41 protein-coding genes, 5 rRNA genes and 1 pseudogene (2 of these 47 cut by a window edge) are annotated in these 57,671 nt (G+C 63.2%); 23 read left to right on the forward strand and 24 right to left on the reverse strand.

From position 1 onward, the window contains the following. Both AYX22_RS19770 and AYX22_RS19775 read right to left on the reverse strand, forming a co-directional pair. Window positions 1-222, reverse strand: the 5' portion of a protein-coding gene (locus AYX22_RS19770) for a YihY/virulence factor BrkB family protein (protein WP_207595197.1). The gene continues 855 nt to the left of window position 1, outside the view; 222 of the gene's 1,077 nt are visible here — the first part of the coding sequence; the start codon lies at window positions 220-222; the stop codon falls past the left edge of the window. A 117-nt stretch (window positions 223-339) separates the two neighbouring features. After that, the gene (locus AYX22_RS19775) at window positions 340-1,545 is read right to left on the reverse strand and encodes an ROK family transcriptional regulator (RefSeq protein WP_242703420.1); all 1,206 of its coding nucleotides are present in this window, start codon (window positions 1,543-1,545) and stop codon (window positions 340-342) included. A gap of 142 nt (window positions 1,546-1,687) precedes the next feature. Between AYX22_RS19775 and xylA the strand changes: the two genes are divergently transcribed. From xylA to AYX22_RS19810, 7 genes are all read left to right on the forward strand, one after another. Continuing rightward, window positions 1,688-2,875: a xylose isomerase gene (xylA, locus tag AYX22_RS19780; protein ID WP_207595198.1), complete on the forward strand. Its 1,188-nt coding sequence runs from the start codon at window positions 1,688-1,690 to the stop codon at window positions 2,873-2,875. Window positions 2,876-2,960: 85 nt separating this feature from the next. Beyond that, window positions 2,961-4,391: a xylulokinase gene (gene xylB, locus AYX22_RS19785; RefSeq protein WP_207595199.1), complete on the forward strand. Its 1,431-nt coding sequence runs from the start codon at window positions 2,961-2,963 to the stop codon at window positions 4,389-4,391. A gap of 69 nt (window positions 4,392-4,460) precedes the next feature. After that, on the forward strand, window positions 4,461-5,444 hold the full coding sequence (locus AYX22_RS19790) for a LacI family DNA-binding transcriptional regulator (protein ID WP_207597662.1): 984 nt from the start codon (window positions 4,461-4,463) through the stop codon (window positions 5,442-5,444). A 141-nt stretch (window positions 5,445-5,585) separates the two neighbouring features. Continuing rightward, window positions 5,586-7,322 (forward strand): ribulokinase, encoded by a 1,737-nt coding sequence (araB, locus tag AYX22_RS19795; RefSeq protein ID WP_207595200.1) that lies wholly within the window; start codon window positions 5,586-5,588, stop codon window positions 7,320-7,322. Beyond that, window positions 7,319-8,026: an L-ribulose-5-phosphate 4-epimerase gene (locus tag AYX22_RS19800; RefSeq protein ID WP_207595201.1), complete on the forward strand. Its 708-nt coding sequence runs from the start codon at window positions 7,319-7,321 to the stop codon at window positions 8,024-8,026. Before araB ends, AYX22_RS19800 begins: the two co-directional genes overlap by 4 nt. Before the next feature lie 54 nt (window positions 8,027-8,080). Further along, a complete protein-coding gene (araA, locus tag AYX22_RS19805; protein ID WP_207595202.1) occupies window positions 8,081-9,616 on the forward strand; it encodes an L-arabinose isomerase in 1,536 nt (511 codons plus the stop codon). After that, window positions 9,613-10,509, forward strand: coding sequence for an aldose 1-epimerase family protein (locus AYX22_RS19810; protein WP_207595203.1), 897 nt, complete (start codon window positions 9,613-9,615; stop codon window positions 10,507-10,509). The genes araA and AYX22_RS19810 overlap by 4 nt, the downstream gene beginning before the upstream one ends. 61 nt (window positions 10,510-10,570) lie before the next feature. Here AYX22_RS19810 and AYX22_RS19815 read toward each other — a convergent pair whose 3' ends face one another. Next, the gene (locus AYX22_RS19815) at window positions 10,571-11,587 is read right to left on the reverse strand and encodes a LacI family DNA-binding transcriptional regulator (protein ID WP_207595204.1); all 1,017 of its coding nucleotides are present in this window, start codon (window positions 11,585-11,587) and stop codon (window positions 10,571-10,573) included. 126 nt (window positions 11,588-11,713) lie between these two features. Between AYX22_RS19815 and AYX22_RS19820 the strand changes: the two genes are divergently transcribed. The 6 genes from AYX22_RS19820 (at window position 11,714) to AYX22_RS19845 (ending at window position 18,377) form a co-directional block, all read left to right on the forward strand. Continuing rightward, entirely contained in the window at window positions 11,714-12,115 is a 402-nt protein-coding gene (locus tag AYX22_RS19820) for an L-rhamnose mutarotase (protein ID WP_207595205.1), read from the forward strand. Further along, window positions 12,112-13,278, forward strand: a complete 1,167-nt coding sequence (gene rhaI, locus AYX22_RS19825) for an L-rhamnose isomerase (RefSeq protein WP_207595206.1) — start codon at window positions 12,112-12,114, stop codon at window positions 13,276-13,278. Before AYX22_RS19820 ends, rhaI begins: the two co-directional genes overlap by 4 nt. Window positions 13,279-13,286: 8 nt before the next feature. Next, window positions 13,287-15,329 (forward strand): bifunctional aldolase/short-chain dehydrogenase, encoded by a 2,043-nt coding sequence (locus AYX22_RS19830; RefSeq protein WP_242703649.1) that lies wholly within the window; start codon window positions 13,287-13,289, stop codon window positions 15,327-15,329. Between the two features lie 8 nt (window positions 15,330-15,337). Continuing rightward, a complete protein-coding gene (locus tag AYX22_RS19835) occupies window positions 15,338-16,843 on the forward strand; it encodes a rhamnulokinase family protein (RefSeq protein WP_207595208.1) in 1,506 nt (501 codons plus the stop codon). A gap of 26 nt (window positions 16,844-16,869) precedes the next feature. Next, a complete protein-coding gene (gene panD / locus AYX22_RS19840) occupies window positions 16,870-17,301 on the forward strand; it encodes an aspartate 1-decarboxylase (RefSeq protein WP_207595209.1) in 432 nt (143 codons plus the stop codon). A 149-nt stretch (window positions 17,302-17,450) separates the two neighbouring features. Further along, on the forward strand, window positions 17,451-18,377 hold the full coding sequence (locus AYX22_RS19845; protein ID WP_207595210.1) for an AEC family transporter: 927 nt from the start codon (window positions 17,451-17,453) through the stop codon (window positions 18,375-18,377). An 83-nt stretch (window positions 18,378-18,460) separates the two neighbouring features. On the opposite strand, the gene AYX22_RS19850 is transcribed toward AYX22_RS19845, so the two are convergent. Continuing rightward, a complete protein-coding gene (locus tag AYX22_RS19850) occupies window positions 18,461-21,097 on the reverse strand; it encodes a trehalase-like domain-containing protein (RefSeq protein ID WP_207595211.1) in 2,637 nt (878 codons plus the stop codon). 96 nt (window positions 21,098-21,193) lie between these two features. Then, the gene (locus AYX22_RS19855; protein WP_207595212.1) at window positions 21,194-22,183 is read right to left on the reverse strand and encodes an LLM class flavin-dependent oxidoreductase; all 990 of its coding nucleotides are present in this window, start codon (window positions 22,181-22,183) and stop codon (window positions 21,194-21,196) included. Window positions 22,184-22,462: 279 nt separating this feature from the next. On the opposite strand from AYX22_RS19855, the gene AYX22_RS19860 reads away from it, so the two are divergent. After that, window positions 22,463-23,449: an ABC transporter substrate-binding protein gene (locus tag AYX22_RS19860; RefSeq protein WP_207595213.1), complete on the forward strand. Its 987-nt coding sequence runs from the start codon at window positions 22,463-22,465 to the stop codon at window positions 23,447-23,449. Between the two features lie 149 nt (window positions 23,450-23,598). Here AYX22_RS19860 and AYX22_RS19865 read toward each other — a convergent pair whose 3' ends face one another. Then, entirely contained in the window at window positions 23,599-24,528 is a 930-nt protein-coding gene (locus tag AYX22_RS19865) for a threonine/serine dehydratase (protein WP_207595214.1), read from the reverse strand. Between the two features lie 76 nt (window positions 24,529-24,604). Here AYX22_RS19865 and AYX22_RS19870 point away from each other — a divergent pair, with 76 nt between their 5' ends. After that, window positions 24,605-25,054, forward strand: a complete 450-nt coding sequence (locus AYX22_RS19870; RefSeq protein WP_207595215.1) for a GNAT family N-acetyltransferase — start codon at window positions 24,605-24,607, stop codon at window positions 25,052-25,054. Window positions 25,055-25,117: 63 nt separating this feature from the next. Further along, a complete protein-coding gene (locus AYX22_RS19875; protein WP_207595216.1) occupies window positions 25,118-26,320 on the forward strand; it encodes a VCBS repeat-containing protein in 1,203 nt (400 codons plus the stop codon). On the opposite strand, the gene AYX22_RS19880 is transcribed toward AYX22_RS19875, so the two are convergent. From AYX22_RS19880 to AYX22_RS19915, 8 genes are read right to left on the reverse strand one after another with little or no spacing between them, the layout of a single operon-like run. Then, window positions 26,317-26,478, reverse strand: coding sequence for a hypothetical protein (locus AYX22_RS19880; protein WP_207595217.1), 162 nt, complete (start codon window positions 26,476-26,478; stop codon window positions 26,317-26,319). The genes AYX22_RS19875 and AYX22_RS19880 overlap by 4 nt on opposite strands. Further along, window positions 26,475-27,821, reverse strand: coding sequence for an NtaA/DmoA family FMN-dependent monooxygenase (locus AYX22_RS19885; protein ID WP_207595218.1), 1,347 nt, complete (start codon window positions 27,819-27,821; stop codon window positions 26,475-26,477). Before AYX22_RS19885 ends, AYX22_RS19880 begins: the two co-directional genes overlap by 4 nt. A gap of 9 nt (window positions 27,822-27,830) precedes the next feature. Then, on the reverse strand, window positions 27,831-28,889 hold the full coding sequence (locus AYX22_RS19890; RefSeq protein ID WP_207595219.1) for an LLM class flavin-dependent oxidoreductase: 1,059 nt from the start codon (window positions 28,887-28,889) through the stop codon (window positions 27,831-27,833). Beyond that, window positions 28,886-29,719, reverse strand: coding sequence for a DUF1684 domain-containing protein (locus tag AYX22_RS19895; RefSeq protein WP_207595220.1), 834 nt, complete (start codon window positions 29,717-29,719; stop codon window positions 28,886-28,888). The genes AYX22_RS19890 and AYX22_RS19895 overlap by 4 nt, the downstream gene beginning before the upstream one ends. Next, complete coding sequence (locus tag AYX22_RS19900; protein ID WP_207595221.1) at window positions 29,703-30,869, reverse strand: LLM class flavin-dependent oxidoreductase; 1,167 nt, start codon at window positions 30,867-30,869, stop codon at window positions 29,703-29,705. Before AYX22_RS19900 ends, AYX22_RS19895 begins: the two co-directional genes overlap by 17 nt. Then, complete coding sequence (locus AYX22_RS19905) at window positions 30,866-31,876, reverse strand: ABC transporter substrate-binding protein (protein WP_207595222.1); 1,011 nt, start codon at window positions 31,874-31,876, stop codon at window positions 30,866-30,868. The genes AYX22_RS19900 and AYX22_RS19905 overlap by 4 nt, the downstream gene beginning before the upstream one ends. Before the next feature lie 8 nt (window positions 31,877-31,884). Further along, entirely contained in the window at window positions 31,885-32,793 is a 909-nt protein-coding gene (locus tag AYX22_RS19910; RefSeq protein WP_242703421.1) for an amino acid ABC transporter ATP-binding protein, read from the reverse strand. Beyond that, window positions 32,790-33,755, reverse strand: coding sequence for an amino acid ABC transporter permease (locus AYX22_RS19915; RefSeq protein WP_207595223.1), 966 nt, complete (start codon window positions 33,753-33,755; stop codon window positions 32,790-32,792). Before AYX22_RS19915 ends, AYX22_RS19910 begins: the two co-directional genes overlap by 4 nt. A 289-nt stretch (window positions 33,756-34,044) precedes the next feature. On the opposite strand from AYX22_RS19915, the gene AYX22_RS19920 reads away from it, so the two are divergent. The 4 genes from AYX22_RS19920 to AYX22_RS19935 all read left to right on the forward strand — a co-directional run bounded on the left by AYX22_RS19920 (window position 34,045) and on the right by AYX22_RS19935 (window position 39,451). Beyond that, on the forward strand, window positions 34,045-36,006 hold the full coding sequence (locus AYX22_RS19920) for an FAD/NAD(P)-binding protein (RefSeq protein ID WP_207595224.1): 1,962 nt from the start codon (window positions 34,045-34,047) through the stop codon (window positions 36,004-36,006). A 57-nt stretch (window positions 36,007-36,063) separates the two neighbouring features. Continuing rightward, window positions 36,064-36,582, forward strand: a complete 519-nt coding sequence (locus AYX22_RS19925; protein ID WP_207595225.1) for a GNAT family N-acetyltransferase — start codon at window positions 36,064-36,066, stop codon at window positions 36,580-36,582. A gap of 3 nt (window positions 36,583-36,585) precedes the next feature. Further along, on the forward strand, window positions 36,586-38,307 hold the full coding sequence (locus AYX22_RS19930; RefSeq protein ID WP_207595226.1) for a helicase HerA-like domain-containing protein: 1,722 nt from the start codon (window positions 36,586-36,588) through the stop codon (window positions 38,305-38,307). A gap of 115 nt (window positions 38,308-38,422) precedes the next feature. Then, window positions 38,423-39,451, forward strand: coding sequence for a hypothetical protein (locus tag AYX22_RS19935; protein WP_207597663.1), 1,029 nt, complete (start codon window positions 38,423-38,425; stop codon window positions 39,449-39,451). Window positions 39,452-39,611: 160 nt separating this feature from the next. Here the strand turns inward: AYX22_RS19935 and AYX22_RS19940 are convergent, their stop codons facing one another. From AYX22_RS19940 to AYX22_RS19955, 4 genes are all read right to left on the reverse strand, one after another. After that, window positions 39,612-41,585: an NHL domain-containing thioredoxin family protein gene (locus AYX22_RS19940; RefSeq protein ID WP_207595227.1), complete on the reverse strand. Its 1,974-nt coding sequence runs from the start codon at window positions 41,583-41,585 to the stop codon at window positions 39,612-39,614. After that, window positions 41,585-43,810 carry a cytochrome c oxidase assembly protein gene (locus AYX22_RS19945; protein WP_242703650.1) on the reverse strand — a complete coding sequence of 742 codons (2,226 nt, stop codon included), beginning with the start codon at window positions 43,808-43,810 and terminating at the stop codon, window positions 41,585-41,587. The genes AYX22_RS19940 and AYX22_RS19945 overlap by 1 nt, the downstream gene beginning before the upstream one ends. A gap of 241 nt (window positions 43,811-44,051) precedes the next feature. Then, a complete protein-coding gene (locus AYX22_RS19950) occupies window positions 44,052-44,339 on the reverse strand; it encodes an HU family DNA-binding protein (RefSeq protein WP_011776355.1) in 288 nt (95 codons plus the stop codon). 237 nt (window positions 44,340-44,576) lie between these two features. Beyond that, window positions 44,577-45,140 carry a GNAT family protein gene (locus AYX22_RS19955; RefSeq protein ID WP_207595229.1) on the reverse strand — a complete coding sequence of 188 codons (564 nt, stop codon included), beginning with the start codon at window positions 45,138-45,140 and terminating at the stop codon, window positions 44,577-44,579. A 202-nt stretch (window positions 45,141-45,342) separates the two neighbouring features. On the opposite strand from AYX22_RS19955, the pseudogene AYX22_RS19960 reads away from it, so the two are divergent. Beyond that, window positions 45,343-46,390 (forward strand): annotated as a pseudogene (locus tag AYX22_RS19960) (patatin-like phospholipase family protein). Window positions 46,391-46,472: 82 nt separating this feature from the next. After that, window positions 46,473-47,807: an ISL3 family transposase gene (locus AYX22_RS19965; protein ID WP_231941989.1), complete on the forward strand. Its 1,335-nt coding sequence runs from the start codon at window positions 46,473-46,475 to the stop codon at window positions 47,805-47,807. A gap of 120 nt (window positions 47,808-47,927) precedes the next feature. Here the strand turns inward: AYX22_RS19965 and rrf (AYX22_RS19970) are convergent. The 4 genes from rrf (AYX22_RS19970) to AYX22_RS19985 all read right to left on the reverse strand — a co-directional run bounded on the left by rrf (AYX22_RS19970) (window position 47,928) and on the right by AYX22_RS19985 (window position 54,738). After that, window positions 47,928-48,044 (reverse strand): 5S ribosomal RNA (gene rrf, locus AYX22_RS19970). 155 nt (window positions 48,045-48,199) lie between these two features. After that, window positions 48,200-51,357, reverse strand: a 23S ribosomal RNA gene (locus AYX22_RS19975). Between the two features lie 540 nt (window positions 51,358-51,897). Further along, window positions 51,898-53,417: ribosomal RNA gene (locus AYX22_RS19980) — 16S ribosomal RNA — on the reverse strand. The 16S, 23S and 5S rRNA genes sit together here, the layout of an rRNA operon. A gap of 439 nt (window positions 53,418-53,856) precedes the next feature. Beyond that, window positions 53,857-54,738: an alpha/beta fold hydrolase gene (locus tag AYX22_RS19985; protein WP_207595230.1), complete on the reverse strand. Its 882-nt coding sequence runs from the start codon at window positions 54,736-54,738 to the stop codon at window positions 53,857-53,859. Window positions 54,739-54,847: 109 nt separating this feature from the next. Between AYX22_RS19985 and AYX22_RS19990 the strand changes: the two genes are divergently transcribed. Continuing rightward, entirely contained in the window at window positions 54,848-56,728 is a 1,881-nt protein-coding gene (locus AYX22_RS19990) for a BTAD domain-containing putative transcriptional regulator (RefSeq protein ID WP_207595231.1), read from the forward strand. A gap of 88 nt (window positions 56,729-56,816) precedes the next feature. On the opposite strand, the gene rrf (AYX22_RS19995) is transcribed toward AYX22_RS19990, so the two are convergent. Together rrf (AYX22_RS19995) and AYX22_RS20000 are read right to left on the reverse strand one after the other, a co-directional pair. Beyond that, a 5S ribosomal RNA gene (rrf, locus tag AYX22_RS19995) occupies window positions 56,817-56,933 on the reverse strand. A 153-nt stretch (window positions 56,934-57,086) separates the two neighbouring features. Next, window positions 57,087-57,671, reverse strand: a 23S ribosomal RNA gene (locus AYX22_RS20000) (it continues 2,573 nt past the right edge of the window).

Genomic DNA, 57,671 nt, shown 5'->3' on the forward strand with positions numbered 1-57,671 from the left:
CGCCAAAAGGGCTGGAAACAGGGAGAGGACTGCGTAATACGTCAGGCCCGCAGCAGCGTCCGGACACTGGTCTTTGCTGAACTCCCGGAGCGTCCGCTTGGCGATGTACATCCACGTGGGTTTGGCCAGGTCATTGGGACTGTCAGGCTTGCGCGAGTCTTCGGGGGAAGGCGCGGTGTGAGCCTTGGCTGTGCTGGTGTGAGCTGAGTCTTGTGTAGTCATGGGGCACTCGTCCGTGGGGTTGGGTTTTCGCGAACAACTGACCCATCAATAGTAAGCATGCTGATGAATCATGCGGAAGAACCCACGCCGAATTACCGCCGGCAAACCCGGACATGACTACGCCAGCTTGCTCGCCAAAAGGAACTCGAACGGCGACTCAATCACAGACCGGATCACTTGGCCGGCAGCGCCCAGGAGCGTGCCGGAATGTTCAAGGCCGGACACGGTCAGGTTTTTCGGGTCCAGCAGCCCAGGCGCGTAGCGATCCAAACTGGCCAGCAACGCCGGCCTCAGCCACTCCCCCAGCAACGCAAAGTGCCCACCGAGGACTATGGCGTCAATATCCATCAAACGGGCTGAGGAGGCGAGCGCGACCCCCAAGTACCGCCCGGCGTCGTGAACTGCCTTCAGTGCGTTCGGATCCTGGGCGGCCAAAGCGGCGAGAAGCTGTTCCGTGCGTTCGGCCAGGGAGCCTTCGGGAATGGTGGCCGCCTCGAAGATGGCCTCCTGGCCGGCGAACGTTTCAAGGCATCCCGCCCCACCGCAGGAACACGCAGGCCCCTCCGGGTGGACCACAATGTGGCCGAGTTCGCCCGCCGATCCTCCGGGCCCCAGGTACAGGTCCGAGCCGATGATGACACCGCCACCAACACCCACTTCACCGGAGACATAGAGGAAGTCGGCAGGGCCGTTGCCGTACCACAGCTCGCCAAGAGCGGCGCTGTTGGCCTCATTGGACAGCCGGACGCCAAGCGGCGCGCCCTTGAGCAACGAGCCCGGGTCCAAGTGCTCGTTCTCCCAATGCAGATTCGGGGCGGAAAGAACGATGTTTCGCCGCTCATCCACCAGGCCAGGGACGGCCAGTCCGCCACCCAGGATGGCGACCTTTTCGGCCGCCGCTGTGTCAACTGCTTCGGACACCAGATCCCGCAGGCGTTCCATGACTTCCCGGGATGCCATCCCGCGGTTCCGTGACTCAACGGTGGAGTGGAAGCGGAGATTGCCACGCAGGTCCACCAGCCCCACGGCCAGGTAGTCAACGTTGATTTCCATCCCCACCACGCCACGGCGTGAGCTGAGTTCCAGCCCTTGGCCGGGCCTTCCCCGCTCGCCATCGCGGTAGAGGCCCACTTCAGATACAAGTCCCGATTCCACCAGATCCGCCACCAGGCTGGAGACCGCCGCCTTGGTGAGCCCCGTGCCGGCCGCGAGCTGCGCGCGGCTAGGCTTCGCATCGCCGGTCCGCGCAATGGAGTCCAGGACCAGCGAAAGATTTCGACGGCGTACATCGCCGACGCGGCCGGGCGCTGCTGACTCGTTCACTGGCGTGGGACTCCCTGCGGATCTGAAAAATTGTTGCTGGCTTCCATTGACCATGATCCATCATCCGCCATATAGTTCAGATTGAAAACTAATTGGAGCGCCTTTCTTCGTCTCCTCCCCCAGTGCTTTGCAAAGGAGCAAAATGACCCCGCAGCCCACCCCGCAGGACCGCTTCACCTTTGGCCTCTGGACTGTCGGTTGGACCGGTGCCGACCCCTTCGGTGTTGCCACGCGCCCAGCCCTGGACCCGGTGGAAGCAGTGCACAAGCTCAGCGAACTTGGTGCATATGGCATCACTTTCCACGACAATGACCTGATTCCTTTTGATGCCAGCGCTTCCGAGCGCGACCTCATCCTCAAGAACTTCAAGGCCGCTTTGGCTGAGACCGGCTTGAAGACGCCGATGGTCACCACCAACCTGTTCAGCCACCCCGTCTTCAAGGATGGCGGCTTCACCTCGAACGATCGTTCGATCCGCCGCTTCGCCCTGAGCAAGATCCTGCGCAACATCGACCTCGCCGCCGAGCTTGGCGCCGAAACGTTCGTGATGTGGGGCGGCCGCGAAGGCAGCGAATATGACGGTTCCAAGGACCTGTCGGCAGCGCTGGACCGCATGAAGGAAGGCGTGGACACCGCCGCCGGCTACATCAAGGAAAAGGGCTACGACCTCCGGATTGCGCTGGAACCGAAGCCGAACGAACCTCGCGGCGACATCTTCCTCCCCACCGTTGGACACGGCCTGGCATTCATTGCCCAGCTGGAACACGGCGACATTGTGGGCCTCAACCCCGAGACCGGCCATGAGCAGATGGCGGGGCTGAACTTCACCCACGGCATCGCCCAGGCCCTGTGGGCAGGCAAACTCTTCCACATCGACCTGAACGGCCAGCGCGGCATTAAGTACGACCAAGATCTGGTTTTCGGCCACGGCGACCTCACCAGCGCTTTCTTCACGGTGGACCTGCTGGAGAACGGCTTCCCCAACGGCGGACCCACGTACGACGGCCCCCGCCACTTCGACTACAAGCCTTCCCGCACTGACGGTTACGACGGCGTGTGGGAATCAGCCAAGTCCAACATGTCCATGTACCTCCTGCTGAAGGAACGCGCCCTCGCTTTCCGTGCAGATCCGGAAGTCCAGGAAGCCCTCGCCACCTCTGGTGTCTTCGAGTTGGGCCAGCCCACCTTGAACGCCGGAGAAACCACCGCTGACCTGCTGGCTGACGCCAGTGCTTTCGAAACGTTCGACGCCGATCACGCCGCCGAGCGCTCGTTCGCCTTCGTCCGCCTCAACCAGCTGGCCATCGAGCACTTGCTCGGCGCGCGCTAAATCACCCCCACCCACCACAGTCCCGTCGCCGGGCCGCCAAACTTCGGTTTGGGGCCCGGCGCCGGGTCGCCGAAGGAACAAACGCATGCCTCTCGTAGCCGGGATCGACAGCTCCACCCAGTCGTGCAAAGTGGTGATCAGGGACTCTGCCACCGGCGCCTTGGTTCGCCAAGGCCGGGCGCCCCATCCTGAGGGCACGGAAGTCCACCCCGATCATTGGTGGACAGCCCTCCAGGAAGCCATCAGGGAGGCAGGCGGACTGGACGACGTGGACGCCGTTTCCGTGGGCGGCCAGCAGCACGGGATGGTGTGCTTGGACGATTCCGGAAACGTTGTACGTCCAGCTCTCCTATGGAACGACACCCGGTCCGCACCTGAGGCAAAAGAGATGATTCTTGAAGCCGGTCATGGCGATGCCACTGCCGGTGCAGAATACTGGGCATCCAGCACCGGAACCGTGCCGGTGGCATCGTTGACTGCCACCAAGCTCCGCTGGCTGGCCCGGAACGAACCAGAGAACGCCCGGCGCACTGCCGCGGTGTGCCTGCCGCACGATTGGCTGTCCTGGCGGCTGGCCGGCCACGGTCCCGGAGACGGACCCGCATCGCTGGAACTCCTGCGCACCGACCGGTCCGACGCTTCAGGTACGGGCTACTTCTCGGCCAGCAACGGGGAGTATCTTCCCGACGTACTCGAAAGCACGCTCGGCCATGTCCCCATCCTGCCTGTAGTGGTCGGACCTTTGGACGTTGCGGGCAAGACGCCTGGCGGCGCTTTGATCGGACCCGGAGCAGGTGACAACGCAGCAGCAGGCCTGGGCGTCAGCGCCGCCGTCGGGGACGTTGTCATCTCCATTGGAACTTCCGGGACCGTGTTCGCGGTGTCGGACGTTCCGGCGCAGGACGTCAGTGGACTGGTTGCCGGTTTCGCCGACGCCACGGGCAACTTCCTTCTCCTCGCCTGCACGCTCAACGCAACACGGGTCTTTGATGCCACAGCTGCTCTCCTTGGGGTGTCTCTCGCGGAACTGGGAACCCTGGCCCTCTCCGCTCCCGAGGGCGCCGATGGGCTTACTTTGGTGCCGTACTTCGAAGGTGAACGGACACCCAACCTGCCTGATGCAACGGGCTCACTCCACGGCATCACGGTCTCCAACTACACGCCGGCCAATCTGGCCCGTGCCGCCGTGGAGGGTGTGCTGTGTTCACTGGCGGACGGGTTGGCTGCGCTGCAGGCACAGGGCGTCTCCGCTCAGCGCATCATCCTGGTGGGTGGAGGCGCCCAGTCAGAGGCCGTCCAACAGGTGGCTGCTTCGGCCTTTGGACTGCCGGTATTCGTACCCCGGCCCGGCGAGTATGTCGCCGACGGCGCTGCCCGCCAAGCGGCAGGCGTCCTCACGGGCCAGCTCCCTGAATGGCCATTGGATGGCGTGGACGTGAAACCCCGGGAAATCGGCGGGACGGCCCCCTTCCTGACCAGGTATCGCCAGTACGCTGCCACTGCGGCCATGAGGTAATCGTGGCTGTCGGTGCTCTATCGTGACAGGGTGAGCTCAGATCAATCTGCACCAGCCCGTCCGCCTGTCATGGAGGACGTTGCCCGCGTGGCGGGGGTTTCCCACCAGACCGTTTCCCGGGTGCTGAACAACCACCCCAACGTGAGTGCCAAGACCCGCGAGCGCGTTGAGCAAGCCATCACGGAGCTGGGTTATCGCCGAAACACGGCGGCACGCAGCCTGGTGACTCGACGCTCCCAAACCATTGGAGTCCTCGGCAGCGAGATGGCCCAATACGGTCCATCCCACACGCTCCTCGGCGTCCAGCAGGCGGCACGGGATGCGGGCTATTTCGTCAGTGTCGCAGCCCTGCGCGAAGTGACGCCCGAGACCATCAAGGACGCCGTCGCCCACTTCATGGATCAGGGCGTTGACGGCATTGTGGTGACCGTGCCCCACCCCGGCACCTTCGATGTCCTGAGGGACATCACCGTTCCAGTGCCCTTGGTGGCCGTAGGCTCAGTCGGCGACGAACACTTGAGCGGCGCCACCGTCGACCAGCGGCAGGGCGCCAAGCTCGCCGTCGAGCACCTCCTTGAGCTAGGCCACCAGAGGATCGGCCATCTTTCCGGGCCGGCCGACTGGATTGACGCCGCTGCCCGTATCGACGGCTGGCACGAGGCACTGAATGAGGCCGGACGTGAACCGGGATCCTTGATCGAAGGCGACTGGAGCGCTGAGTGCGGTTACCGCGAAGGCCTGAAAATCGCCGCCGACCGTTCCCTGACGGCCCTGTTCGTGGCCAACGACCAGATGGCCCTCGGTGTCCTGCGGGCATTCAACGAGACCGGCGTGCAGGTACCCGGCGACATCAGCGTTGTGGGCTTCGATGACCAACCCGAGTCCGCCTACTTCATCCCGCCGCTGACAACAGTGGCTCAGGACTTTGAGGAACTGGGCCAGAGGTGCATCGGCCTGCTGCTGGACCGCTTGGAGAACGGCGACACCGTTTCAGCCGCCACCGTGACACCGCGTCTGGTCATCCGCGCCACCACGGCGCCGCTCGCCGGCTAACGAACGAGTCCCGCTACTGAACCCAACCACGGGACAGCTCTTGACATCAAAGTTGTGAGCGCTAACAATTGCATCAGACCTTCTTCACTTTTCCACCCCGACCCCCGGCAATGAGGCCCTGGCCAGCCGGATGGAGACCCCATGAATACCTCTGAATTCCTCCCGCTGGACGAGCAGTTCGTCATTGGCGTGGACTATGGCACTTTGTCCGGGCGCGCCGTCGTCGTCCGTGTATCGGACGGGGCAGAACTTGGCGGCGGCGTGTTCGAATATCCGCACGCCGTCGTGACGGAAACCCTCCCCGGCAGCAGCCAACGACTCCCCGCCGACTGGGCGCTTCAGGTCCCCAACGACTACCGCGACGTCCTGCGCAACGCTGTTCCGGCCGCCGTCGCCGACGCCGGAATCAACCCGGCCAAGGTGGTGGGCATCGCCACCGACTTCACCGCCTGCACCATGGTTCCGACGACGGCGGACGGCACGCCGCTGAACGAACTGGACCGCTTCGCTGACCGGCCGCACGCTTTCGTGAAACTGTGGCGCCACCACGCAGCCCAGCCGCAGGCTGACCGCATCAACAAGCTCGCCGAAGAACGCGGCGAGTCCTGGCTTCCCCGCTACGGCGGCCTGATCTCCTCGGAGTGGGAGTTTGCCAAGGGGCTGCAGCTCCTTGAAGAGGATCCCGAAGTCTACGGCGCCATGGACCACTGGGTTGAGGCAGCGGACTGGATCGTCTGGCAGCTCTGCGGCAGCTACGTCCGCAACGCCTGCACCGCCGGCTACAAGGGCATCTACCAGGATGGAAAGTACCCGTCCGAGGACTTCCTGGCAGCATTGAACCCCGGGTTCAAGGGGTTCGTGTCCGAAAAGCTGGAACACACCATCGGCCGTTTGGGCGATGCTGCAGGTTATCTGACCGAGGAAGCGGCTGCCTGGACCGGGCTTCCGGCCGGAATCGCAGTGGCCGTGGGAAATGTTGACGCCCACGTCAGCGCCCCGGCCGCGAACGCCGTGGAACCAGGACAGCTCGTAGCCATCATGGGAACGTCCACGTGCCACGTCATGAACGGCGACGTGTTGCGCGAAGTCCCCGGCATGTGCGGAGTCGTGGATGGCGGCATCGTGGACGGCCTCTGGGGTTACGAAGCAGGCCAGTCCGGAGTTGGCGACATCTTCGGTTGGTTCACCAAGAACGGCGTACCGCCGGAGTACCACCAGGCAGCCACAGACCAAGGCCTGGGCATCCACGAATACCTGACCGAACTCGCGGAGAAGCAGGCGATCGGCGAGCACGGCCTGATCGCGTTGGACTGGCATTCGGGCAACCGCTCAGTGCTGGTGGACCACGAGCTCTCCGGCGTGGTGGTGGGCCAAACCTTGGCTACCAAGCCTGAGGACACCTACAGGGCGTTGCTGGAAGCCACCGCTTTTGGCACCCGCACCATCGTGGACGCGTTCCGCGATTCGGGTGTTCCGGTCAAGGAATTCATCGTGGCCGGAGGGCTTTTGAAGAACACATTCCTGATGCAGGTCTACGCCGACATCACTGGCCTGCAGCTCTCCACCATCGGTTCCGAGCAAGGTCCCGCGCTGGGCTCGGCCATCCACGCAGCTGTCGCAGCCGGGAAATACAAAGACATCCGCGAAGCTGCAGCCTCCATGGCAGCAGCTCCCGGCGCGGTCTACACACCCATCCCTGAAAACGTGGCGGCCTACGAGGTCCTCTTCCAGGAATACAAAACCCTGCACGACTACTTCGGCCGCGGCACCAACAACGTCATGCACCGCCTCAAAGCCATCCAACGCGCCGCGATCCAGGGCTCCTCACACAATGGCCCAGCGGCCCAGGCCAGCACTTTGGAAGGAGCCTCCGCATGAGCACCCTCCTGGAATCCATTGCGCGAGTTCGCAGGGAGGTCTGCGAGCTGCATGCAGAACTGACCCGCTACGAACTGGTGGTCTGGACGGCCGGCAATGTCTCGGGCCGGATCCCCGGGCACGACCTCATGGTCATCAAGCCATCGGGCGTTTCCTACGATGACCTCACGCCAGAGCTTATGGTGGTCACGGACCTCCATGGCACCCCGGTCCGGGGCATGAACACCGGAAGTGCCGGAACCGTGGACTGGGGCAACCCGGACCTCTCGCCGTCCTCCGACACCGCTGCCCACGCCTACGTCTACAGGCACATGCCAGAGGTAGGCGGCGTTGTCCACACACACTCCACCTACGCCACGGCCTGGGCTGCGCGCGGCGAAGAAATCCCCTGCGTACTGACCATGATGGGCGACGAATTCGGCGGATCCATTCCCGTGGGGCCGTTCGCGTTGATCGGAGACGACTCCATCGGCCAAGGCATCGTGGAAACCCTCAAGAACTCCAACTCCCCCGCGGTCCTGATGCAGAACCATGGGCCGTTCACCATCGGCAAGACCGCCCGCGAGGCCGTTAAGGCAGCGGTGATGTGTGAGGAAGTGGCCCGGACAGTCCATATCTCCCGCCAACTCGGTGAGCCACTGCCCATCGACCAGGCCAAGATCGAGTCCCTCTACGACCGATACCAGAACGTTTACGGCCGCTGACGCGGTCAACCAGAAGCCACCTCGAAAACCCAAGAGCATCCAGGAGCCACTACAATGCCCAGCGCCAACACCACATCCGCCAACACCACGTCCCTGGGTCAGTACGAGGTCTGGTTCCTCACCGGCAGCCAGCACCTCTACGGCGAGGATGTCCTCAAGCAGGTGGCAGCGCAGTCGCAGGAGATTGCCAACGCCCTTAACGCCAGCAGCGACGTCCCGGTCAAGCTCGTCTGGAAGCCGGTCCTCACCGATTCCGATTCCATACGACGCACCGCCCTGGAAGCCAACTCAAACGACTCCGTGATCGGTGTGACCGCCTGGATGCATACGTTCAGCCCGGCCAAGATGTGGATCCAAGGCTTGGACGCGCTCCGCAAGCCGTTGCTGCACCTGCACACGCAGGCCAACAGGGACCTTCCCTGGGCTGATATCGATTTCGACTTCATGAACCTGAACCAGGCAGCCCATGGCGACCGGGAATTCGGATACATCCAGTCACGCCTCGGCGTGCCGCGGAAGACCGTCGTCGGGCATGTTTCCAATCCTGAGGTTGCCCGCCAAGTGGGGGCCTGGCAGCGCGCTTCGGCCGGCTGGGCCGCCGTCCGCACGCTGAAGCTGACCCGATTCGGCGACAACATGCGCAACGTCGCGGTCACCGAGGGCGACAAGACCGAAGCCGAGCTGCGCTTCGGCGTCTCGGTGAACACCTGGTCCGTGAACGAGCTCGCCGAGGCTGTCCACGGCGCCGCAGAGTCCGACGTCGACGCCTTGGTTGCCGAGTACGAGCGCCTTTATGAGGTGGCTGACGAGCTGAAGACCGGCGGCGACCGCCACGAGTCGCTGCGGTACAGCGCCAAGATCGAACTGGGCCTCCGCAGCTTCCTGGAAGCCAACGGTTCTGCAGCGTTCACCACGTCCTTCGAAGACCTGGGCGAACTGCGCCAACTCCCCGGCATGGCTGTCCAGCGCCTCATGGCCGACGGTTACGGCTTCGGCGCCGAGGGCGACTGGAAGACCGCCATCCTGGTACGCGCCGCCAAGGTCATGGGTGGCGACCTGCCCGGAGGCGCGTCGCTCATGGAGGACTACACATACCACCTGGAACCGGGCAGCGAGAAGATCCTGGGCGCCCACATGCTGGAGGTCTGCCCTTCGCTGACCGCCTCAAAGCCGCGCGTTGAGATCCACCCGCTGGGAATCGGCGGCAAGGAAGACCCCGTCCGCATGGTGTTCGACACCGACGCCGGTCCCGGCATCGTGGTTGCGCTCTCCGACATGCGTGATCGGTTCCGCCTGGTGGCCAACGTGGTGGACGTCGTCGACCTCGACCAGCCGCTGCCCAACCTGCCGGTGGCCCGTGCGCTGTGGGAGCCGAAACCCAACTTCTCCACGTCTGCCGCCGCGTGGCTCACCGCCGGAGCGGCGCACCACACGGTATTGTCCACGCAGGTGGGCCTGGACGTGTTCGAGGACTTCGCCGAAATCGCCAAGACCGAACTCCTCACCATCGACGAAAGCACCACCATCAAACAGTTCAAGAAAGAGCTCAATTGGAACGCCGCATACTACAAGCTGGCCGGCGGCCTGTGAGCACTGAATTCACGCTGAGCGCGGGCGGTTACACGGCAGTTGTCACCGCCCGCGCGGCCGCGCTGCGCATCCTGCAGTTTGAAGGCCGGGACCTCGTGGTCCCGTTTCCTGAGGGCGGCCCCATCCCGGATTACCGCGGCATCATTGCCGCGCCGTGGCCCAACAGGATTGCTGACGGCAAGTACAGCTTCGACGGCGTCGAGCATCACTTGCCGGTCAACGAACCTGAGCGGGAAACAGCGCTGCACGGCCTCGCCTTCCCGCTCGACTGGACGTTGAAAGAGTCCGACGCCGGTTCGCTCACCTTGACGTGCACGGTGGGGCCAACGGCGGGCTACCCCTTCGTGCTGGAACTTGAGGCGCGGTACACGCTGGACGACGCCGGGCTTCACACCTCGGTCACAGCCCGGAACGCCGCCGACGTCGCCGCTCCCTACGGCGTGTGCCCGCACCCTTACCTGGTGGCAGGTTCCTCACCGCTGGATGAGTGGCTTCTCGAGTTTTCAGCCGACTCTTTCCTGGAAGTCACCCCGGACAGGCTCCTGCCCATTGGCGTCCTGCCAGTTGACGGCCACGCTTTCGACTTCCGTTCAGCGCGCGCCATCGGCAGCACCGAAATCGACCACGCCTTCACCGGAATAACGTTCGACGGCGGGCTGGCGCGGCTTTCCGTGCGGGACCCGGCGGGCACCGGCGTCGGAATGTCGTGGGACGAAAGCTGCCCGTGGCTGCAGATCCACACGGCTGACAAGCCGGAACCGATCCCGGGCCGGATCGGCCTTGCCGTGGAACCCATGACCTGTCCTCCGGATGCCTTCAACAGCGGCACGGACCTGATCCGCCTGGAACCTGGCGCGTCCCACAAGGCGTCCTGGAGCATGTACGCCCTGTAGCTACCCCAACTAAGTCGCAGTCAGGCGCTTTTTGAGCGGTCAGAATGCGCTTAAATGCGACTCAGTTGGGTGAACCGGCCGTGCTTTGGCGAACCACCAATTCCGGAGTGAACACCACTGCCCGGTGCTTGGTCCCGCCGTTGTCCTGCTCCTCGGCGAGCAACTCGATCGCCGTCCGGCCCAGCGCCTCGGTGGGCTGCCGGATGGAAGACAGCGGCACCACTGCGGAGATGGCGAAGTCGATGTCGTCGTAACCAATGAGCGCGATGTCCTCGGGAATTTTCACCGTGCGCAACATGGTCAGCGACTGCATGACGCCGAGCGCCAGAAGGTCGTTGGAGCAGAAAACCGCCTCAGGCCGAAGCTCCGGGGCGCGTTCCACCAGGCCGTTACCCACCTGTCGGCCTGCAAGGACGGTCTGCCCGGCGGAATCCAGCACCTCAACGCTGGCCCCCGGCACCTCGGCCACGGCGCGCTGTGCGCCCTTGAGCCGGCTCGCCACCTGGCGGATGGAGGGCGTGCCAACAAAAGCCAGACGACGGCGGCCCAGCTCCAATAGGTGCTTGGCGGCCAGATACCCGCCTTCCTGGTCATCCACGGACACTGAGCTGCAACGATCGGTGTCTGCAAGTTCGTCCACCAACACAGTGGGGACGCCGCGTTCGCGCAGGGTGTCGATGCGCTCCCGCACATCACCCACGGGGGAGATGAGCAGGCCCTGGACGCGCTGCTCCTGGAAAAGGTCCATGTAATGCGCTTCGCGGGAGGAGTCCTGCCCGCTGTCACCCACCAGCACCACACTCCCAAGCGCCGTAGCTGCATCTTCCGCGGCACGGGCCACCGAGGAGAAGAAGGGGTTTCCCACGTCCAGCACAATCAGGCCGATGGTCCTGCTCTGCCCGGCGCGGAGCTGGCGGGCGGCGTCATTGCGCACAAAGCCCAGTTCCGCGATGGACTTGAGGACACGTTCCTTGGTTCGTTGCGACACACGATCCGGATAGTTGAGCACATTGGAAACAGTTCCCACTGCTACCTGGGCGTGGGTTGCAACGTCTTTGATGCTGGCTGTCTGGGACATGCTTTCCGATCTCCGTTGGCTGACGTCAATGTGCTGGAAACGCCTTGACACCCTCCCGTTTCCGAGGGTAATTTGAATCGTAACAAATGAAACGATTCAAAGACGAGTGACCCTGGAGAACCGCACATGAGGGTTTGTTTCCGCTCTTCAGTCCAGCCGGAACTGATGACCGAGTACAAGCAGCGCCACGCCGCCGTATGGCCGGAGATGCTGTCCGCACTGAAAGAAGCAGGGTGGAACAACTACTCACTGTTCCTCGCTCCGGACGGCCAACTCATCGGCTATTTGGAATGCGAAGACTACGAGGCAGCCCAGGCCCGCATGGCGCTCACCAAGGTCAACGCCCGCTGGCAGGCGGAAATGGCAACCCTCTTCGCGAACAGCGACGTCCCGCCGGACCAGGGTTTTGAAATCGTCGAAGAAGTTTTCAACCTCGAAGACCAGCTTGCGGCCGTGGGCATCGTCACAGATACGCCCGGTGCCACACACATAGACAAAGACCCAGCCAAGCAAAAGGAACAAGCATGAACACCACAGAATCGGCCCTGGGCCGTCTGGGAGAACTGGCCATTGAAGTGCCGTCCTGGGCCTACGGAAATTCCGGGACCCGGTTCAAGGTCTTCGGCACCCCGGGTACTCCACGCACCGTCCAGGAAAAGATCGCCGACGCCGCCAAGGTCCACGAGCTCACCGGACTGGCCCCCACTGTGGCCCTGCACATTCCGTGGGACAAAGTGGATGACTACGCAGCACTGCGTGAGTACGCTGCGGGGCTGGGCGTTGGACTGGGCACCATCAACTCCAACACTTTCCAGGATGACGAGTACAAGTTCGGCTCCCTGACCTCCTCCAACGAGTCCGTCCGTCGCCGCGCCATCGATCACCACCTGGAATGCATTGAGATTATGCACGCCACCGGTTCCCAGGATCTGAAGATCTGGCTGGCCGACGGGACCAACTACCCGGGCCAGGACGATATCCGTGGCCGTCAGGACCGACTGGCGGAGTCCCTCCAGGAGATCTACGCAGGCCTCGGCGACGAGCAGCGCCTGGTTCTGGAGTACAAGTTCTTCGAGCCCGCTTTTTACCACACCGATGTTCCGGACTGGGGTACCTCGTACGCGCAGACCCTCGCCCTGGGTGAGAAAGCGTTCGTTTGCCTGGATACCGGCCACCACGCCCCGGGCACCAACATCGAGTTCATCGTGATGCAGCTCCTGCGGCTGGGCAAGCTGGGTTCGTTCGACTTCAACTCCCGCTTCTACGCCGACGATGACCTGATCGTGGGCGCGGCTGATCCGTTCCAGCTGTTCCGCATCATGCACGAGGTCATCCGTGGCGGCGGTTTCGGCAAGGATTCCGGTGTCGCCCTGATGCTGGACCAGTGCCACAACCTTGAAGAGAAGATCCCGGGCCAGATCCGCTCGGTGCTCAACGTCCAGGAAATGACGGCCCGCGCGTTGCTCGTAGATACCGCAGCGCTCTCCGAAGCCCAGCGTGCCGGCGATGTCCTGGCCGCCAACGGCATCTTCAACGATGCCTTCTACACGGATGTCCGCCCGGCCTTGGCCGAGTGGCGCGAGTCCCGCGGCCTGCCCGCCGACCCGATGGCCGCCTACAAGGCCAGCGGATACCAGAAGAAGATCAACGAGGACCGCGCAGGCGGCCAACAAGCCGGATGGGGCGCATAAGCATGACCATGCCAGAGACCAACGCAACTGTTGAAGAACTGATCTCCCGCTCCAACCGCCTCGGTGCGGATAAGCGGAACACCAACTTCGCCGGCGGCAACACCTCCGCCAAGGGCACTGAGAAGGATCCGGTGACGGGTCAGGACGTAGAGCTTCTTTGGGTCAAGGGCTCCGGCGGCGACCTCGGCACCCTGAAGGCGGAGAACCTCGCAGTACTCCGGCTGGACCGGCTGCAGGCGCTCAAGTCCGTTTACCCCGGCGTCGAGCGTGAAGACGAGATGGTGGCCGCGTTCGACTACTGCCTGCACGGCAAGGGCGGCGCTGCGCCATCCATCGATACCGCCATGCACGGCCTCGTCGATGCTGCGCACGTTGACCACCTGCACCCGGACTCGGGCATCGCCATAGCTACCGCGGTGGACGGCGAAGCGCTGACCTCCAAGGTGTTCGGCGACAAAGTGGTCTGGGTTCCCTGGCGCCGTCCCGGTTTCCAGCTCGGCTTGGACATCGCGGCGATCAAGGAAGCCAACCCGCAGGCCATCGGCACCATCCTGGGTGGCCACGGCATCACGGCGTGGGGCGCCACCAGCGAAGAAGCCGAAAGGAACTCGCTCTGGATCATTGACCAGGCCGAGGCGTACATCAGGGACAACGGCAAGGCCGAGCCCTTCGGCGCCGCGCTCCCCGGCTACAGCTCCCTCCCGGAGGCTGAGCGTAAAGCCAAGGCAGCCGCTCTGGCTCCCGTGATCCGCGGCCTGGCCTCCACGGACAAACCGCAGCTGGGGCACTTCAGCGATGACGCCGTCGTCCTTGAATTCCTTGCTTCGGAAGAGCACCCGCGCCTCGGCGCTTTGGGTACGTCCTGCCCGGACCACTTCCTGCGCACCAAGGTCAAGCCGCTGGTCCTGGACCTGCCGGCCGACGCCCCGCTGGAACAGGCAGTCAACCGCTTGAAGGAACTGCACGCGGCCTACCGCGAGGATTACCAGGCCTACTACGACCGCCACGCCGACGAGAACAGCCCGGCATTGCGCGGCGCTGACCCGGCCATCGTGCTGGTCCCGGGCGTGGGCATGTTCTCCTTCGGCAAGGACAAGCAGACCGCCCGCGTGGCCGGCGAGTTCTACCTCAATGCCATCAACGTCATGCGCGGCGCCGAAGCCATCTCCACCTACGCCCCGATCGAGGAATCCGAGAAATTCCGGATCGAGTACTGGGCACTTGAAGAAGCCAAGCTCGCCCGCATGCCGAAGCCCAAGTCGCACGCCACCCGCATCGCACTGGTGACCGGTGCGGCGTCGGGCATTGGCAAGGCGATCGCCACGCGTTTGGCGTCCGACGGCGCGTGCGTAGTGATTGCCGACCTGAACCTTGAGAACGCACAAAAGGTCGCCGAGGAACTGGGCGGTACCGACGTCGCCATCGGCGTCCAGGCTGACGTCACCGACGAAGCCCAGATCGCCGCTGCCATCCAGGAAGCCGTGCTCGCGTTCGGCGGCCTGGACCTGGTGGTCAACAATGCCGGCTTGTCCATCTCCAAGCCGTTGTTGGAGACCACGGAAAAGGACTGGGACCTGCAGCACAACGTCATGGCCAAGGGCTCGTTCCTGGTCTCCAAGGCCGCGGCCAAGGTCATGATCGATCAGGGTTTGGGCGGAGACATCATCTACATCTCCTCCAAGAACTCGGTCTTCGCCGGCCCGAACAACATCGCGTACTCCGCCACCAAGGCGGACCAGGCGCATCAGGTCCGCCTCCTCGCCGCTGAACTGGGCGAGTACGGTGTCCGCGTCAACGGCATCAACCCCGACGGCGTGGTCCGCGGCTCCGGCATCTTCGCCGGCGGATGGGGCGCCAAGCGCGCAGCCGTGTACGGCGTGGACGAGCAGGAACTGGGCAAGTACTACGCCCAGCGCACGCTCCTCAAGCGCGAAGTCCTCCCGGAGCATGTGGCCAACGCGGCGTCCGTGCTGACCAGCAACGAACTCTCGCACACCACCGGCCTCCACATCCCCGTGGACGCCGGCGTCGCGGCAGCATTCCTCCGCTAGGACTGACAGTGAACAACGGAACCACCGCAGGCACCGTCCCGGCACGCGCCGGGGCGGTGCCCGGCCCCAACGCAGCGTTCGCCGCCATCGACATCGGAGCGTCCTCCGGCCGTGTCATGCTGGGCCGCGTCTCACCTGAAGCCGGGGTGTCCCTCGAGACGATCCACCGCTTCCCCAACGGCGTCATAGAGCTCGACGGCGGCCTCCACTGGGATTTCGACGCCCTGTTCGCGGAGGTACTCAAGGGCTTGGCGGCTGCCGCTGCGGTGGCGCGTGGGAACGGCGAGCGCATCGTGAGCATCGGCATCGACACGTGGGCGGTGGACTACGGCTTGGTGAACGACGCCGGCGACCTCACTTCGGTGCCGTTCAGCTACCGGGACGAGCGCAGCCGGGCCACCGTGCAGCGGGTGCACGCAACAATTTCTCCTGAAACGCTGTACGCCACCACGGGCCTGCAGTTCCTGCAGTTCAACACCCTGTACCAGCTCGCAGCGGAGACGAACCTTGACGGTGTGCAGGCCCTGCTGATTCCGGACCTGATCGCTTTCCTGCTGACAGGTGAGCGCCGGACGGAAGCCACCAACGCTTCCACCACCGGCCTGTTCGATGCCGTGGGCGGCGAGTGGGCCACCGAGTTCCTGGACGCTTTGGGGCTGCCCCGGAACATCTTCCCTGAGCTCATCCAGCCGGGGGAAACCGTGGGCACGCTGTTGCCCGGGATCCTTGAGCAGACGGGGCTCCCAGCCGACACCACAGTTGTTGCCGTGGGTTCGCACGACACCGCCTCGGCCGTGGCAGCGGTACCAGCTGAGCATGAAGACTTTGCCTACATCTCCTCGGGGACTTGGTCCCTCGTAGGCGTGGAACTGGACAAACCCGTCCTCACAGAATCCAGCCGCCAAGCAAACTTCACCAACGAACGCGGCGTGGACGGCTCCATCCGGTACCTCCGCAACGTGGGTGGTCTGTGGCTCCTCAGTGAATGCCAGCGTTCGTGGGCAGCGGAAGGCTACACCCAGGCACTCCCGGCGCTGCTGGACTCGGCGGCCGCACTTCCCGCCGGTGGTCCGCAGATCAATGCCGATGATCCTGCGTTCACTGCCCCGGACAACATGCCGGACCGTATCCGCGCAGCCGTGCGCAACACCGGCGCGGTGCTCCCGGACCGACCTGCCGCCGTCGTGCGGTGCATCATGGACAGCCTCGCCGCCGGGTACGCCCGAACGCTGGCCGACGCCGAGCGCCTTACGGGCCGTAGCACCAGCGTGGTGCACATTGTGGGCGGGGGTTCGCAAAACCGGCTCCTGTGCCAACTGACCGCGGACGCCACGGGAAAGCCCGTGATTGCAGGACCCGTTGAGGCGACCGCTCAGGGCAATGTCCTGGTCCAAGCGCGCGCGGCCCGAGTGGTGGCCGGCGGGCTGGCCGGGCTGCGGCAGCTGGTGGTGGCAGGCACGAGCCTGGAACGCTACGAGCCGGCTGAACGTCTGGTACGTCACAGCGCCGGATGAGGGTGCCGCGCTAAACTGATCGCATTATGATCCGCACAATGTTCAAGTCCAAGATCCACCGCGCAACGGTGACCCACGCCGACCTCCACTACGTCGGTTCGGTCACCGTCGACCTGGACCTCCTGGACGCGGCCGACATCCTCCCCGGCGAACTCGTCTCCATTGTGGACGTCACCAACGGCGCCAGGCTGGAGACGTACACGATTGCCGGCGAGCGCGGTTCCGGCGTAATCGGCATCAATGGCGCGGCGGCCCACATGGTCCATGTGGGCGACACCGTCATCCTGATCACCTACGCCGAAATGACCACGGAGGAAGCCAGGACTTACGAGCCCCGGGTGGTCCACGTGGGCAAGGACAACACGATCCTGCAGCTCGGCAACGACCCCGCAGAGGGGCACACTCCCGGGCTGATGCGCCCGCCGCACGCCCTGAGCAACGCGGCGCACCTCAGCTAAGGTTCCACAACAACGCGCCAGAAGGTCGCCTGTTCTTCAACAGCTCCAGTGTCCGCATGACGGAACTCTCGCGAGAAAACGCTTACTCGCGGCGAGGCATTGGCTAGGCTGTTGTTCGTGATCCAACGATTCCCCTTCGGCGCAGCCTCGTGATCGGCGTACTGCAGGGGTTCTTCGTAGTGTGGGCCATCATCCTGGTGGGCATGTTTGTTGGACGGCGCAACATCCTGGGCGAAAACGCCCGGTCTGTCCTGAGTTCACTGACGTTCTTCGTGGCAAGTCCTGCCCTGCTGTTCGAAACCTTGAGCAAGGCCAAGCTCCATGACGTCTTTGCCGCCCCGCTCCTGGTCACCGCCGTGGGTGCCGTCCTCACCGGTTTGTTGTTCTTCCTGATCGTAAAGTTCTGGCTTAGGCGGGCCATGCCCGAAGCACTGATGTCCTCCATGAGCGCATCGCTGGCCAACTCCGCCAACCTGGGCATCCCCATCGCCGTGTTTGTCCTGGGCGATGCGAGCTACGTGGCGCCGTTGTTGATCTTCCAACTGGCGTTCTTTACTCCGATGTACTTGATGGCCCTGGACGCCAGTACCAGTTCGCATCGCACCACTCCCCTGCGCTTCCTGCTGATGATCGTGAGGAACCCCATGATCGTGGGCTCGGCGCTCGGCCTGCTGGTGGCCGGGACCGGATTCCAAGTGCCGACGCTGATCCTGGAGCCCATCCACCTGATCGGCGGAGCAGCGATTCCGGCCATGCTGATGGCGTTCGGCATGAGCCTCAATGGCTCCAAACCCCTGCAGAAGGACGCCGGGCGGAGACTGGACACCTTGTTGGCCAGTGGCTTCAAACTGATTGTGCACCCGTTGATCGCGTACCTGTTCGCCCGCTTCGCCCTGGGGATGGACGGGCACGCGCTGTTCGCTGTGGTGGTGACATCCGCATTGCCCACGGCCCAGAATGTATTTGTCGCGGCCAACCGCTACCAGGCCGGTATCACCGTAGCCAAGGACACCGTCCTCATCACCACCATCGTGGCCGTGCCGGCCATGATCGCGGTGGCGCTGCTGCTCACCTAACCGCACCAGCACCAGCACCCAGCTGAGTCGCAATTGTGCGCGTATTCAGCGCTCAAAACGCGCTCTGCTGCGACTTACTTGGGTTACTCCACGTCCGCGCTGGCCAGATAGTGGTCCAGGAGCTGCGCACAGCGAATAAAGCCCAGGTGCGAGTACGCCTGGGGATGGTTGCCCAAGTGTGTTTCGGTGCCGGGATCGTACTCTTCGGGCAGCAGGCCCGTGGGGCCAAACAGCGCCACCAATTGGTTGAACAACTCCAGCGCATCGTCCAGGCGTCCCACTGCCAGATACGCCTCGATCAGCCAGGTAGTGCAGATGTGGAAGCCGCCCTCCAAACCCGGCAAGCCGTCGTCGTACCTGTAACGGAAAACGGTGGGCCCCACGCGAAGTTCGCGTTCAACGGCAGTCACGGTATCCAGGAAACGCTGGTCTTGGGCGTCCAGCAGGCCGGACAATCCGATGTGCAGGACGGCGGCATCGAGGTCCGGACTGTCGTAGGCCACGGTGTAGGAAGCGGCGGACTCATCCCACCCTTCGTGCAGGACTTCCGTGCGGATGGTGTCCGCGGTAGGTGACCAGTCCGCATGAGGAACCCGGCCATGCAAAGCGGCAGCCCGGAGCGCCCGATCCAGCGTCATCCAGCACATGACCTTGGTGTACACGTGGTGCCGCGGAGGCCGGCGGGCTTCCCAAATCCCGTGGTCCGGCTCGTGCCAGCGGGCCAGCACGGCATGCGCCATCTGCTCCATGAGGTACCAGTGCTGGTCCGGGAGGAATCCGCGCCGCTCGGCAAGATCGTGGATCAGCTCGGCGATGGGCCCGAACACGTCCAATTGCACCTGGTGGTCCGCGGCGTTGCCGATCCGCACCGGCCGCGATCCCGCATACCCGGGAAGGCTCTCCACAATGGCCTCCGTGGACAGCGGCGCGCCCGTCACCGAATAGAGGGGGTGCAGCCATTCCGGTCCCGGCGCGTTCTCCAGAATCCGGCCCAGCCACCCCAGGAAACCGTCGGCTTCTTCCGTGGATCCCAACGACACCAACGAGTTCACCGTCATGGACCCGTCCCGCAGCCAGCAATACCGGTAATCCCAGTTACGCGTGCCGCCGATGCCTTCAGGCAGGGACGTGGTGGGTGCGGCGAGGACGGCACCGGTGGGCTCGTGGACCAGCGACTTCAGCACCAGCGCGGAGCGCCGCACCAGCGAGGTCTTGATGGTGGGCACCTGGAGTGCCTTGACCCACTCGCGCGCTGCCAGCCCGACGGCGGCACGCCGGTGAGGTTCGCCGGCCGGGTCTGCGGGTGGCGGCTCAGTGTCACCGCAGCGCATATTCAGCACTACGGGACCATCACCCAATGCGACCTCTGCCGTTGCCGTGGCGTACTTGGCGTCGCTGGTGATGGTGAAAACAACGCCCGGCGCCGAGAGGATGATGGGATCCGATGTCCCGATGATGTGGACCTCATCGCCGCGGATCTCCATGTTGAACGGCGCATTGGCGTAGTCAGGCCTTGGCGCGAACACCACACGCGCGTTACCCGTCCCGGACAGGACACGGACCAGGCTGGTGATGCCCTCGGGTGCGGGCTCCAGATAGTCAGTCACCGTGACATCGGCCCAGCGGGTTTCCACGATCATGGTGTTTTCCACGTAACGCTGGGCCAGTACCGGGGATGGCTTTACGGGCTCAATGCTGAAGTGGCCGGCGGGATCACCGCCCAGGATGTGGGCAAAAAGCGAGCCGGAATCCGGCAGGGGGTGGCTCATCCAACAGACCTTTGCATCCGGGGTGAGCAGCGCTGTGGAACTTCCGTTGCCGATCATCGAATGCCGTTCCAGGCCTACCGCGTCTTCGCCAAAGAGCCACGCCCGGCGCAGTTCGAACAACAAAGCCAGCACGTGTGCAAAGGCTTCCGGGTCCGGAATGGTGTGTCCCGCCGTCGTATCCCCCGGTCCGACGTGCAGGCCAAGGTCCGGTCCACGCAGGGTGGCAAGCGCCTTTTCATCGCTCTCGGCGTCACCTGCGTACAGAGCGGCGCTGACGCCAAGCCTCGCACGGAGCTGTTCCAGGGCTTGGCCCTTGGCCGGTTCTTCGACGGTCAGGTCCAGCACCGTTCCGTCAATGATGAAGTAGAGCCCGAACTCGATGGCGATCTTCTGCGAAGCGAAGACCACCCTGTCCACCACTTCGGGTGTCGCCGGCCGGGTGTGCACCGCGACACCCACCGGCTTGCGGACAACGCTGATGCCCTTTTCGAAACCGACGGCTTCCGTCAGCGCGGTGGCCACCTGCTGAAGCAACTGTTCCGTGGCGAGGGAGAGCGTGTAGGCATAGCCCATGTCGAACTCCACCCCGTGCGACCCCACCAGGTGGACCTCCGCCGGCAGCCGGGACACTGCGGCCAGATCCCTGAGGGACCGGCCGGAAATGATGGCCGTGTGGGTGTTGGGCAGCGCAGCCAGCGCGCGGAGCGCCACGGCTGCGCTGTCCAGGGGCAAGGTCTCCGTGGATACGCCCTCCGCCGAGCAGAGGGTGCCGCCGTAGTTGCAGGCCACTAGCAAACCAGGAACCCGGGCAAGGACCCTCAGCTCCGCGAATAACTGCGGGCTGATGCCGTTCTCCGCGTCGGATTGGAGCACAGTCCGGAGCAGGCCAAGCGGGAGCGATTTCATCAGCAGCGCGGAATCGGCAACTGATTGATTCAAGTGCGTGGGCATGGCGTATCCTTCCGGGGCGGATACCTACAGTGTCCGCCTGGACGGTTTCGCTTGACTACCTAGTAGATTGCAAACGCGTAAAGCTTTTCCTTGGATTTATGCGGGAACCAGGCCCGCGACCTCGGCTACCAGTTCCACGGACCGCAAGCGCTCTTCGGTGCCGACGCTCTGGTGCGCCACGATCAGCTCGTCGGCATCAGCGAACGCCGCAAACTCGTCCAGGTAATCGCGCACCACGTCCTTGGTTCCCACAGCTGAGAACTTCATCATCTGGGCGATGTGCTGGCCCTGCGGGGAGTCGAGCACCATGTCCGCTTCGTCGTCCGTGAACTCGCGGCCACCACCAAAGAACAACGAAACGCGGGCACGCTTCACAGCAAGGTGGATGGCCTGGGCCTCGGCGTTGGAATCCGCTGCAGTAGCGTTGACACCCGCGATGACATGGGGCTCCGACAACTGCTCTGAGGGCGTGAACTCGCGCCGGTAGAGGGCAACTGCATCCTGCAGGGCAGCCGGCGCAAAGTGTGAAGCAAACGCATAGGGAAGGCCCAACTGAGCGGCCAACTGGGCGCCGAACAGCGATGATCCCAGGATGTAGAGCGGCACGTTGGTGCCCTTGCCCGGCGTCGCTTCGACACCTTGGATACGGGTGGGTCCGGTGAGGTAGCCCTGAAGTTCCAGGACATCCTGCGGGAACCTGTCAGAGGATGTGTGGTCGCGGCGCAGTGCCCGCATGGTGTTCTGGTCGCTGCCCGGTGCGCGGCCCAGTCCGAGGTCGATCCGCCCCGGGTGCAGCGTCTCCAGCGTGCCGAACTGCTCTGCGATGGTCAGGGGTGAATGGTTGGGCAGCATGACGCCGCCCGCTCCCAGGCGAATGGTGTTGGTGTGGGCGGCGACGTGGGCGATCAAAACGCTCGTGGCCGAGGAAGCGATCGCGGACATGTTGTGGTGCTCGGCATACCAGACCCGCCGGTAGCCCAGCTCTTCGGCCTTCTGCGCCATGGCCACGCTGCCCGCGAGGCTTTCCGCCACCGTCTGGCCCTTGCCGATGGTTGCCAGGTCGAGGATGGAAAGAGGAACAGTCACGGGAAGGCCTTTCGGTACGTTGGCGGTGCCTGCTTTGGTTGCCTGGCACTTAAGCGACAACGACGGCGGCACCCGGCTTATTTCTGTGAGTTGCATCGCGCACTGGTTTCCACCCGCTGTCGGGAGGCTTTTGTGACCCCGTTCGACGCCCGATTAACCGCCATGAACCCCTGTATCCCAGCGTTTCAGAGCACTTTGACCCGTATCAGCGGGCTGCCGGATAGTTGCAGCCACAAGTACGCATCAGACTTCCCAAAGAGGGCATACCAAGGAGAACCAATGGCACGTTTTGCAGCCAAGACCGGCGTCACCGCGGCGCTGGCCGCCACCGCTTTGCTCGGGCTCGCGGCCTGCTCGGACCCGGGTGCGACGGCGGCGACAGGGGCGTCCGCTCCGGCGTCGAACGCCTCCTCAAGCACCAAGGAGTTCAACCTGACCCCGCAGCAGGACCGCATCAAGGTGACGGTGGACTCCGCCGCGGCTGCCTTGGTTCCGGACGCCATTAAGGCCGACGGCAAGCTGACCGTGGTGACCACCGGCGGCACTCCCCCGTTGAGCACCTTCGCCACAGACAACAAGACCCTGATCGGCAGCGAAGTGGACATCGCTTATGCCGTGGGTGAGAGTTTGGGGCTGCAGGTTGAGGTTCTACCGGTAGCGTGGGCTGACTGGCCGCTGGGCGTCGAGTCAGGCAAGTACGAGGCTGTGCTTTCCAACGTGACCGTCACCGAGGCCCGCAAGGAGAAGTTCGACTTTGCCACCTACCGCAACGACCTCCTGGGCTTCTATGCCAAGTCCGACGCCGACATCTCTCCCATCAAGGAACCCAAGGACGTAGCCGGCAAGCGCATCATCGTCGGCTCGGGCACCAACCAGGAAGCCATCCTGGTCCGCTGGGATGAGGAGAACAAGAAGAACGGCTTGAAGCCCGTTGAGTTCCAGTATTACGACGACGACTCCGCCTCCCAGCTCGCCCTCCAGTCAGGCCGTGCGGACCTCACGTTCGGGCCCAACGCTTCGGCAGCTTACAAGGCAGCCAAGGATGGCAAGACCAAGGAAGTGGGCACCCTCGAAGGTGGTTGGCCGCTGAAGGCCGAAATCGCCTTCACTACCCAGAAGGGCAACGGCTTGGCCGTGGCTGCCCAGGCCGCGCTTAACACCCTCATCAAGGACGGCAACTACGGCAAGATCCTGGACCGCTGGGGACTTTCTTCGGAGGCCATTCCCGCGTCCGAACTGAACCCGGCAGGCCTGCCCAAAAAGTAGGAACCGCTATGGCAGGGCAGACCTGCCGACGCCGAATCCCCGCCGGACATCACCGGCGGGGATTCTTTGCGCCTCTGACCCAAGTAGGTGACAGCACATGTCGCAATGACCGCTCAGTGGAGCGTTTGCTGTGACCCAGTTGGGTGCCGTTAGAAGTGGGCGGGGTCCGTGTTGGCCCCACACAGGATCACTGCCACGGTTTCGCCCGCCCGAGGGGTGTAGGCGCCGGACAGCAAGGCCGCGTAGGCTGCGGCAGCGCCGTGTTCCACCACTATTCTGTGCTTCTCCCAAAGCGCACGACGCGCCTGGATGATGTCCTCGTCCGTGACCAGGACGCTCTCGACACCCGTGCGGCGGGCAACTCCAAAGCCGATCCCACCAATCCGCCGGGCTCCCAAGGAGTCCGCGGCGATCCCGGAGACAGCCACATCCACGGGCTCGCCCTTGGCCAACGCCGTGTGCAAAGTTGGAACAGTTTCAGGTTCGACCCCCACAACGTGCGCCCTGCCCTCTGCCGCGGCCGCAATGCCGCCCATCAATCCCCCGCCGCCAACAGCAACGAGGATGGTGTCGACGTCGGGCAGTTCATCCAGCAGTTCAAGCCCCACTCCACCGGCGCCGGCCACGATCTCCGGCTGGTCGTAGGCGTGGCAGTAGACCGCACCCTTCTCCTCGGCAAAGCGCACGGCAGCCGCATAGGCTTCGGCGTACTCAGCCCCGCCCTGGACCACGGTGGCGCCAATGGCATAGAGCTTGTGGACTTTGTTCGCCGGCGCGGACTCCGGGACGAACACCGTTGCCGGGACTCCGAGTTTGGCTGCCGCGTACGCGTTGGCCAGGCCTGCGTTGCCGCCGGACGCCACCACGACGCCGGCTGTCGGGTCCAGCTCGCCGTTCTCCTTCGCTGTGAGGAGCCGGTTGAAGGCACCCCGTGCTTTGAACGAGCCCGTGTGCTGCATGTATTCGCATTTGAACCACAGGTGGTACGGCTCTTGGTCGCCGCTCTCGGCGAGGGGCGTGTGGCGGACCCAGCCCGCTGTCCGTGAGTACGCTGCTTCTACTTCTTCGCGTGTGACCATCGTGGCTGCACCTTTCCGTCCGTTTCATCCTATGGTTTGAGCGGGTGGGCTGGGTCCGGCGGAATAGGCTTGTTCCATGCCTGCCGATTTTGCCCTCCGTCCTGCCGTTGCCTCGGATGCTGCCTGGATAGCGGAACTGCGCGCTGTGGTGATGCGCCCGGACCTTGAACGCTTGGACCGTTTCGATCCCGTCCGTGTGCGCGAGCGGTTCCTGAACGGTTTCCAGCCGGAGTACACCTACATCATCCATACCGACGGCGTGGATGCCGGTGTCATTGCCGTTCGTCCGGAGCCCGACGAGCGGTGGATCGAGCACTTCTATGTTGCTCCCACCCACCAAGGCAGGGGCCTGGGCGGTGCCGTGCTGCGTCACGTCATGGCTGCCTCCGTTGACGAACGCCCGTTCCGTTTGAACGTGCTTCAGGGCAGCGCCGCCCGCCGCTTGTATGAGCGGCATGGTTTCATGCTGGAATCCGAGGACCCGATCGACGTCTTCATGGTGGCCCCGAACCCCCACGCCTCCTGACCGCCGGCCGCCCATGCGGTAGCCTCAGCACAAACGTCAATGCAGGCTTCCGGGGGGAACATCATGGGGAACGTTCGAGCACGCACCACACGGCTTTCAACGCTTTCAGCGATAGCTTTGGCAGCTGGACTTTTGGTCGCGGGGGCACCGCCTGCCACTGCGGACAACCAACCGACGCCAATCATCGACGGCGCCCCGTACGTGGGTGCCGAGCTGCGCCGACAGTACGACTACAGCTACTGGGGCTGCAGGAATCCGGACGGTGGGGGCGACGCCATTACTTTGGAGTGGTTGCGCGACGGCGAGACGCTCCCGGAGGAACGGCAAGGGGAAACCTTGCGGATCCTCCCAGAGGACCAAGGAAGCCGCATTTCGATGCGGGTACATCCCTTGACACCCGGGAACCAAGGCTGCCCCACCGGCACGCAAGTGAGCGCGGAATCCCTGCCCGTGAAAGCCTCCAGCCGGGCCATGGGGTGGACCGGCAGGGGCAACTTTGAGCCCCTCGCCCGGACCAACGACGGCAGGCTCATCCTTTACCCACGGACCTACACGTACTACAAAGGCATGTGCGAGGGCCCTTGCCCTGCGTATTGGGGTTCATGGGACGAACCCCGGCAGGTAGGGCAAGGATGGAACGTCTTTGACATCGTCTTCTCCCCCGGCGATTTCGACGGCGACGGCTTCAACGACCTCCTCGGCCGGGACGCCGCAGGCAAACTCTTCCTCTACCCCGGCGATGGTGAGGGCGGTTGGCTCGATCGCGAGCAGGTAGGCCAGGGCTGGAACGTCTTCAATGCCATCGTTGGCCCGGGCGACTTCAATGGCGACGGCACCAACGATGTGCTGGCACGCGATGCAGCAGGTGGCCTTTTCCTTTACCCCGGCGATGGAGACGGCGGCTGGCTCAACCCCGAGCAGGTGGGGTGGGGCTGGCAGGTCATGAACAAGATCATCACCGGTGGCGATATGAACGCCGATGGTGCCGTGGATATTTTCGGTCGCGACCAGTATGGCCAGCTGCACCAGTACCCCTCCGACGGCCATGGCGGCTGGGAGGAACCTGCGCAGGTTGGCGTCGGGTGGGAGTCGTTCTCCCAAGTGGCCGGACTCGGCAGTTCCGGCCACTCGAAATACAACGAGCTCTCTGCCGTAGACGCCAACGGCAACCTTCTCAGTTACCTTACCGGCGCATCAAGCACAGGGCTGTATGGCCCGTATGGTCCCATCGGCCAGGGTTGGAACGTCTTCAAGGAACTGCTCTAAAGCGGCTGCCCCAACACCGTCAACTGCAGGCTGACGGTCCCGCGCGAACCGTCGACGACGGCGGCATCCGGCCCGCCGCCGTCGGGCGCTCTGCCGTGCTGGTCCGGCGTGAAACCAAACCAGCGCCGGCAGAGCTGCAACAGTCGGCCCATGCTCATCGGACCCGCGCCGGTTCTTCCGAGCGCACCGGCGTCTCCAGCCCAAGGTTTTCGCGAAGTGTGGTGCCTCGGTATTCCGTGGGGTAGACGCCGCGTTCCTGGAGTTCGGGCACCAGATGGTTCACGATGTCATCCAGGCCGGTGGGGACCAGCCACGGCGAGATGTTGAAGCCGTCCACGGCACCAACCCGGGCGTATTCCGCCAGGTGGTCCGCCACTGCGGTGTAGGAGCCGGTGAAAGTGGCGTCGACGCGTGCCGTCTTCGACGTGACGAACTGGCGGATGGAAAGGCCCTTGTCCTTGGCCTCGGCCCTCCACTGATCAGCGAGCTGCCGGGCCTTGGCGCCGTGGAATCCGCTGCCGCGGGTCTCCGAGGTTTCTTCCACCACGGGATCGATCTCCGGAAGGGGCCCATCGGGGTCGTACGAGGAGAGCTCGCGGCCCCAGAACTGCTCCAGGTAGGCAATGGCTTGCTGCGGGCCGATCTGGAGGCTGCGGACCCAGTCCTTCTTGTCCTGGGCCTCCTGGTCAGTGGCAGCGAGGATAAATTCGCTGGCCGGCATGATCTGGACGGCGTTGGCCCCACGCCCGGCGGCAACCGAGCGGGCAACAATGTCGCGGCGGAATTCCACGGCGTTGTCGAACTTCGGATGTGCGGAGAAGATCACGTCGGCCTGGCGGGCCGCGAAGTCGCGCCCTTCAGGTGAGTCCCCGGCCTGGAAGAGGACAGGGCGGTACTGGGCGCTTCGGGGCAACAACGGGGTGACGTCCACGGTGTAGTGCTGGCCTTCGTGAAGGACCCTCCGCGCTGGACCGCTCGGCGTTTCCCACGAATCCCAAATCCTCTTGGCGGTCTCAACAAAGGCTTCTGCGTGCCGGTAGCGGTCGGCGTGGTCCAGGTATCCACCGCGGCGGAAGTTCGCACCGGTCCAGGCGTTGTCCGTGGTGACGATGTTCCACGCAGCGCGGCCACCGGAGATGAGGTCCAGGGAGGACAAACGGTGCGCGAGGTCCGCGGGATCGTTGTACGTGGCGTTCTGGGTGGCCACCAAACCGATGTTCGTGGTTACTGCAGCAAGCGCGGCCAGCATGGTCTGCGCGTCCGGACGGCCCACCACATCCAGTGCGTGCGGGCGGCCCAAGTGCTCGCGAAGTCGCAGCCCTTCGCCCAGGAAGAAAGCAGCGAACTTGCCGCGCTCTGCGGTCTGGACGAGCCGGCGGAACGACTCGAAGTCCGTCTGCGAACCGGATTCCGGGGCCTTCCAAATGGTGCCGGAATTGACGCCCTGGAAGAAGATACCGAACTGGATCTGGCCGCTCGGCTGGAAAATGTCGCGTGTCATGGTGTTCCTTTACTTTCCTGCGCCGGTAGCGGTGGTTGCGAAACGGTTCTCCGCCGGCCCCAGGCCCAGCAGGTCCCGGAACGTGCCGTCCTGGATGGGCGCCCGCAGGGAACCGCGGCGACGAAGTTCCGGAAGGACTGCCCGTGAAAGTTCATCCAGCTCCACGTCCAGGACGGCAGGGTGGAGACGGACACCGTCGGATTCCTGGAGGAGCGAGTCGAGAAGATCGGTGAGAGCCGCGGCAGAGCCGATAAACCGCGCCCGTCCGGTTTCCTCAGCGGACCCGGAGCGCGAAGCCGCAGCTTCGCCGCGCGCGTCCAGGACGACGTCGAGCTCGACGACAATCGCCACGGACGCACCCAGGCGGGCCCGCACGTCGCGAACCTCCCCAGCGAGCAGCTCCGGAGTAGGGGCAGAGACGAGCACAGCATCAACGGCATCAGCAGGCACCAAACCCTCGCCCACCAGCGATGCCGCGGCCAGTACCGGCAGCTGGCCCTGCAGCGGCCTCGGAATGATGGAGGGACCCTTCACGGAATAGCCCGGACCCGGGAAATCGGAGGGTGTTTCAAAGTCCACATAGTGCAGCTTGTCCACATCGATGTAGCGGCCGGTGGCGACGTCCCGGATCACGGCGTCGTCCTCCCAGGAGTCCCACAGCCGGCGGCCTACCTCGATGGACGCTGCGGCCTCGTGTGCCAGCGCGGCGCCTTCCACCGACGAACGTCCGACGGCGGCAGCGGCCTCGGGCGACTCAGCGGCTGTGACAATCCACCCGGCACGGCCGCCGGAGACGTAGTCCAGGCTCGCGAGCTGCGTGGAGATATGGAAGGGCTCCGTGTAGACGGTGTCCACCTCAGGGACCACGGCAATGTTCCGGGTGACGGGACCGGCGAACGCGGCACGCTGCAGGGCGTTGGCGCGGCCGGGAACCCGTCCGTCCGTGAAGGTTGCCGCGTGGAAGCCGGCGGACTCGGCGGCGAGGACGGCGGTTGCAAGGTTCTCATAGCCGGCGCCATCGAGTTCAATGGCCAGGAATCCGGCCTTCTTTTCTTCGGAGGAGCTCACTTCTGGTCCTGACGTTCGTAGGGGATCTTTTCGCCGGCTTCAATGGCCACCGGAAGCCGGTTCTCGGCAGGCGGCAGCGGGCAGGTTGCGAGGTCGGTGTAGGCGCACGGCAGGTTCACGGCTCGATTGAAGTCGAGCTGCACAGAGCCATCAGCTGCGGGAACCACGGATAGCGAGCGGTTGGCCGCGTACGTGGTCTTGCCGGAGGTCTGGTCTGTGAACAGCACGGACAGTGAGCCGGGTGCGTGGCCGTTGAACGCGGTCAGTGCAAGTTCTTCACCGGCCAGCTTGAAGCGGATCTCACCCGGTGCTTCATAAACATGCTGGATACCCTCGACGGCGGCACCCACCGTGGTGGGGCGCGGAGCATCGAAGGGAACAAAGGTACCTGCCACGGCAAATGCGGCATTGGGGGTGTATGCAGGTGTTCCCTGGTACTCCTGCAACAGCTGATTCTGCGGATTTCGAGGCCGAACGATGTACTCGCCGCCACGTTTGGCCACCTCGATCACGGTGTCGCAGGAGACCAGGTTGATCCCGCCGCGTTCCTCGATGGGGCCCAGCTCCAGCGTTTTGCCCGAGCCGGTGTTCAATTCCACCCCATCCTGCTGCAGGCTTTCGCCCGGCTCCAGGACCACACGTACGACGTCGGCGTCCACACTCCACGTGCCCGGCGCACCTTCCAGCCGGGTCGCTTCGCTGCCGAGCCAGTGCAGGTGGGTCACTGCGAGGAAGCCGTGCGGGTGGGCACGGTGACGCTCATGGGCCTCGTGCCACTCCTGCCATTCCTCGTCGAAGGCTTCGAGTGCTGTTTCAGTGTGCGTAGACATGTGCGGTATCACTCCTGTTGAAGGCATGGTCTGCTGTCACGGTTGCTGCGGCGTCCGGCTCGGTGGCCCCGGCAAATTCGGGTCGGCCCGCAAAGGGATCCCCGGTTTCCCACAGCGTGCTGGGCGCGGAAGCGCGAACGGCCGGGATAACTTCGAGGGCGAAGCGTTCCAGAATCTCCAGCTGCTGGTCGAACGGCAGCGTAGTAGGCAAGGAGATTGACTGAAGATCGTGGTTGTACAGCGAGTGGTAGCTGAGGATCTTGTCGATGACCTGCTCCGGACTGCCAACCAGTGCCGGTCCCTCGGCCACGGCGTGCTCGATGTCGCGGAAGGGCGAGTTGTTGCCGGGGACGTTACGGCTGGCAGTAAGTCCTTCATAGACCGGTCCGTACTGGCGGATGGCTTCCTGCGTGGTGTCCGCGATGAACACTCCGCCGGCGCCGCTGCCGGAGCCGAGGTACTGGTGCCGCGGATCGTGCCCGTGGCGCTCGTACTCTTCGCGGTAGTGGTCGATCAGGACCTTGTAGTTCTCCCGTGGCTGGATGGCGTTGGCCGTGAACAGCGGGTCGCCCCACTTGGCGGCGAGCGCAGCGGACGTCAGGGTTGTAGCCGAGCCGTGCCAAATCCGGGGCGACCCCGCAAAGGGGCGGGGCGTCGTCGTGGTTGGTTCGGTGAGCGCGGGCCTGAAGCGACCCGACCACGTGACACTTTCCTTGCGCCAAAGCGTGCGCAGCAGCGCGTATTTCTCGGCGAGCAGGTCCCATTGGTCATCCAATGACAGGCCAAAGAGCGGATACTGCAGGACTTCGTTGCCTTTGCCGATCACGAGCTCCAGGCGGCCTCGGCTCAGTTGGTCGATGGTGGCGTAGTCCTCCGCCACCCGTACAGGGTCCAGGACGGAGAGCACGGTGAGACCGGTCTGCAGGCGGATGCGGCTGGTGACGGCGGCAATCGCGGCGAGAACCGTCGTCGGGGACGACGAGACGAACTCGCCGGCGTGACGCTCCCCCACGGAGAAGCTGTCAAAACCGAGCTCCTCGGCCCGGCGGGCCGTTTCCACCACTTGGTTCAGCCGGTCGGCGGTGGAGACGATCTCTCCGGTCACCGGGTTCTTCAGGTGCGGAATGATGTCAAGGACCTGGAACTTCATTTGGTGGTCCCGGCCGGGGTCCCAAACGTCGCTTCGGTGACGGTCTTGGACTCCGGCAGGGCTTCCTCGGAGAGGCCCCAGCGTTCCAGGACCTTGCCGTAGGAGCCGTCCTTGATGGTGGAGTTCAGTGCGTCGGTGATGGCCGGAGCCAATCCGTTGCCCTTGAGCGTTGTGGCGGCTACCAGCGTTTCGGCCGGCCATCCGGCGTTGACCTTGCCCACTACCTTGAGGTCGTCGCGGGTGTTTTCGCGGTACGTGACGGACGGGAACGGTGCCAGGTTCAAGTCCGTGCGGCCCGAAGAGAGGGCCAGAATGGTGTCGGCATCCGAAGAGTAGTACTGCAGGGTGGCCGGCGCCTTGCCCTTGTCCTCGAGTTCCTTGTTCCAGGCCAGCAGGATCTTCTCCTGGTTGGTGCCGGAGCCCACGGAGATCTTCAGCCCGGAGATGTCGTCTGAACCCTTGATGTCGTATGTGGAGCTCTTCTTCGCTTCGAAGCCCATGTACGCGGCGCGGTAGGTGGAGAAGTCGAACAGCTTCACGCGGGCTGCGTTGATGCCCACGTTGGAGAAGACGGCTTCGAAGTCACCGGACTGTGTCTTGAGCGGCCAGTTCTCCCACGACGTCACTTGAAGGTCCAGCTCCAAGCCGAGCTTGTCGGCCACCAGCTGGGCGATGTCCACCTCCACACCGATCGGCGTCTTGTCATCCGTGGCGTGGAAGGACAGCGGAATGGAACCAGCGGTGGTAGCCACGGTCAGCTTGCCGTCCTTGGCGATCGTTGCCGGGACGGCCGCTGCGGCAGCTGTGTCCTTCTCGCCGCGGATCCGGTTCTGGTCCACGGAGGTGTTGTAGACAACGCCGTTCTTGGCAGCTTCGGACTCCGGCTTGGCTGCCGACGCCCCGGGATCGGAGCACCCGGCCAGCACGGGAAGCACGACGGCGGGAAGTACTGCGAGCGCCAGGAGCTTGCTCTTATTCGTGGCAAAGGTGCGGGTCTTGCGAAGCATGGAGTGTCCTAGATGTTGAAAGCTGGTTCGATGACTTTGGAGAAGAAGCTGCGGGTACGTTCCTCGCGGGGGTTCGCGAAGATATCCTGCGGGGTGCCGGATTCGACGATCTGGCCCTGGTCCATGAAGACCACGGTGTCTGCGACGTCCCGGGCAAAGCCCATCTCGTGGGTGACCACAATCAGCGTGGTACCGGACTTGGCGAGTTCGCGGATGACGTCCAGGACTTCGTTGACGAGTTCGGGGTCCAGTGCTGAGGTGGGCTCGTCGAAAAGGAGGATCTTGGGATCAAGCGCCAGCGCCCGCGCAATGGCCACGCGTTGCTGCTGGCCTCCGGATAGCTGGCGCGGGTAGGCGTCTGCACGGTCCTTCAGGCCCACCCGATCCAGGAGCTCCAATCCTCGCTTCCGGGCTTCGGCCTTGGAACGCTTCTGGGCCACGATGGGCGCCTCGATAACGTTCTCCAGGGCAGTGAGGTGCGGGAACAGGTTGAAGCTTTGGAACACCATGCCAATGTGGGTGCGCTGCTTGAGAATGTCCTTCTCGCGCAGTTCGTGGAGTTTGTTGCCGCGGACTTCGTAGCCCACCAGTTCGCCATCGATGGTGATGTAGCCGCCGTCGACTTTTTCCAGGTGGTTGATGGTGCGCAGCAGGGTGGACTTGCCCGAGCCCGACGGCCCCACGATCACCGCGACGCCGCCCGGTGGGACGGACAAGGAAACACCCTTGAGCACCTCTGTGGCGCCGAAGGACTTCCGGACGTTGGTGATGTCCACCTGACCGCGGGTGGCGGCCTTGGCTGCGCCGGCCGGAGCTTTTCCGGCCGGGACTGTGCCGGCCGAATCGCGGGCCGGAGCTTCAGCGTCAGGCTGTGCCGCCGTCGTCGTGTTTTCCTTGCGTGAAGCAATGATGCTCATCGGGCGTCCTTGGTGGGAGAGACAGCAACGTGTGTGGTGAAAAACTTGCGGGCCTTCTGCAACGGGGTGAGCGGCAGGGTCCGCAGTGCGCCCTTGGAGAAGTGGCGTTCGATGTAGTACTGGAAGATGCTCAGCACAGAGGTGATCACCACGTACCAGAGCGTCGCCACCAGGAGCAGTGGCAGCACCTGCTGGGTCCGGTTGTAGATGACCTGGACCGTGTAGAACAGCTCCGAGTACGCCAGGACGTAAACGATCGAGGTGCCCTTGACCAGGCCGATGATCTCGTTGAACGCGTTGGGCAGGATGGCCCGCATCGCCTGGGGAAGCACGATCCTGGTGGAACGCTTCCACGCCGGGATGCCCAAGGCCGAGGCAGCTTCGAGCTGGCCTTGGTCCACGGAGAGAATGCCGCCGCGGATGATTTCGGCGGAGTAGGCCGCTTGGTTCAAGGTGAGGCCGAGGACCGCTGCGGCGAACTGGCTGATGAGCGTGGTGGTCTGGGCTTCAAAGAAGCGGACGTCCGTGAACGGGATGCCCAGGCTGATCTTCTCGTACAGGTACCCCAGGTTGTACCAAAGGAGGAGCTGGACCAGCAGCGGAGTGGAGCGGAAGATCCACGAGAACGTCCAGGACACCGAGACCAGCAACGGCGAGGCCGACAGGCGCATCAGGGCCAGGATGAAGCCGAGGACGAAGCCAAGAACACCGGAGATGGCCGTGAGTTTGAGGGTCTCGATGAGCCCGTTGACTACCGACTGGGCGGTGAACCACTCGGCCACCACGCCCCACTCCCAGCGCGGGTTGGTGACCAGCGACCACGCGATGGCGGCCACGCCGGCAGCCACCAGCACGGTGCCCACCCACCGCCACGGGTGACGGGCAGGGACCAGCTTGTACTCGGAGTAATCCGGGGTGGGCGGTGCAGTGTCCGCCGTGGCAGGCGGTGCGATTGCACTCATGCGCCACCTCATTTCAGATCGGTTGTTGTCTATCGGATGGCTGCCAATCTATGGGCGTGCGAAACCCCGCAGCAAGGCGGGAATTTGCACTTCTTCACTGGACTTCGCGCGGCTTCGCAAGGGTTCGTACAACGTCATAATCGATGTCATCAGGCGCCATATGCGTCCCTTCTTTGCGCGCCTTAACGTGACGTGACGCGTGGTGAACGGCCGTGACCACCGCCTCGACCAGCGGCCCGGTTCGTCCCTAGATTGGGCATCACAACACCACTGCTCTTCAGGAGATCCCATGCCGTCACGAGTTCCAGCCATCGCCTTCATTGGCGGCGGCCCGCGCACCGCCGGCGTCCTGGAACGACTTGCCGCCAACCGTCCTGCGCTGTTCCTCGGTCCCCTGCACATCCACGTCATCGAACCCCATGAACCCGGTTCCGGGAGGATCTGGCGCTATGACCAGGATCCCGGGCTGCTGCTGAACTCCACGGCTGCGGACGTCACCATGTTCACGGACGCCTCCGTAGCCTGCGACGGCCCGTCGGTGGAGGGGCCGGGATTGTCCACGTGGGCGTCGGGCGTGCTGGACGGCAGCATCCGGGATGTTCCTTCGCTGGAGCCGCACCTGCTCGAACAGCTTCGCTCGCTGACTCCGGGGTCGTTTCCCACCCGTCAACTTCAGAGCAAGTACCTTGAATGGTTCTTCGGCCGGGCTGTCAGCGCTTTGGGCTCCGACGCGACGGTCACCGTGCATCGGGACACGGCCACCGCCGTCGAGCGTTCGGTTGCGGACGGCGCCTCCGCTGGGTCTCACAGCGGGCTCGACGACGGTCCTCACCGCGTGCGGCTGGCTTCCGGTGCGGAGGTGCTTGCCGACGTCGTGGTGTATGCGCTGGGGCACACAGATTCCGTTCCCGACCCCGAGTCCGCCCGCCTCAGCGAATTCGCTGCCCGGCACGGCGGGTTCCATGCGCCGCCGTCGTACACCACGGACGTGGACTACTCCGCGATTGAACCCGGCCAGGACGTGATCGTTTCCGGGATGGGCCTGGCGTTCGTGGACCTGCTCGTGCTGCTGTTCGAGGGACGTGGTGGCCGCTTCGAAGAAACGCCCGATGGCCACCTGGACTACGTAGCCTCCGGCGCCGAACCGCGGGTCTGGGCAGGGTCCCGGCGCGGTGTACCTTTCCACTCCAAGATCTCCTCCACGTTGCGCGGCGAGCCAATCGCCCGCCCGCGATACTTCACCGCAGAGGCCATTGATGCGCTCCTCGCCCAGCATCAGGAACTCGATTTCCGCAAGCACCTGTGGCCGCTGATCGCCAAGGACGCCGGGTACGCCTACTACCGCGAGCTCTTCACCGGCTACCCGGAGCGGGTATTGGGGACGTGGACCAGTTTTGAGTCACGTTTCGAGGCCCTCGATTGGTACAGCGCTGCCCGCGAAGAACTGGTCAACTTCTCCGTGCCGGATCCGGCGCTACGCCTGGACCTCGAGAAGCTGGACCATCCCCTGAGCGGCTGCGCGTTCGCCGACCATGACTCAGTGCAACGCTCGGTGGCCGCGTATATCCAGCGCGACCTTGATCTCCGCACCAGCCCCGACCATTCCGAGACCCTGGCCCTTTTCACCGCCTTGCTGTTTGTCTACATGGACCTCGGCCGCCTGGTCCCGCAGGAAAGGCTCAATGCCCGCTCCCAGCAGGCCATTCACGGGTGGTGGCACGGCTTCTTCAGCTTCGTCGACTCCGGGCCGCCCTCCCACCGCCTCCGCGAGATGCTGGCACTTCACCGGGCCGGGTTCCTGAAGTTCCTGGGTCCGGGCATGTGGGTCCGTGCCGACGATTCCATGGGCAGGTTCGTTGCCGGCTCGTTCCAATCGCCCGTTGTGGTGGACGCCGCCGCGTACATTGAGGCGCGGCTGCCTGCCGCTTCGGTGGAACGTTCCGCCAACCCCGCGTTGTTTGACCTGCACGACGCCGGATGGGGCACCGAACAGCGGCTCCTCACCTCCGACGGTGCCCACTCCACAGGAAAGCTGCTGGTCTCCGGGAATCACGAGGTCCTGTCCCCTGTTGGTACTCCTCAGAGGGGTTTGTTCGCGGTGGGCCCGTGGACGTCCGGGTGGGGTGCCGGGGCTTTTGCACGGCCCAACACCAACGCAGCACCCTTCCGGGAGAACGACGCCCTCGCGCGGAGGATACTGTCCACTGTTGCTGCCGCCCGCCCAACTGAGTCGCAGTTAACGCCGTTATGAGCCCTCAAAACGGCATTAACTGCTACCTACTTGGATTCCACCTACGAAAGGCCTGACATGACAACAACGCCAACCCTGCCGACGTCGGGCCTGACCGTCCTCAGCCTGCCCATGCGCGATCCCCGCGTTCGCCCCCTCCTGGACGAGCTCGCCGTCGAATACAACACCCGCTATGGCGACCTGTTCAGCAGCGAAGGGGCCGCGGAGGAACTGAACCGGTACCCTGCCGAAGAGTTCGCTGCCCCGCACGGCGCGTTGATCATCATCCAGGAGAATGGCGAGTCAGTGGCCGGCGGCGCGTTCCGGCGCTATGACGACCACACTGCCGAACTCAAGCGGATCTGGACGCACTCGGCCCACCGACGTCGCGGCTTGGCACGCCTGGTCCTGACGGAACTGGAAAATGAGGCGCGACGACGCGGCTACCGGAAGCTCTACCTCACCACCGGCCCGCGCCAGCCGGAGGCGAAAAACCTCTACCTTGCCACGGGCTACAAGGCGCTGTTCGACCTCGCCGCAGACCCCGAGGACATCAAGCATTTGGCGTTCAGCAAGGATCTTGCCGTGCACAGCTAAGCTATGCGCATGGCCAAGAAACCCACTGCAACAACTGCCGAGAAACTCGCCACCATCCAGCAGGGGTACACCCTGGAAGGTGCCACCATCGAGCTGGGCGCCGCGATCGTGGACGGTGAAATCCACAAAGAGGCCCAGGTCCGGCTCCCGCTCGCCATGATGAACCGGCACGGACTGGTGGCCGGCGCCACGGGCACCGGCAAGACGGTCACGCTGCACATGATGGCCGAACAGCTGTGTACGGCGGGTGTCCCGGTTTTCCTCGCGGACATCAAGGGTGATCTTTCAGGACTTGCCACGCCCGCCACCGGCAGTGAGAAGCTGACCGCACGCACCTCGGCGCTGGGGCAGGAGTGGTCTGCGAAGAATTTTCCCGTTGAGTTCCTCTCGCTCGGTGGGGATGGCCACGGTATTCCCGTCCGTGCCACCATCACCTCGTTCGGGCCTATCCTGCTCTCGCGCATCATGGATTTGAACGACACGCAGGAATCCAGCCTCCAACTGATTTTCCACTTCGCGGACAAGAACAACCTGGAGCTGATCGACCTCAAGGACCTCCGTGCGGTCATCCAGTTCCTGACCTCGGACGAGGGCAAGACCGAACTGGCAAACCTTGGCGGGCTTTCCAAAGCCACAGCCGGCGTGATCCTCCGCGAACTGGTCACCCTTGAGGCCCAGGGGATGGAGAAGTTCTTCGGCGAGCCCGAGTTCGATACCGCCGAACTGCTTCGCACAGCGCCGGATGGCCGGGGCGTGATCAGCTGCCTTGAATTGCCAACGCTGCAGACCAAGCCCCTGTTGTTCTCCACGTTCCTCATGTGGCTCCTGGCCGATCTTTTCGAGGACCTCCCCGAGGCCGGCGACCTGGACAAGCCCAAGCTCGTCTTCTTCCTGGACGAAGCCCATCTGCTGTTCAACGGCGCCTCCAAGGCCTTCCTCGACGCCATCACCACCACCGTCCGGCTCATCCGCTCCAAAGGGGTGGGCATCTTCTTCGTCACGCAGACACCCAAGGATGTTCCTGCTGACGTCCTGGGCCAGCTCGCCAACCGCATCCAGCACGCCTTGCGCGCCTTCACCCCCGAGGATGCCAAAGCGTTGAAGGCCACCGTCTCCACGTTCCCCGTCAGTGACTACGACCTCGAAGAAACGCTCACGTCCGCGGGCATCGGCGAGGCCGTCATCACCGTCATGAATGAGAAGGGTGCGCCCACACCGGTTGCGTTGACCCGGCTCCGCGCCCCGGAGTCCGTCATGGGTCCCAGCGCGGACGACCTCATCAAGAGCACCGTGGCAGGGTCCTCCTTGTTGGTGAAGTACGGCACCGCCGTGGACAACCTCTCCGCGTACGAGAAGTTGAGTGGCCAGGCCGCCGTATCCACCGGCGATGCTGCTCCGGGACTGCCACCGGTGCCTTCCGCATCATCGGGGGGTTCCGGGGTTTCCCAGTCCGACATCGACGCCGAAGCGCGCCGGATCGAGGAAGAGATCCTCGGCCGCCCCAGCTCGCGGTCCTCATCACCTGAGCCCTACCCGGTTCCCGCGCCTGCTCCAGTTCCGCAGCAGGCTCCGGCCCAGCAGGATGGCATGTTCGGAGACATCGCCGGCGCCCTCGGTGGTGCGCTGGGCGGCGGGCTGAAAAGCATGGTCCGGTCCATGGGCACGCAGCTGGGCCGTGACCTCATGCGCGGCGTCTTCGGCACCTCCTCACGGCGCCGCCGCTAGTCCCGCCTGACGGGCACCAGTACGACGCCGGGTGGCAACAACGCTTGTTGCCGCCCGCCGTCGAGCCTTCTCCAATCGGTGGACATACGTCATATCGGCGCCTTCCTGCACAGTGATCGCTGCCGCGGCAGGTAACGTAAAGGGCGTGCAGTTGAGTCAAGCGTTCGTCAAGACCGCAGCCGGATGGCTGCTCGGTCTGATGCTTGCTGCCGCCGGGGCCATCGTCTGCATCAATTTGGTGAGCTCGTCGGTGGCCAGCCCACAACAGCCCGTCAAGGAGTACCTGGCGGCGCTGCAGAAGGGCGAAGGCGAAGAAGCGCTGGGCCTCCTGCGGGCCAAAGTGCCCAGCTCGAACGCCGCCATGCTGGATGGCACCGCCCTGCAAACAGCCGCTTCCAAGATGTCCGACGTCACAGTGGGGAACCCTGAATCGCGGGGCAGCAACCGCGTGGCAGTCCCCGTCGACTACACCCTGGACGGCAGCAAACTCCACACCGAGTTCCTGATGGAACGGACCGGGACGCAGTGGCTGTTCTTCGCCAAGTGGGCGTTCGTGCCCACCACGCTGCCCACCATTGAGGTCACGGTGGTCAATGCCAGCGAAGCCACCCTCAACGGTGTGCCCGTCAATATGCCCAATGGCCGCAACACCTTCGCTGTCTTCTTCCCCGGTAAGTACGAGGCCAGCCTCAACGGGACCTTCTTCGAGGCGCCGCCCACCTCGGCCCTCGTCTCAACCCGCGACGGCGGCCAGGCTCCCCTGAACCTGCAGACGCGTTCCACCAAGTCCATGAACGAGGCAGTCGCCGGGAAGGTCCGCGAATTCCTGGACAGCTGCGCGGCGCAGGCCACCGAACAGCAACGGCTCCAGCCCGATTGCCCCTTCTACCACGCCAGCAACGCCCGTGTGGTGGACGGAACCATCAAGTGGGCCATCACGGAATACCCCAAGATCACTATCGAACCTTTCGGCGGCAAATGGGTGGTGGCTCCCCTGAACGGCAAGGCCACCCTGACCGCCCGGGAAATCAACCTGTTCACCGGGTACGTCAACGACCTCAGCGTTGAGCACGATTTCAGCTTCACCACCCAACTGGATGTCAACGCCGACACTGTGACAGTCACCCCGATGCTGACCTTCTAAGCTTCCCCGGCCCGCCGCACAGGCCTGCCATTGGCACGTCGGCCGCACTCACCTGCTGCACCGGCCCGCCGCACTCGCTCGCCTTCGACCAGTTCCAGGGCATGAAAAAGGCCCGGGCCAACCTATCGAAAAGTGGGCCCGGGCCATTTCAGTCAGTGGGTTAGTCCATGCCGCGCAGGTCCAGCACCAACTCGGACTCACCGTCGGCCTGCAGGACTACCGGAATGCCCCAATCCTGCTGGTAGAGGTGGCAGGCGGCGTGGTCCGGGATTTCGCCGTCCTCAGTTTCAGGCCCATCACAAGCAGCCGCACGGGCGGTGATGTGAAGGATGCCTTCGGGAACGTCGGCGGAGAGTTCCAGGGTGCGCAGCAAGCCCACCGATGTTCCGCCTCCGGAGACCAGGAGTTCCGGCGGCGTGGAAGAGATCTTCATCTGCGTGGGATCGCCCCATCGGTCGTCCAGCTTCTGGCCTGTCGGCGCAGTGAAACGGACGGCCAGTTCCAACGGGCCGGGGGTCACCGGGCTCTTGGGACGGTGCGTCTGGGAAGCGCCTTCGTCCACTTGCTGGGCTTCCTTGGGGATCGGAACCAGGACCAGTTGGTGCTTGTTGGACTCCACCACGACAAGCAGCGGCTCACTGCCTTCCACCTGGACCACCACGACATCACTAGGCTCAGCGAGGCCCCTCGCCAACGTGGACACCGACTTGGTAGCGGGGTCGTAGCGGCGGACGGCGCCGTTGTAAGTATCTGCGATGGCTACAGAACCGTCCGGCAAGACGGTGACACCCAAGGGGTGCTGCAACCGGGCCTCAGCGGCCTCGCCGTCGCGGAAGCCGAAATCGAACAACCCTTTGCCCACCGCGGTTTCCACGGTGACGCCCGAGTCGCTCAGCACCAACCGGCGAAGGGACGACGTTTCCGAGTCCGCAACCCAGATGTTGCCCTCGGCGTCGATCGCCAGGCCGGAGGACTGGGCGAACCAGGCCTCTTCAGCCTTGCCGTCCAGCAGGCCCTCCAGACCGGAGCCGGCCAGGATGGAAACCTCGTTGCCCAGGGGGTCGAAGGCGAAGATCTGGTGTGTGCCGGCCATGGCGATAACAACGCGCTGCAGCTTATCGCTCCACACCACGTCCCACGGTGAGGACAGGGAAACCTCGGTGCCCAGACCCAGCGCCCCCACATCAATGGCGTCGGCCGCGAAGTCAGCCGGGCCGGCGTCGTGATGTTCAGACCAAGTACCGGCGCCCGTGTCCGTCACTCGGGCAGGTCCGGCGTCGAGCAACCGCTGCACACCGTTTCCGGCGACGGTCTGCACGTAACCGGAGCTGAGTGTCACTCCACGGAGGCGGTGGTTGACGGTATCGGCCACCACGGCGTCGTAGCCCAGTTTCCATGCAAGCTCCGACGGGAGCAACGCGACGCCCTGGGGCTCATTGAACTGTGCGATCTCCGCTTGGCCGTCCAGATACCCCTTGGTGCCGGAGCCGATTACGCGCTCTACGGTTTCCAGGTCCGGTCGAAGCTCCACCAGACGGTGGTGGCCGGAGTCGACTACGAGGTAGTTGCCGTTCGGCAGCTGCGTGGCTTTGCCCGGGAAACGCAAAGTGCCCGACGTCGGCACGGGAGCCACGTAGGGGCCGTTGCCGCGATGGAGGGTTCCCTTGGCTTCATGCTCGGCGACGAGTTCTTCCAGCAGGACAGCCAGGCCGTCGGCGTGGCCTTCGCCGGAAAGGTGGGCCACGATGTACCCCTCGGGATCGACGACCACCAGCGTGGGCCAGGCACGGGCCGTGTAGGCCTTCCACGTGGCGAGTTCCGGGTCGTCCAGGACCGGGTGGTGGATCTCGTAGCGCTCAACGGCCGATGCCAGCGCTACGGGATCCGCTTCGTGCTCGAACTTGGGCGAATGTACGCCCACCGTCACCAGGACGTCGGAGTACTTCTCCTCGAGGGGGCGCAGTTCGTCAAGAACGTGCAGGCAGTTGATGCAGCAGAAGGTCCAGAAGTCCAGCAGCACGATCTTGCCGCGCAAGGACTCCAAGTCCAAGGATTTGCCGCCCGTGTTGAGCCAGCCGCGGCCCTCCAGTTCGGAGGCCCGGACCCGGAGTTGGGTGCGTACGGTTTCGCTCATCAGCGTCCTTCCAGCTTGGTGTTCGGTTCAGTCTGCACTGCAGAGTCTGGGCGTTCGACATTGTTGCGTTCGGCGTCGCCGCGTTCGGCATTGCTGCTCTCGGCGTCGCCGCGTTCGGCATTGCTGCTCTCGGCGTCGCCACGTTCGGCCTGGGCGGTCCGGGATGGTTCGACCGTCCTGGAAGGCTGGGCAGTGCGGCCTGCCATTTTGGCATCGCGGTCAGCGAGCCGGGCAAACATATCGTTGTAAGCGCTCAGGTCGGCGTCGTTATTCCTGTCCGCGGCACGATCAACGCGACGGGTCTCCCGTTCATCCGAGCGTGACCACATCACGGCCACTCCGATCGCCACCAGCAATGTGGGTACTTCGCCGATTCCCCACGCAACTGCGCCACCCAGTTGCTGGTCTCCAATGGCCGACGGACCCCAGGCGCGGCCCAGGTTTCCAAAGTAGTCGGCTGCCAGCAGCCCGGTGCCACCCATGATGGCCACGCCGAAGAACGCGTGGAAGCCCATGGTGGCCAGCAGGAGAAGCAGGCGCATCGGGTAGGGCGCGCGGCGGGGCAGAGGATCGCTGCCGATCATGCTCAGCACAAAGATGTAGCCGGTCAGAAGGAAGTGCACGTTCATGAGCTCGTGGCCCACGTGCTCTCGCATCGCGAGGCCGAAAAGGTCCGAGTAGTAGAACAGGACGATGGAACCTGCGAAGTTGGCTGCGGCGAACAACGGGTGTGTCACGATCTGCGAGAACTTGGAATGCACAAACAGCAGCAGCCATTCGCGAAGTCCCCGTGAGCCGTGGGCTCCCTCTCCCCTGGAAGGCAGTGCCCGCAGGGCAAGCGTGACGGGTGCGCCCAAAACGAGGAAGATCGGAGCAACCATGGTCAGGGCCATGTGGTCCACCATGTGCGCAGAGAACAGCACGCGGCCATAAACGGCAGGCGGACCGGAGGTGATGTACGTCAGCACCACGAGGCCGATCAGCCAGTTCACCGATCGGAACCAGGACCATTTGTCTCCGCGCCTGCGGACCTTGATGATGCCCATGATGTAGGTGACCGCACCAAACAGCGCCACTCCCACCCACAGCCAGTCGAATCGCCATTCCGTCAACCAGCGTTCCGGAGTGAGCTCCGGTGGGAGCTCGTAGCCGGAGAGGATGAACGACGGCGATGCATCAGGCGCATAGGTGGTGGGCTGCGGCGGAGCCGATCGGCCCAGCGCAACGGCGAGTCCCGACGTGGCGCCCATGACCAGCAGCTCAACCAGAACCAGTTGCCATAGCACGCGGCGGGCAGACATGGAACCGTTCTTGCCGAGCTGGGGAATGACCCACTGGCGGTGCATGAACCCGATGCCACCCAGCACGAGCGTGGCCAAGGACTTCGCGACAATGAGTTGGCCGTACGGGGAGCCGAACAGGTCCGCGGGGTTTGTCACGCGGATGGCAGCATTGATGACGCCGGAGGCGAACACCAGCACAAAGGCGAAGCCGGCCAGTGCCGAGAACCGCCGGAGGGTTTGTTCGGTGATGTCCGGCGTTCCCTTGCTCCGGGAACCCGTGAGGATCGTGGAAAGGACAGCGAGCATGATGATTCCGCCCACCCACGTAGAGACCCCTACGAGGTGGAGTCCCAGTGAGTTGATGGCGCCTTCGTGGTCACTGGAACTCGACGAGTGTCCGATCAATGCGGTGGGAATGAGCCCGATCAGGGCCAGCAGCAGAGTGAACGCCAGCCCGGTCAAGGAGCGCACCCCGAACAGCGCGGTAGTGACCACTGCGGCGATGATGGTGACGGCGAGCCAAGCCTTGCCCGTCTCGATGTCCGTCATGAAGTACACCAGCGAACGGGTGAACTCGGCGTCGCCGGAGAGCCCTTGGCCCGCTACGTCTGCGTAGGTCAGGACGAGGACTGCCACTGCGGACAATGTCCATGCTGCTCCCGCGGCTGCAGCGACGGCGAGGGCCCGGGCAAAAGCGGGGTGTTCGGGTGCTTCAACATTCTTGTCGCGGGACCGCGAGCCACCGAGGTTCTTGGGCAAGATGCCGACTGCAAAAATCAAACCGCCCACCACAGTTGCCACGGAGACGTTGTGGATGGCCTTTGCGACCGGAAGGCCCCACCGGACCAACTCGCCGGGGTCCGAGACCTGCCGTGCTGCGGAAGCACCTGAGAAGATGAGTGCCGCGGCGAGCGTCAGGAACAGCGCCGCCAGACCGGCCAATTGCCACGGTACGGAAATCCCCGCGACTGTAGTGCCTCCCCGCGCTCCCGGCGTGGGAACAGGCGAAGGGGCAGTTGCGGAATTTCTTGCTGATGGCACTCATCCATTGTCCGCTACCTGTCGCAAGGCTGCGAATCGGGAGGGTGCTATGTGCATCACGGGTGCTATGTGGATAGGTAAAAAGCAGAAGGGACGGCAACCGTCAGGTTGCCGTCCCTTCCAGGCGTTCGCCGAAGAGTAATTACTTCTTCTTTGCGACAGCAGCCTTCAGCTTGGAGCCAGCGGTCAGCTTGACGCTGTGGCCGGCTGCGATCTGGATGGTCTCGCCGGTCTGCGGGTTGCGGCCGGTGCGGGCTGCACGGTCGGTGCGCTCAACTGCGAGCCAGCCCGGGATGGTGATCTTCTCGCCGGCGGCGACAGAAGTCTCGAAAACTTCGAACAGTGCATCGAGCACGGAGTTGACTGCTGCCTGGCTGGTGCCAGCCTTGCCTGCTACCTCTGCAACGAGTTCACTACGGTTCTTAGCCATTTACGTCCTCCTGGACTCATACGTTTTTGAGCTTTCAAGCGGAATGCGAGCAAGCCACTGTTCGAAAACTTACCAGCTTGGGCTGGCATGGCCAGCAAATTCCGCGTGTTTCCGCGCCTTTTTGACCAAAATCACCGGATTTTCGGGGTTTTTAGGGGTGCTTTACGCCCTTGGCGTACCCTACGGCATTGGCCCGTGCCCCCCCATGCTGCCCATCAGACCTCCCGCTGTGCCCCATCAGAACAGGACGCGCTGGAACAAAAGGTGGTCCTGCCATTCCCCCGCGATGTGCAGGTAGGCGGGCGCAACGCCGATCCGTTCGAAGCCGCATCGGTTGAGGACAGCTTGGGACGCTGTGTTGTGGAGCAGTGTCGCGGCCTGGACCCGATGGAGGCCGAGCTCCTCTGTTGCCATATTCACGACGGCGGCAACCGCGCACGACGCCAAACCCCTGCCGGTGCATTCCGCATCAATCCAATAGCCCAGATTGGCGTTCTGGAATGGACCGCGGACAATGCCGGTCAGTGTGATCATTCCTTGAATGCCCCGGCTGCCGGTGACGACCCATGGCACTTCGCTGCCAGCGGCATAGAGGCCGAGCTTGGCCTGTATCGAAGCCTCCTGGCCTCCCACGGTGAAGAAGTCATCTCCACGGATGGGCTCCCATTGCTCCAAATGCCTTCGATTACGCAGATAAGCAGCAGCCAGGTCTTTCGCGTCTGAAAGCTCAACAGGGCGCAGGTTCACCCGTTCGCCGCCCGCTCTGCCCGCGCCTGGGGAGACGTATCGTGTGAGATTCATCCCCAGACTCTACCGGCGCCTGCCCAACAATTGCGCAGGTGCCTACAGAGTGATAACTTTTCGCGTGATCGTGAACTTTCGACAGGAGGTGAGACCCATGAACGCAGTATCCATAGTGGGCGCTCCCTGCAGTCCACGATCCCGCGACTGAGCTGGTCGCGAGTGGGAGCGTCCGTCACGCACTTCGCGAAAGGCGACTCCCATGGACACATCAACTACTTCATCACTTAACGCCGGCCCGACGACGGCGCCCGGGTTACCGGCGCCCGCCCAGTCCCAGCCACATGTCGACGCCGATTCGGCCGTCACGGGACCGGCAACGCCCCGACGGGCCTTGGTCCTCGGTGGCGGCGGCTCAACCGGCAACGCGTGGCTGATCGGAATTATCGCCGGCCTGTTCGACGCCGGGCTGGACGTCACCACCGCAGACCTGACCATTGGCACCTCAGCAGGGTCCACCGCCGCAGCCCAACTCGCCGGCGCCACCCCAACCGAGCTGTTTGATGCCATCGTTGCCGCATCCCCGCCGGAACCGGCGAACAATGTACGGGGCTGGCCGGGTTGGGTCTGGCGTGGCCGGGTTTGGCGTGGTTGGGTCTGGCGCCAGGCCAGTAGTGGACCAGATGGAACGGACCGGCAACATCATGAGTGCTTCCACGGACATGGCCGATATGCGCCGGCGATTGGGGGCAGCAGCCATTGACATGGCCGAAGCCCTGGAAGGCTGCAGCGCACGATGGCGTGACACAATGGCAACCCGCTTGCCCCAAGCGCAGTGGCCGGAACGGACAATCCTCCTGACCGCGGTGGATGCCCGGACGGGTGATCCGGTGGTATTCCACCGCCACAGCGGAGTGGATCTGGTAGACGCAGTTGCCGCCAGCTGCGCCAGCGGCTTCGCCTACAGCATCGGCAGCAACCAGTACATCGACGGCGGATACCGCGCCAACGCCGAGAACGCAGACCTGGCAACTGGGTACTCACGGGTGCTGGTGTTGGCCCCTTTCGGCGGCCGTACGCGGACTCCGTTGGAGTGGGGCATGCACCTCGCTGGGCAGGTGGACGTGCTGCATGCCAACGGCAGCCAGGTTGAAACAATCTTTCCTCACAACGAAACCGAGTACATGTTCGGCGTCAGGGCGATGGATCTGTCCTTGCGTCCGTCAGCGGCCCGAGCAGGATTTCAGCAAGGCAAATCACTGGCGCCCCATGTGGCCGATTTCTGGAGCTCACCGGATCTTCCCGGTTGATGGATGCTTTGCCGGCTCTTCGCGGTTGATGGTGAAACAGGTTCCGTGTCTTGAAATCTGAAGGGCTCGTAGCCCTGCTGTGATGGATGTTCTCTACGCATTCATCAAGAGTCAGGAGCTACGAGCCTTGAACGAGCCTACTTCGCCGCGCCCCGATGCTGCCACCGCCATTTTCAACCTGCCCGACTACCGGGTCACCGGCACCGAGGTCCTCGCCTTCGGGCAGCGACGGATCCGCGTCGTGGCCACCGCCGAGGCCGGCTGCCCGTCCTGCGGCGTGATCAGCACCCGCGTGCATTCACGCCGGTCACAACGCCTGCGTGACATCCCTGTCGCCGGCCCGGTCGAAGTGGTCTGGGCCAAGCGGAGGTTCTTCTGCGATGAGTACCTGTGCCCCCGCCGGACATTCACCGAGGAGACAGCCGAGGTACCGCGCCGGGCACGGTCCACCCGCCGGCTCCGTGAGGCCCTGGTGGCCGCCGTGATCGGTTCCGGGAGGGCCGCCGCCGAGGCTGCCTCTTCATTCGGTGTCTCGTGGTGGCTTGTCCAGCGGGCACTGGATTCCGCGGCGCTGACGCTGCCCGATGTCGATGCCCTGGCACCGCGGATGCTCGGCATCGATGAACACCGCTACCGGTCCGTGCGGTTCTTCCGCGACCCTGCCACGAAGGCCTGGAAACGCTACGAACCCTGGATGACCACCATCGTCGATCTCGACACCGGACAAGTCCTCGGGATCGTTGACGGCCGCGACAGCGAGGGGGTAGGAGACTGGCTGTTCGCCCGCCCGCTTCAGTGGCGGCTGGGCGTGCAGGTCGTTGCCATCGACCCCTCGGCGGCGTTCCGCAAGGCCCTGCGGATGTGGCTTCCACGCACCGCTGTCTCAGTCGACGCGTTCCACCTGGTCAAGCTCGGCAACGACATGCTCACCGAAGTCCGGCAACGACTCACCCAGCAGACCCATGGTCGGCGGGGGCGCTCCATCGATCCGGTCTGGGCCAACCGGCGACTGCTCCTGCGCGCCGGGGACACGCTCTCGGATCGGGCCCGGGACAGGCTCAGCAACGTGTTCGCGACCGACGATGTCACCGGGAAGCTGCAGGCCGCGTGGCTGGTCAAGGAACAGCTCCGGGCCCTGCTGACTACCGGCTCTCTTGCCGACGCTGCCGCCGCGAAGGACCGGCTGCAGGTCCTGGTCGAGCGAGCCGCGCAGCCGGAGACGAACCGGCTGTGGCGCACAATCTGCCGGTGGTGGAAAGAGATCGAAGTCCTCATTGTCACCGGTGCGACAACCGCGAAAGTGGAAGCCAACAACACCGCGATAAAACACATAAAGAGGACGGGTCGGGGATTCACCAACGCACGCAACTACAAAACCCGTATCCTGTTGCGCAGTGCCGCCAGAACAGCGGCATGAACATCCCTCACGGCAGAACGTTCACCACGAACCGTGAAGAGCCGCTTTGCCTCGGTTAGGGGTTGGGTGGTTAAAGGGCAAGAGCCCCGACCTGTGGTCGGGGCTCTTGCCTTAATGGTTGTCCGGCGGTGTCCTACTCTCCCACACCCTCCCGGGTGCAGTACCATCGGCGCTGTGGGTCTTAGCTTCCGGGTTCGGAATGGGACCGGGCGTTTCCCCCACGCTATGACCGCCGTAACTCTGTTACCCGTCCCGGCCCCCCTTTTTTGGTGGGGGTGGGTGGGAAGACTTGTGGTTACAACTGTGGTGTTGTTATTTAGTTGTTGGTTCCGGCAACCCTTGGTGCGGGTTGTTGTTCGGGAACCACATAGTGGACGCGTGCAGTGTGTTGTGTGGTGTAAGTTGTTGGCCTATTAGTACCGGTCAGCTTCACGAGTCTTTAGTCCTCGCTTCCACATCCGGCCTATCAACCCAGTGGTCTGGCTGGGGGCCTCTCACACATAAATGTGTATGGAAATCTCATCTTGAAGCGAGCTTCCCGCTTAGATGCTTTCAGCGGTTATCCCATCCGAACGTAGCTAATCAGCGATGCACTTGGCAGTACAACTGACACACCAGAGGTTCGTCCGTCCCGGTCCTCTCGTACTAAGGACAGCCCTTCTCAAATTTCCTGCGCGCGCAGCGGATAGGGACCGAACTGTCTCACGACGTTCTAAACCCAGCTCGCGTACCGCTTTAATGGGCGAACAGCCCAACCCTTGGGACCTACTCCAGCCCCAGGATGCGACGAGCCGACATCGAGGTGCCAAACCATGCCGTCGATATGGACTCTTGGGCAAGATCAGCCTGTTATCCCCGAGGTACCTTTTATCCGTTGAGCGACGGCCATTCCACAATGTACCGCCGGATCACTAGTCCCGACTTTCGTCCCTGCTTGAGATGTCTCTCTCACAGTCAAGCTCCCTTGTGCACTTACACTCGACACCTGATTGCCAACCAGGCTGAGGGAACCTTTGGGCGCCTCCGTTACTTTTTAGGAGGCAACCGCCCCAGTTAAACTACCCATCAGGCACTGTCCCTGACCCGGATCACGGGCCGAAGTTAGATGTCCAAAGTGACCAGAGTGGTATTTCAACGATGACTCCACCCGAACTGGCGTCCGGGTTTCAACGTCTCCCACCTATCCTACACAAGCCACTCCGAACACCAATACCAAACTATAGTAAAGGTCTCGGGGTCTTTCCGTCCTGCTGCGCGTAACGAGCATCTTTACTCGTACTGCAATTTCGCCGAGTTTATGGTTGAGACAGCGGGGAAGTCGTTACTCCATTCGTGCAGGTCGGAACTTACCCGACAAGGAATTTCGCTACCTTAGGATGGTTATAGTTACCACCGCCGTTTACTGGGGCTTAAATTCTCAGCTTCGCCACACAAGGTGGCTAACCGGTCCTCTTAACCTTCCAGCACCGGGCAGGAGTCAGTCCGTATACATCGTCTTGCGACTTCGCACGGACCTGTGTTTTTAGTAAACAGTCGCTTCCCCCTGGTCTCTGCGGCCCACACCCGCTCACGGAGAGCAAGTCTCCATCACGGGGCAGGCCCCCCTTCTCCCGAAGTTACGGGGGCATTTTGCCGAGTTCCTTAACCATAATTCTCTCGATCGCCTTGGTATTCTCTACCTGATCACCTGTGTCGGTTTGGGGTACGGGCGGCTAAAACCTCGCGTCGATGCTTTTCTAGGCAGCATAGGATCACCGGATCCCCCCATACGGGAGTCCCATCAGATCTCAGGAACGTGCTCGAAGCACACAGGAACGGATTTGCCTATCCCTGACCCTACATCCTTAGACCGGGGCAACCATCGCCCGGCCCGGCTACCTTCCTGCGTCACACCTGTTAATACGCTTACCTCCCGGGATCAGGTCCCGCGCTCGGCCAAAACCCACAACACCACAAGGGTGAGCGGGCAGGCTCCGGGCGGTTAGTATCCCCCGCTTGGCATGGGCGGTTTTTCGCCGGTACGGGAATATCAACCCGTTGTCCATCGACTACGCCTGTCGGCCTCGCCTTAGGTCCCGACTTACCCAGGGCAGATTAGCTTGACCCTGGAACCCTTGATCATTCGGCGGACGGGTTTCTCACCCGTCTTTCGCTACTCATGCCTGCATTCTCACTCGTGTAGGCTCCACCGCTGGTTTCCACCGCGACTTCACTGCCCACACGACGCTCCCCTACCACTCCACACCCCTGAACCACGAAGGCTAGGGCAATGTGTGAAATCCACAACTTCGGCGGTGTACTTGAGCCCCGCTACATTGTCGGCGCGGAATCACTTGACCAGTGAGCTATTACGCACTCTTTCAAGGATGGCTGCTTCTAAGCCAACCTCCTGGTTGTCTTCGCAACTCCACATCCTTTCCCACTTAGCACACGCTTAGGGGCCTTAGTTGGTGGTCTGGGCTGTTTCCCTCTCGACTATGAAGCTTATCCCCCACAGTCTCACTGCTGCGCTCTCACTTACCGGCATTCGGAGTTTGGCTGACGTCAGTAACCTTGTAGGGCCCATCGGCCATCCAGTAGCTCTACCTCCGGCAAGAAACACGCAACGCTGCACCTAAATGCATTTCGGGGAGAACCAGCTATCACGGAGTTTGATTGGCCTTTCACCCCTACCCACAGCTCATCCCCTCCATTTTCAACTGAAGTGGGTTCGGTCCTCCACGACGTCTTACCGTCGCTTCAACCTGGCCATGGGTAGATCACTCCGCTTCGGGTCTAGATCACGCCACTACACTCGCCCTGTTCAGACTCGCTTTCGCTACGGCTACCCCACACGGGTTAACCTCGCGACGTAACACTAACTCGCAGGCTCATTCTTCAAAAGGCACGCCGTCACAACTACTATGCGATCACTCGCGGTTGCTCCGACGGATTGTAAGCACACGGTTTCAGGTACTGTTTCACTCCCCTCCCGGGGTACTTTTCACCTTTCCCTCACGGTACTGGTCCGCTATCGGTCATTAGGAAGTATTTAGGCTTATCAGGTGGTCCTGACAGATTCGCACGGGATTTCTCGGGCCCCGTGCTACTTGGGATACTCTCCAGGCTGCACACAACATTACGGTTACGGGGCTCCCACCCTCTCTGGCCGGCCTTTCAAGACCGTTCACCTATGCCTGCACATCACCCCAACGGTCCGGCAGAACCATCACGGAAAGTCCCACAACCCCGCCCATGCAACGCCCGCCGGCTATCACACATGGAACGGTTTAGCCTGATCCGCGTTCGCTCGCCACTACTAACGGAATCACTATTGTTTTCTCTTCCTGCGGGTACTGAGATGTTTCACTTCCCCGCGTTCCCCCCACGCACCCTATGTGTTCAGATGCGGGTCACACAATCACCTTGCAGCGTTGTGCGGGGTTTCCCCATTCGGACATCCTGGGATCAACGCTCGGTTATCAACTCCCCCAGGCTTATCGCAGATTCCTACGTCCTTCTTCGGCTCCTAATGCCAAGGCATCCACCGTGTGCCCTTAAAAACTTGACCACACAAAGATCAAAAACTTACTCGAGAGAACCACGACCACAAGGGCCAGGTTCATTCATAAGAAATTGCTGTAGAAACACACACACCAACCCCGAAAGGCCAGCCATGCATGTCTCAGATGCTCGCGTCCACTATGTAGTTCTCAAACAACAACCCCATCAACCAGACCACCACCACCCCACACAGGGACACGCGGCAGAACCGGAAGCAGGAACAAAAGAAACACCAGAACGATGCCCTCTGCATTGCTGCAAAAAGGTCCTGTTGCCTCAGGACCCAACAGTGCGCCAAACACAACCCCCACAAACCATGCACCCCGGCAGCGTTCCCAACAACACCCACCCCCACAAAAAGCAGAGACACATGCTGCCGTACTGGCACCAGGACACAACCGGTAAAGGCCATGCCAAACAAGTTTGATTCGTTGATATTCCACCCATGAGCACCCACCGCAGAACAGACGCCTGCGCAATGGGCAACACTGACAACCACCACGAACTGCATACACAGAACACGGAACAGCTGCTAGCAGCTCCTTAGAAAGGAGGTGATCCAGCCGCACCTTCCGGTACGGCTACCTTGTTACGACTTAGTCCCAATCGCCGGTCCCACCTTCGACGGCTCCCCCCACAAGGGTTAGGCCACCGGCTTCGGGTGTTACCAACTTTCGTGACTTGACGGGCGGTGTGTACAAGGCCCGGGAACGTATTCACCGCAGCGTTGCTGATCTGCGATTACTAGCGACTCCGACTTCATGGGGTCGAGTTGCAGACCCCAATCCGAACTGAGACCGGCTTTTTGGGATTAGCTCCACCTCACAGTATCGCAACCCTTTGTACCGGCCATTGTAGCATGCGTGAAGCCCAAGACATAAGGGGCATGATGATTTGACGTCGTCCCCACCTTCCTCCGAGTTGACCCCGGCAGTCTCCTATGAGTCCCCGCCATAACGCGCTGGCAACATAGAACGAGGGTTGCGCTCGTTGCGGGACTTAACCCAACATCTCACGACACGAGCTGACGACAACCATGCACCACCTGTAAACCGACCGCAAGCGGGGCACCTGTTTCCAGGTATTACCGGTTCATGTCAAGCCTTGGTAAGGTTCTTCGCGTTGCATCGAATTAATCCGCATGCTCCGCCGCTTGTGCGGGCCCCCGTCAATTCCTTTGAGTTTTAGCCTTGCGGCCGTACTCCCCAGGCGGGGCACTTAATGCGTTAGCTACGGCGCGGAAAACGTGGAATGTCCCCCACACCTAGTGCCCAACGTTTACGGCATGGACTACCAGGGTATCTAATCCTGTTCGCTCCCCATGCTTTCGCTCCTCAGCGTCAGTTACAGCCCAGAGACCTGCCTTCGCCATCGGTGTTCCTCCTGATATCTGCGCATTTCACCGCTACACCAGGAATTCCAGTCTCCCCTACTGCACTCTAGTCTGCCCGTACCCACTGCAGAACCGGAGTTGAGCCCCGGTCTTTCACAGCAGACGCGACAAACCGCCTACGAGCTCTTTACGCCCAATAATTCCGGATAACGCTTGCGCCCTACGTATTACCGCGGCTGCTGGCACGTAGTTAGCCGGCGCTTCTTCTGCAGGTACCGTCACTTTCGCTTCTTCCCTACTGAAAGAGGTTTACAACCCGAAGGCCGTCATCCCTCACGCGGCGTCGCTGCATCAGGCTTGCGCCCATTGTGCAATATTCCCCACTGCTGCCTCCCGTAGGAGTCTGGGCCGTGTCTCAGTCCCAGTGTGGCCGGTCACCCTCTCAGGCCGGCTACCCGTCGTCGCCTTGGTAGGCCATTACCCCACCAACAAGCTGATAGGCCGCGAGTCCATCCAAAACCACAAAAGCTTTCCACCACCTGACATGCGTCAGACGGTCATATCCGGTATTAGACCCAGTTTCCCAGGCTTATCCCAGAGTCAAGGGCAGGTTACTCACGTGTTACTCACCCGTTCGCCACTAATCCCCCAGCAAGCTGGGATCATCGTTCGACTTGCATGTGTTAAGCACGCCGCCAGCGTTCATCCTGAGCCAGGATCAAACTCTCCGTTGAAGTAAAACAAATCAAACAGACACAACCACACCCACCGGAAATAACGGCCGGCACGGCTGCACAAAATTCGAAACCAGCTGAAAACCAGACCACCACACACGGGGGTGCGCAATGATCCAGCCATAATTTCAACCAATCAATAAAACAATCGGTATCAACAAACTTGGCACACTATTGAGTTCTCAAACAACAGACCCCCCAAAACATCACCCACAGCACACCACACAAAGCAGCGCACCCAAACAGGGCCATTGGAAAAGAAGAGTTATTTTTGGCCGCCTACCGAACCGTACACACCTTCCGGCTTTCCGTTTCGCACCCGGCGACTCAGAAAACAATACACGCCCCCAACCCCCAACGCAAATCCACCCCACACCCAACCCCACCCACCCCAAACCCACCCCCAAAACCCCACCAAACCGCCGTCGGGCGCTGGCTCCTAGCGCTTCATCAGCTCCCGCAACGCAGCGCTGACGGCGCCGGGATTTTCCTCGGCCATGAAGTGGCCGCCGTCAAAGGTCATGTGACGGAGGTCAGGCGCCCAGGCGCCCCAGAGAGCGGCAGCGTCATAGCCCAGCACAGCTCCCCAATCCTGCTGCATCACGGTGACGGGCATCTCCAGAGTGCGTCCGGACTCACGGTCGGCCCGATCATGCGTTACATCGATGCCGGCAGAAGCGCGGTAGTCCGCAACGATCGATGCCACCGCCCCACGTGATGCCCTCAGATACTCCTCCCGATAAGACTCCGGAATCGCGTCAGGGTCAGCGGTCCACCCATCCAGGAATGAGGCGAAAAACGCATCGGCCGTAGCTTCAATCATGGACTCCGGGATTCCGGCAGGCTGGGCCATGAGGTACAGGTGCCACGCCACCTTGGCATCGGCACCCCGGAGAATGTCCCACATGTCCAAGGTTGGCAGCACGTCCAGTGACAAAAGATGGGTCACTGCGTCAACGTGATCCAGCCCAGCGCGAATGGCAACCAGCGCACCGCGATCATGACCGGCGAGGGCAAAACGCTGATGGCCCAGGGCCCGTGCTGCTGCAACGACGTCGGCCGCCATGGTGCGTTTGGAGTAGGTCTCTTCTCCGTCCTCCAGGGGCTTATCACTCGCACCGTATCCTCGAAGGTCCGGGCAGATGACTGTGTAATCCGCCGCCAGGTCGGCGGCGACGTGACGCCACATCAGATGCGTCTGGGGGAAGCCGTGCAAAAGTACGACGGCGGGTCCACTCCCCGCGACGGCAACGTTCAGTTCCACATGGGGTGCTGCAGGGACGCGATGGTAGGTAGCTTCGGGCAGCAATTTCAACGTCATGGGGGTCTCCTTCTCCGGATGTGTTCCCCCTACTATCCCGCCGCCGAATCAGCGGCGAATCAGCCGACTCTGCCGTTTGCTTGTCGGGGCCCGTGACTACGATTGACCCGTGAGTACGCCGCAGATCCGAGTTCTCGGCCCCATCGAGGTGAGTGTTGACGGGGTCCGGTTGGAACTGTCCAAGCGCAGGCATCGGGAGATCATCGCGATCCTGGTCGCGCTGCGGGGCCGGGCCATTCCCACCGCGGACCTTGCCGAAGAACTATGGGATGGCATGCCACCGAACGGAGCAGTGGGAGCCATCCGAAGCTTCGTTGGCGAGCTGCGGCGAATCCTTGAACCACACCGGAAGCCCCGAACCTTGGCCTCCGTCCTGGTCACGGTTGCTGACGGCTACGCGTTGCGGCTCGACGCCGACGCGGTGGACGCCTGGCGCTTTGAAACGACCGTAGCCAGGGCAGTTGGGGCCGATCCCGCCGACGCTGATTCACGTTTGTCTGCTGCCCTCGCGGAGTGGAACGGAAGCCCATACCAGGAATTTTCCGAGCGTCCCTGGGCGGTACCTGAGGCGACGCGGCTGAGCGGGCTGCGGCAGACCGCCGTCGAACGCTGTGCCGAAGCCCGCCTCGCAGACGCCCGGCCAAACGAGGCTGCGGCCATCCTGGAAACGCATGTCACGGCCAACCCGTGGCGCGAGGAAGGATGGCGATTGCTGGCTCTGGCTCTGTACCGGAGCCGCCGCCAAGGCGACGCTCTTGCCGTGCTTCGCAAGGCACGACGTCAGCTGTCCGACGAACTCGGGCTGGACCTCAGCCCCGCCCTCGCAGATCTGGAGACCCGGATTCTCCGCCGGGACCCACAATTGGATCGGCCAAAGCCAGCCAGTTTGGCCCCGATTGCCAGCGCCTATTCCAGTGGCGGCGTGCGGGCCCAACTGGAGGCTTCGAATGCGGTGTTGGGCAGCCTTGCGGTCGCCGGCGATCTCCAGACAGCCCGTCAGCAACGTCTTGCTGCCATCGAGGCGGCCGCCGGCCTCAACGATCCCGAACTCGCTGCGAGAATCATCGGAGGTTACGACGTCCCCGGGATATGGACTCGAACAGACGATCCCGCGGCTGCTGCCGCTGTGGTCGCCGCAGCTGAGGCTGCCTTGGCTTCACCCGCCCACCTCAGCGACCGCAGCCGGGCCCGCCTTCTCGCGACGATCGCCATGGAGTCCCGCGGAACGGCGAGCAGACAGGCCGAAGCGGCCGAGGCCGTTGCGTTAGCCCGAAATGTAGGCGGCAGCCACCTTCTTTGCTTTGCCCTGAGCGCCCACTTCATGCAGGCATTCGCCTACGCAGGCCTGGCAAAGCACCGCGATGACATCGGCCGGCAGCTGATAGCAACAGCGTTCGACGCCGATTCACCCACCTTTGAGATTAACGGGCGTCTGATTCGGATGCAGGCCCTGTGCGCTTTGTCCGACGTTGATTCCGCCCTTCGTGAAGCCAATGCAGTGGATCAACTGGCCGTGCGGCACGAGCGCCCCTTGGCAGCGGTCTTCACCCAATGGTTCCGCTGGACGTTCCTCGACGGCGGTGCGACGCCTCCTGTTCCTGAGGAAATGCCAGGCTTCAGCGAGGGAATCCTTGCGTTTGCGTCGTTCACCCGACAACTACGCAACGGGGAGGAACTGGTTGACGGGGACTTCGGCCCCTACGAACCATGGGTGCGTCCCCTTCTGTTGCTGCGCTCCGGTCACCAAACCATGGCAGCAACCGCACTTCGGCAGCTATCGGATCCGCCCCGGGACCTCTTGTTGGAGGCCACTTGGTGTGTGATGGCCCAGACTGCCTGCGAACTGCGTGAACCATCCATGATCGGCCGGGCCCTTACGGCACTAACGCCAGCCAGCGGAGAACGAGCAGCCGGGAGTGGTGTGGTTGATGCCGGCAGCGTTGACCACTATCTGGGAATGCTCCGGGCTGCAGGGGCTGGCCCGGGGTAGGCGCTGTTGGGGTGTGTGGGTGGTTAGGGGTTGGGTGGTTAAAGGGGAAGAGCCCCGACCTGTGGTCGGGGCTCTTGCCTTAATGGTTGTCCGGCGGTGTCCTACTCTCCCACACCCTCCCGGGTGCAGTACCATCGGCGCTGTGGGTCTTAGCTTCCGGGTTCGGAATGGGACCGGGCGTTTCCCCCACGCTATGACCGCCGTAACTCTGTTACCCGTCCCGGCCCCCGTTTTGGTGGGGGTGGGTGGGAAGACTTGTGGTTACAACTGTGGTGTTGTTATTTAGTTGTTGGTTCCGGCAACCCTTGGTGCGGGTTGTTGTTCGGGAACCACATAGTGGACGCGTGCAGTGTGTTGTGTGGTGTAAGTTGTTGGCCTATTAGTACCGGTCAGCTTCACGAGTCTTTAGTCCTCGCTTCCACATCCGGCCTATCAACCCAGTGGTCTGGCTGGGGGCCTCTCACACATAAATGTGTATGGAAATCTCATCTTGAAGCGAGCTTCCCGCTTAGATGCTTTCAGCGGTTATCCCATCCGAACGTAGCTAATCAGCGATGCACTTGGCAGTACAACTGACACACCAGAGGTTCGTCCGTCCCGGTCCTCTCGTACTAAGGACAGCCCTTCTCAAATTTCCTGCGCGCGCAGCGGATAGGGACCGAACTGTCTCACGACGTTCTAAACCCAGCTCGCGTACCGCTTTAATGGGCGAACAGCCCAACCCTTGGGACCTACTCCAGCCCCAGGATGCGACGAGCCGACATCGAGGTGCCAAACCATGCCGTCGATATGGACTCTTGGGCAAGATCAGCCTGTTATCCCCGAGGTACCTTTTATCCGTTGAGCGACGGCCATTCCACAATGTACCGCCGGATCACTAGTCCCGACTTTCGTCCCTGCTTGAGATGTCTCTCTCACAGTCAAGCTCCCTTGTGCACTTACA

The sequence above is a fragment of the Arthrobacter sp. D5-1 genome (genome assembly GCF_017357425.1).
GTDB lineage: Bacteria > Actinomycetota > Actinomycetes > Actinomycetales > Micrococcaceae > Arthrobacter.

What these genes read in the sequence shown, in the direction of transcription:
- xylA (WP_207595198.1), top strand. Translation starts at nt 1,688, where the DNA reads ATGACCCCGCAGCCCACCCCGCAGGACCGCTTCACCTTTGGCCTCTGG.
- xylB (WP_207595199.1), top strand. Translation starts at nt 2,961, where the DNA reads ATGCCTCTCGTAGCCGGGATCGACAGCTCCACCCAGTCGTGCAAAGTG.
- AYX22_RS19790 (WP_207597662.1), top strand. Translation starts at nt 4,461, where the DNA reads ATGGAGGACGTTGCCCGCGTGGCGGGGGTTTCCCACCAGACCGTTTCC.
- araB (WP_207595200.1), top strand. Translation starts at nt 5,586, where the DNA reads ATGAATACCTCTGAATTCCTCCCGCTGGACGAGCAGTTCGTCATTGGC.
- AYX22_RS19800 (WP_207595201.1), top strand. Translation starts at nt 7,319, where the DNA reads ATGAGCACCCTCCTGGAATCCATTGCGCGAGTTCGCAGGGAGGTCTGC.
- araA (WP_207595202.1), top strand. Translation starts at nt 8,081, where the DNA reads ATGCCCAGCGCCAACACCACATCCGCCAACACCACGTCCCTGGGTCAG.
- AYX22_RS19815 (WP_207595204.1), bottom strand. Translation starts at nt 11,587, where the DNA reads ATGTCCCAGACAGCCAGCATCAAAGACGTTGCAACCCACGCCCAGGTA.
- AYX22_RS19820 (WP_207595205.1), top strand. Translation starts at nt 11,714, where the DNA reads ATGAGGGTTTGTTTCCGCTCTTCAGTCCAGCCGGAACTGATGACCGAG.
- rhaI (WP_207595206.1), top strand. Translation starts at nt 12,112, where the DNA reads ATGAACACCACAGAATCGGCCCTGGGCCGTCTGGGAGAACTGGCCATT.
- AYX22_RS19830 (WP_242703649.1), top strand. Translation starts at nt 13,287, where the DNA reads ATGCCAGAGACCAACGCAACTGTTGAAGAACTGATCTCCCGCTCCAAC.
- panD (WP_207595209.1), top strand. Translation starts at nt 16,870, where the DNA reads ATGATCCGCACAATGTTCAAGTCCAAGATCCACCGCGCAACGGTGACC.
- AYX22_RS19850 (WP_207595211.1), bottom strand. Translation starts at nt 21,097, where the DNA reads ATGCCCACGCACTTGAATCAATCAGTTGCCGATTCCGCGCTGCTGATG.
- AYX22_RS19860 (WP_207595213.1), top strand. Translation starts at nt 22,463, where the DNA reads ATGGCACGTTTTGCAGCCAAGACCGGCGTCACCGCGGCGCTGGCCGCC.
- AYX22_RS19865 (WP_207595214.1), bottom strand. Translation starts at nt 24,528, where the DNA reads ATGGTCACACGCGAAGAAGTAGAAGCAGCGTACTCACGGACAGCGGGC.
- AYX22_RS19870 (WP_207595215.1), top strand. Translation starts at nt 24,605, where the DNA reads ATGCCTGCCGATTTTGCCCTCCGTCCTGCCGTTGCCTCGGATGCTGCC.
- AYX22_RS19875 (WP_207595216.1), top strand. Translation starts at nt 25,118, where the DNA reads ATGGGGAACGTTCGAGCACGCACCACACGGCTTTCAACGCTTTCAGCG.
- AYX22_RS19880 (WP_207595217.1), bottom strand. Translation starts at nt 26,478, where the DNA reads ATGAGCATGGGCCGACTGTTGCAGCTCTGCCGGCGCTGGTTTGGTTTC.
- AYX22_RS19885 (WP_207595218.1), bottom strand. Translation starts at nt 27,821, where the DNA reads ATGACACGCGACATTTTCCAGCCGAGCGGCCAGATCCAGTTCGGTATC.
- AYX22_RS19895 (WP_207595220.1), bottom strand. Translation starts at nt 29,719, where the DNA reads ATGTCTACGCACACTGAAACAGCACTCGAAGCCTTCGACGAGGAATGG.
- AYX22_RS19900 (WP_207595221.1), bottom strand. Translation starts at nt 30,869, where the DNA reads ATGAAGTTCCAGGTCCTTGACATCATTCCGCACCTGAAGAACCCGGTG.
- AYX22_RS19905 (WP_207595222.1), bottom strand. Translation starts at nt 31,876, where the DNA reads ATGCTTCGCAAGACCCGCACCTTTGCCACGAATAAGAGCAAGCTCCTG.
- AYX22_RS19910 (WP_242703421.1), bottom strand. Translation starts at nt 32,793, where the DNA reads ATGAGCATCATTGCTTCACGCAAGGAAAACACGACGACGGCGGCACAG.
- AYX22_RS19915 (WP_207595223.1), bottom strand. Translation starts at nt 33,755, where the DNA reads ATGAGTGCAATCGCACCGCCTGCCACGGCGGACACTGCACCGCCCACC.
- AYX22_RS19920 (WP_207595224.1), top strand. Translation starts at nt 34,045, where the DNA reads ATGCCGTCACGAGTTCCAGCCATCGCCTTCATTGGCGGCGGCCCGCGC.
- AYX22_RS19925 (WP_207595225.1), top strand. Translation starts at nt 36,064, where the DNA reads ATGACAACAACGCCAACCCTGCCGACGTCGGGCCTGACCGTCCTCAGC.
- AYX22_RS19930 (WP_207595226.1), top strand. Translation starts at nt 36,586, where the DNA reads ATGCGCATGGCCAAGAAACCCACTGCAACAACTGCCGAGAAACTCGCC.
- AYX22_RS19940 (WP_207595227.1), bottom strand. Translation starts at nt 41,585, where the DNA reads ATGAGCGAAACCGTACGCACCCAACTCCGGGTCCGGGCCTCCGAACTG.
- AYX22_RS19950 (WP_011776355.1), bottom strand. Translation starts at nt 44,339, where the DNA reads ATGGCTAAGAACCGTAGTGAACTCGTTGCAGAGGTAGCAGGCAAGGCT.
- AYX22_RS19955 (WP_207595229.1), bottom strand. Translation starts at nt 45,140, where the DNA reads ATGAATCTCACACGATACGTCTCCCCAGGCGCGGGCAGAGCGGGCGGC.
- AYX22_RS19965 (WP_231941989.1), top strand. Translation starts at nt 46,473, where the DNA reads ATGGATGTTCTCTACGCATTCATCAAGAGTCAGGAGCTACGAGCCTTG.
- AYX22_RS19985 (WP_207595230.1), bottom strand. Translation starts at nt 54,738, where the DNA reads ATGACGTTGAAATTGCTGCCCGAAGCTACCTACCATCGCGTCCCTGCA.